Origin of the sequence: Flavobacterium sp. LC2016-23 (assembly GCF_009674775.1) — a bacterium.
In the GTDB taxonomy this organism is placed as follows: domain Bacteria; phylum Bacteroidota; class Bacteroidia; order Flavobacteriales; family Flavobacteriaceae; genus Flavobacterium.
Window position 1 is genome coordinate 57,672 of sequence record NZ_WKKE01000019.1, and the last position, 57,671, is coordinate 115,342.

The 57,671-nt window shown below is 36.0% G+C and carries 47 protein-coding genes and 3 tRNA genes (1 of these 50 only partly in view); 13 read left to right on the forward strand and 37 right to left on the reverse strand.

Annotated features, from left to right (window positions below; genetic code table 11):
- The 9 genes from tuf to GJU43_RS16640 form a co-directional block, all read right to left on the reverse strand.
- Nucleotides 1-714: the 5' portion of an elongation factor Tu gene (gene tuf / locus GJU43_RS16600; protein WP_007807448.1), read on the reverse strand. It extends 474 nt beyond the left edge of the window; 714 of the gene's 1,188 nt are visible here — the first part of the coding sequence; its start codon is at nucleotides 712-714; its stop codon lies beyond the left edge, outside the window.
- Nucleotides 715-769: 55 nt separating this feature from the next.
- Nucleotides 770-841, reverse strand: a tRNA-Thr gene (locus GJU43_RS16605).
- Between the two features lie 85 nt (nucleotides 842-926).
- Nucleotides 927-1,007, reverse strand: a tRNA-Tyr gene (locus tag GJU43_RS16610).
- 64 nt (nucleotides 1,008-1,071) lie between these two features.
- Nucleotides 1,072-1,145, reverse strand: a tRNA-Thr gene (locus GJU43_RS16615).
- 90 nt (nucleotides 1,146-1,235) lie between these two features.
- Entirely contained in the window at nucleotides 1,236-1,538 is a 303-nt protein-coding gene (gene hpf / locus GJU43_RS16620) for a ribosome hibernation-promoting factor, HPF/YfiA family (RefSeq protein ID WP_127340290.1), read from the reverse strand.
- Between the two features lie 34 nt (nucleotides 1,539-1,572).
- Nucleotides 1,573-2,466: a tyrosine-type recombinase/integrase gene (locus GJU43_RS16625; RefSeq protein ID WP_154342054.1), complete on the reverse strand. Its 894-nt coding sequence runs from the start codon at nucleotides 2,464-2,466 to the stop codon at nucleotides 1,573-1,575.
- A gap of 152 nt (nucleotides 2,467-2,618) precedes the next feature.
- Nucleotides 2,619-2,813, reverse strand: coding sequence for a 30S ribosomal protein S21 (gene rpsU, locus GJU43_RS16630; protein ID WP_026985791.1), 195 nt, complete (start codon nucleotides 2,811-2,813; stop codon nucleotides 2,619-2,621).
- Between the two features lie 214 nt (nucleotides 2,814-3,027).
- On the reverse strand, nucleotides 3,028-4,170 hold the full coding sequence (locus GJU43_RS16635; protein WP_154342056.1) for an acyl-CoA dehydrogenase family protein: 1,143 nt from the start codon (nucleotides 4,168-4,170) through the stop codon (nucleotides 3,028-3,030).
- A gap of 14 nt (nucleotides 4,171-4,184) precedes the next feature.
- Nucleotides 4,185-5,090, reverse strand: coding sequence for a helix-hairpin-helix domain-containing protein (locus tag GJU43_RS16640; RefSeq protein ID WP_154342058.1), 906 nt, complete (start codon nucleotides 5,088-5,090; stop codon nucleotides 4,185-4,187).
- Nucleotides 5,091-5,358: 268 nt separating this feature from the next.
- Here GJU43_RS16640 and GJU43_RS16645 point away from each other — a divergent pair, with 268 nt between their 5' ends.
- Complete coding sequence (locus tag GJU43_RS16645; RefSeq protein ID WP_154342060.1) at nucleotides 5,359-6,825, forward strand: APC family permease; 1,467 nt, start codon at nucleotides 5,359-5,361, stop codon at nucleotides 6,823-6,825.
- Nucleotides 6,826-6,876: 51 nt separating this feature from the next.
- Here the strand turns inward: GJU43_RS16645 and GJU43_RS16650 are convergent, their stop codons facing one another.
- The 7 genes from GJU43_RS16650 to GJU43_RS16680 all read right to left on the reverse strand — a co-directional run bounded on the left by GJU43_RS16650 (nucleotide 6,877) and on the right by GJU43_RS16680 (nucleotide 17,345).
- A complete protein-coding gene (locus GJU43_RS16650) occupies nucleotides 6,877-7,104 on the reverse strand; it encodes a PspC family transcriptional regulator (RefSeq protein WP_035659873.1) in 228 nt (75 codons plus the stop codon).
- A gap of 105 nt (nucleotides 7,105-7,209) precedes the next feature.
- Nucleotides 7,210-8,484, reverse strand: a complete 1,275-nt coding sequence (locus GJU43_RS16655) for a DUF2851 family protein (RefSeq protein WP_154342062.1) — start codon at nucleotides 8,482-8,484, stop codon at nucleotides 7,210-7,212.
- Between the two features lie 77 nt (nucleotides 8,485-8,561).
- Nucleotides 8,562-9,044 carry a 3'-5' exonuclease gene (locus GJU43_RS16660; protein ID WP_154342064.1) on the reverse strand — a complete coding sequence of 161 codons (483 nt, stop codon included), beginning with the start codon at nucleotides 9,042-9,044 and terminating at the stop codon, nucleotides 8,562-8,564.
- Between the two features lie 84 nt (nucleotides 9,045-9,128).
- Nucleotides 9,129-10,490 carry a pyridoxal-phosphate dependent enzyme gene (locus GJU43_RS16665; RefSeq protein WP_154342066.1) on the reverse strand — a complete coding sequence of 454 codons (1,362 nt, stop codon included), beginning with the start codon at nucleotides 10,488-10,490 and terminating at the stop codon, nucleotides 9,129-9,131.
- 48 nt (nucleotides 10,491-10,538) lie between these two features.
- Nucleotides 10,539-12,509, reverse strand: coding sequence for a putative porin (locus tag GJU43_RS16670; protein ID WP_154342068.1), 1,971 nt, complete (start codon nucleotides 12,507-12,509; stop codon nucleotides 10,539-10,541).
- Nucleotides 12,510-12,762: 253 nt separating this feature from the next.
- Complete coding sequence (locus tag GJU43_RS16675) at nucleotides 12,763-14,196, reverse strand: RagB/SusD family nutrient uptake outer membrane protein (protein WP_154342070.1); 1,434 nt, start codon at nucleotides 14,194-14,196, stop codon at nucleotides 12,763-12,765.
- A gap of 11 nt (nucleotides 14,197-14,207) precedes the next feature.
- A complete protein-coding gene (locus tag GJU43_RS16680) occupies nucleotides 14,208-17,345 on the reverse strand; it encodes a TonB-dependent receptor (protein WP_154342072.1) in 3,138 nt (1,045 codons plus the stop codon).
- Between the two features lie 359 nt (nucleotides 17,346-17,704).
- Here GJU43_RS16680 and GJU43_RS16685 point away from each other — a divergent pair, with 359 nt between their 5' ends.
- Entirely contained in the window at nucleotides 17,705-18,364 is a 660-nt protein-coding gene (locus GJU43_RS16685) for a ribonuclease HII (protein ID WP_154342074.1), read from the forward strand.
- 48 nt (nucleotides 18,365-18,412) lie between these two features.
- Here GJU43_RS16685 and GJU43_RS16690 read toward each other — a convergent pair whose 3' ends face one another.
- The 8 genes from GJU43_RS16690 to GJU43_RS16725 form a co-directional block, all read right to left on the reverse strand.
- Nucleotides 18,413-19,264: a nuclear transport factor 2 family protein gene (locus GJU43_RS16690; protein WP_154342076.1), complete on the reverse strand. Its 852-nt coding sequence runs from the start codon at nucleotides 19,262-19,264 to the stop codon at nucleotides 18,413-18,415.
- Between the two features lie 155 nt (nucleotides 19,265-19,419).
- Nucleotides 19,420-20,016 carry an NAD(P)H-dependent oxidoreductase gene (locus tag GJU43_RS16695; protein WP_154342078.1) on the reverse strand — a complete coding sequence of 199 codons (597 nt, stop codon included), beginning with the start codon at nucleotides 20,014-20,016 and terminating at the stop codon, nucleotides 19,420-19,422.
- 141 nt (nucleotides 20,017-20,157) lie between these two features.
- Entirely contained in the window at nucleotides 20,158-20,997 is an 840-nt protein-coding gene (locus tag GJU43_RS16700) for an SDR family NAD(P)-dependent oxidoreductase (RefSeq protein WP_154342080.1), read from the reverse strand.
- Nucleotides 20,998-21,082: 85 nt separating this feature from the next.
- On the reverse strand, nucleotides 21,083-21,982 hold the full coding sequence (locus tag GJU43_RS16705; RefSeq protein ID WP_154342082.1) for an AraC family transcriptional regulator: 900 nt from the start codon (nucleotides 21,980-21,982) through the stop codon (nucleotides 21,083-21,085).
- Between the two features lie 27 nt (nucleotides 21,983-22,009).
- Nucleotides 22,010-22,831 carry a helix-turn-helix domain-containing protein gene (locus tag GJU43_RS16710; RefSeq protein WP_154342084.1) on the reverse strand — a complete coding sequence of 274 codons (822 nt, stop codon included), beginning with the start codon at nucleotides 22,829-22,831 and terminating at the stop codon, nucleotides 22,010-22,012.
- 19 nt (nucleotides 22,832-22,850) lie between these two features.
- A complete protein-coding gene (gene lipB, locus GJU43_RS16715; RefSeq protein WP_154342086.1) occupies nucleotides 22,851-23,555 on the reverse strand; it encodes a lipoyl(octanoyl) transferase LipB in 705 nt (234 codons plus the stop codon).
- Nucleotides 23,556-23,560: 5 nt separating this feature from the next.
- Nucleotides 23,561-24,322 carry a hypothetical protein gene (locus GJU43_RS16720; protein ID WP_154342088.1) on the reverse strand — a complete coding sequence of 254 codons (762 nt, stop codon included), beginning with the start codon at nucleotides 24,320-24,322 and terminating at the stop codon, nucleotides 23,561-23,563.
- A gap of 54 nt (nucleotides 24,323-24,376) precedes the next feature.
- Nucleotides 24,377-25,102: a hypothetical protein gene (locus GJU43_RS16725; protein ID WP_154342090.1), complete on the reverse strand. Its 726-nt coding sequence runs from the start codon at nucleotides 25,100-25,102 to the stop codon at nucleotides 24,377-24,379.
- 311 nt (nucleotides 25,103-25,413) lie between these two features.
- On the opposite strand from GJU43_RS16725, the gene lysS reads away from it, so the two are divergent.
- From lysS to GJU43_RS16740, 3 genes are all read left to right on the forward strand, one after another.
- The gene (lysS, locus tag GJU43_RS16730) at nucleotides 25,414-27,117 is read left to right on the forward strand and encodes a lysine--tRNA ligase (RefSeq protein ID WP_154342092.1); all 1,704 of its coding nucleotides are present in this window, start codon (nucleotides 25,414-25,416) and stop codon (nucleotides 27,115-27,117) included.
- Nucleotides 27,118-27,249: 132 nt separating this feature from the next.
- On the forward strand, nucleotides 27,250-27,483 hold the full coding sequence (locus GJU43_RS16735) for a hypothetical protein (protein WP_154342094.1): 234 nt from the start codon (nucleotides 27,250-27,252) through the stop codon (nucleotides 27,481-27,483).
- Nucleotides 27,468-27,773 carry a type II toxin-antitoxin system RelE/ParE family toxin gene (locus GJU43_RS16740; protein ID WP_154342096.1) on the forward strand — a complete coding sequence of 102 codons (306 nt, stop codon included), beginning with the start codon at nucleotides 27,468-27,470 and terminating at the stop codon, nucleotides 27,771-27,773. Before GJU43_RS16735 ends, GJU43_RS16740 begins: the two co-directional genes overlap by 16 nt.
- 43 nt (nucleotides 27,774-27,816) lie before the next feature.
- On the opposite strand, the gene GJU43_RS16745 is transcribed toward GJU43_RS16740, so the two are convergent.
- Both GJU43_RS16745 and GJU43_RS16750 read right to left on the reverse strand, forming a co-directional pair.
- Nucleotides 27,817-28,419, reverse strand: coding sequence for a hypothetical protein (locus tag GJU43_RS16745; protein ID WP_154342098.1), 603 nt, complete (start codon nucleotides 28,417-28,419; stop codon nucleotides 27,817-27,819).
- A gap of 86 nt (nucleotides 28,420-28,505) precedes the next feature.
- A complete protein-coding gene (locus GJU43_RS16750; RefSeq protein ID WP_154342105.1) occupies nucleotides 28,506-29,528 on the reverse strand; it encodes a 2-hydroxyacid dehydrogenase in 1,023 nt (340 codons plus the stop codon).
- Between the two features lie 190 nt (nucleotides 29,529-29,718).
- Between GJU43_RS16750 and GJU43_RS16755 the strand changes: the two genes are divergently transcribed.
- Nucleotides 29,719-30,159 (forward strand): hypothetical protein, encoded by a 441-nt coding sequence (locus GJU43_RS16755; RefSeq protein WP_154342107.1) that lies wholly within the window; start codon nucleotides 29,719-29,721, stop codon nucleotides 30,157-30,159.
- Between the two features lie 162 nt (nucleotides 30,160-30,321).
- Nucleotides 30,322-31,062, forward strand: a complete 741-nt coding sequence (locus GJU43_RS23105) for a hypothetical protein (RefSeq protein ID WP_229655069.1) — start codon at nucleotides 30,322-30,324, stop codon at nucleotides 31,060-31,062.
- A gap of 55 nt (nucleotides 31,063-31,117) precedes the next feature.
- Here GJU43_RS23105 and GJU43_RS16765 read toward each other — a convergent pair whose 3' ends face one another.
- From GJU43_RS16765 to GJU43_RS16785, 5 genes are all read right to left on the reverse strand, one after another.
- Nucleotides 31,118-33,592, reverse strand: coding sequence for a zinc-dependent metalloprotease (locus tag GJU43_RS16765; protein WP_154342109.1), 2,475 nt, complete (start codon nucleotides 33,590-33,592; stop codon nucleotides 31,118-31,120).
- A gap of 171 nt (nucleotides 33,593-33,763) precedes the next feature.
- Nucleotides 33,764-35,050, reverse strand: coding sequence for a glutamate-1-semialdehyde 2,1-aminomutase (gene hemL, locus GJU43_RS16770; protein ID WP_154342111.1), 1,287 nt, complete (start codon nucleotides 35,048-35,050; stop codon nucleotides 33,764-33,766).
- A 73-nt stretch (nucleotides 35,051-35,123) separates the two neighbouring features.
- Nucleotides 35,124-36,011, reverse strand: coding sequence for a glucosaminidase domain-containing protein (locus GJU43_RS16775; RefSeq protein WP_154342113.1), 888 nt, complete (start codon nucleotides 36,009-36,011; stop codon nucleotides 35,124-35,126).
- Complete coding sequence (locus GJU43_RS16780) at nucleotides 36,004-36,900, reverse strand: 1-aminocyclopropane-1-carboxylate deaminase/D-cysteine desulfhydrase (RefSeq protein ID WP_154342115.1); 897 nt, start codon at nucleotides 36,898-36,900, stop codon at nucleotides 36,004-36,006. Before GJU43_RS16780 ends, GJU43_RS16775 begins: the two co-directional genes overlap by 8 nt.
- A 3-nt stretch (nucleotides 36,901-36,903) precedes the next feature.
- Nucleotides 36,904-37,245, reverse strand: a complete 342-nt coding sequence (locus GJU43_RS16785) for a hypothetical protein (RefSeq protein ID WP_154342117.1) — start codon at nucleotides 37,243-37,245, stop codon at nucleotides 36,904-36,906.
- Nucleotides 37,246-37,359: 114 nt separating this feature from the next.
- On the opposite strand from GJU43_RS16785, the gene GJU43_RS16790 reads away from it, so the two are divergent.
- The 4 genes from GJU43_RS16790 to ilvA all read left to right on the forward strand — a co-directional run bounded on the left by GJU43_RS16790 (nucleotide 37,360) and on the right by ilvA (nucleotide 42,076).
- Nucleotides 37,360-37,545 (forward strand): DUF5522 domain-containing protein, encoded by a 186-nt coding sequence (locus tag GJU43_RS16790; RefSeq protein ID WP_132038154.1) that lies wholly within the window; start codon nucleotides 37,360-37,362, stop codon nucleotides 37,543-37,545.
- Nucleotides 37,546-37,871: 326 nt separating this feature from the next.
- Nucleotides 37,872-39,848, forward strand: a complete 1,977-nt coding sequence (locus GJU43_RS16795) for a urocanate hydratase (RefSeq protein WP_154342119.1) — start codon at nucleotides 37,872-37,874, stop codon at nucleotides 39,846-39,848.
- 114 nt (nucleotides 39,849-39,962) lie between these two features.
- Nucleotides 39,963-40,499 (forward strand): DUF4136 domain-containing protein, encoded by a 537-nt coding sequence (locus GJU43_RS16800; RefSeq protein ID WP_154342121.1) that lies wholly within the window; start codon nucleotides 39,963-39,965, stop codon nucleotides 40,497-40,499.
- Between the two features lie 332 nt (nucleotides 40,500-40,831).
- On the forward strand, nucleotides 40,832-42,076 hold the full coding sequence (gene ilvA, locus GJU43_RS16805; RefSeq protein WP_154342123.1) for a threonine ammonia-lyase IlvA: 1,245 nt from the start codon (nucleotides 40,832-40,834) through the stop codon (nucleotides 42,074-42,076).
- Nucleotides 42,077-42,159: 83 nt separating this feature from the next.
- Here ilvA and GJU43_RS16810 read toward each other — a convergent pair whose 3' ends face one another.
- A complete protein-coding gene (locus GJU43_RS16810; RefSeq protein WP_154342125.1) occupies nucleotides 42,160-44,316 on the reverse strand; it encodes an RICIN domain-containing protein in 2,157 nt (718 codons plus the stop codon).
- A 372-nt stretch (nucleotides 44,317-44,688) separates the two neighbouring features.
- Between GJU43_RS16810 and GJU43_RS16815 the strand changes: the two genes are divergently transcribed.
- Complete coding sequence (locus tag GJU43_RS16815) at nucleotides 44,689-45,072, forward strand: group III truncated hemoglobin (RefSeq protein WP_154342127.1); 384 nt, start codon at nucleotides 44,689-44,691, stop codon at nucleotides 45,070-45,072.
- Between the two features lie 156 nt (nucleotides 45,073-45,228).
- Nucleotides 45,229-46,986 (forward strand): aromatic amino acid hydroxylase, encoded by a 1,758-nt coding sequence (locus GJU43_RS16820; RefSeq protein WP_154342129.1) that lies wholly within the window; start codon nucleotides 45,229-45,231, stop codon nucleotides 46,984-46,986.
- 330 nt (nucleotides 46,987-47,316) lie between these two features.
- On the opposite strand, the gene GJU43_RS16825 is transcribed toward GJU43_RS16820, so the two are convergent.
- From GJU43_RS16825 to GJU43_RS16845, 5 genes are all read right to left on the reverse strand, one after another.
- Nucleotides 47,317-47,946 (reverse strand): DUF4230 domain-containing protein, encoded by a 630-nt coding sequence (locus tag GJU43_RS16825; RefSeq protein WP_154342131.1) that lies wholly within the window; start codon nucleotides 47,944-47,946, stop codon nucleotides 47,317-47,319.
- 236 nt (nucleotides 47,947-48,182) lie between these two features.
- On the reverse strand, nucleotides 48,183-50,498 hold the full coding sequence (locus GJU43_RS16830) for a BamA/TamA family outer membrane protein (RefSeq protein WP_154342133.1): 2,316 nt from the start codon (nucleotides 50,496-50,498) through the stop codon (nucleotides 48,183-48,185).
- Entirely contained in the window at nucleotides 50,482-55,584 is a 5,103-nt protein-coding gene (locus GJU43_RS16835) for a translocation/assembly module TamB (protein ID WP_154342135.1), read from the reverse strand. The genes GJU43_RS16830 and GJU43_RS16835 overlap by 17 nt, the downstream gene beginning before the upstream one ends.
- Before the next feature lie 218 nt (nucleotides 55,585-55,802).
- On the reverse strand, nucleotides 55,803-56,759 hold the full coding sequence (locus tag GJU43_RS16840) for a GSCFA domain-containing protein (protein ID WP_154342137.1): 957 nt from the start codon (nucleotides 56,757-56,759) through the stop codon (nucleotides 55,803-55,805).
- Nucleotides 56,760-56,781: 22 nt separating this feature from the next.
- Complete coding sequence (locus GJU43_RS16845) at nucleotides 56,782-57,159, reverse strand: GxxExxY protein (RefSeq protein ID WP_370455653.1); 378 nt, start codon at nucleotides 57,157-57,159, stop codon at nucleotides 56,782-56,784.
- Between the last annotated feature and the right edge of the window lie 512 nt (nucleotides 57,160-57,671).

Sequence of the window (57,671 nt, forward strand, 5' to 3'; positions counted from 1 at the left end):
ATTAGCAATACCTGTTTCGATACGACCTGTAGCAACAGTTCCACGACCAGTAATTGTAAATACATCTTCAACCGGCATCAAGAATGGTTTAGCAACGTCACGCACTGGCTCTTCGATCCAAGCATCAACAGCTTCCATTAATTCAATGATTTTTGGTACCCAAGCAGGATCATTATTCAATCCTCCTAAAGCAGAACCTTGAACAACAGGACCATTATCTCCATCATATTCGTAGAAAGATAATAAATCTCTAATTTCCATTTCAACAAGCTCTAACAATTCAGCGTCATCAACCATATCCACTTTGTTCATGAATACAACGATTCTTGGAATACCAACCTGACGACCTAAAAGGATGTGCTCACGAGTTTGTGGCATTGGACCATCTGTAGCAGCAACTACTAAGATAGCTCCGTCCATTTGAGCAGCACCAGTAACCATGTTCTTTACGTAATCCGCGTGACCTGGACAGTCAACGTGAGCGTAGTGACGGTTAGCTGTTTCATACTCTACGTGTGATGTATTAATAGTAATACCTCTTTCTTTCTCCTCTGGAGCGTTATCGATTTGATCAAACGATTTTGCTTGACAGTAACCAGCATCAGACAATACTTTTGTAATTGCTGCAGTTAATGTAGTTTTTCCGTGATCCACGTGTCCAATTGTACCTATGTTTAAGTGCGGTTTGGAACGATTAAAATTCTCCTTTGCCATTTTACTTAATTTTTAATCTTAGTTATATATTAATTTTCAATTTCCTACTTACTTGAGCCAATGTCGGGAATTGAACCCGAGACCTCTTCCTTACCAAGGAAGCACTCTACCCCTGAGCTACACCGGCAGAATCCTTGATTTAAGAGTCTTAATCAGTATTTTGTTTTTATTCAAAACCAAATACCGAAAAACATAATCTAAAATTCATTTTGTGGGGAGAGCAGGATTCGAACCTGCGAAGTTCACACAGCAGATTTACAGTCTGCCCTCGTTGGCCGCTTGAGTATCTCCCCTAATTTTTAAAATTCCATCACCTTAAAAGAACCTGTTTCAAATCGCATTTGAAACCTTTTTTTGAGCCGGCGGAGGGACTCGAACCCACGACCTGCTGATTACAAATCAGCTGCTCTAGCCAACTGAGCTACGCTGGCAATAACATTAAAAAAGTCCGCTATTTCTAACGGACTGCAAATGTAGCTATTTTATCTTTGAATCAAAACATTTTTTGAAAAAAATTTTAATTATATGTGTGTTCTTATTTTTTCTTTCCTTTTTACCAGTAAACGCTCTAAGGATTCTGCTGAAAGCTCAACCGCTTCTTCAAAAGTTTTACACTGCTTTTTAACCAAAAAATCATCCCCAGGAACATTAATCTTTATCTCTACCGCCTTATTCTCCTTATCACTTGTTCTTTCCACTTTTAAAAAAACATCTGCCGAAACCACCCGATCGTAGTATTTTTCCAATTTATCCATTCTTTCCTGAATAAAATCTACCAACTTTCTGTCAACAGTAAAGTTAACTGCATGAACATCTACCTTCATAATATAAATTTTAGGGTTAAACATTTAAGAATTACTATTTATTCCTCGGATGCGCCTTACCATATACTTTTTTAAGCTCTGCAAGACTATTATGAGTATAAACCTGTGTTGACGCCAAACTGGAATGCCCTAATAATTCTTTAACTGAATTTAAATCTGCTCCGTTATTCAATAAATGAGTCGCAAAAGTATGCCTGAGGACATGAGGACTTTTTTTTACCTTTTCAGAGACTTTACTAAAGTAAGAATTAATTAATCGATACACAAAAGATTCACTTAATTTTAATCCTTTTTTAGAAATAAAAAAATAATCTTCATCTACGATTTTTTCAACAGAAACCCTTTCACTTAAATACAATTTAAACTGCTCTGTAATAACCGGAAGAATAGGAATTATGCGCTCCTTATTCCTTTTACCCAAAACCTTAATTACGTTCGATGACAAATCAACATTATAAATCATTAAACTTATCAGTTCTGCTCTTCGCATTCCTGTCGTATAAAACAAATCAACAATCAGCTTATCACGTATTTCCTCAAAACCAAAAGGATCACCAACTGTTTCCATCAAATCAGTAAGTTCTTTTTCAGAAAACGGAATCTGAATAATCTTAGGCGTTTTTAACGCCTTATGTTTTAACATTGGATTTATTTCTATCTGCTTGATTTTTAAAAGAAATTTATAATAGGCTTTTAAAGAAGCCATTTTCCTGTTGACAGAAACATTAGAAACATTCTGATCTACCAAGGAAACAATCCAGCTCCTGACCTGACTGTAATGAGCCTGATCTATAGCTTCCTGATCAAAATTAGTTTTATTGAACAGCTCAAAAAAAGAAATATCATTTAAATAAGCACTAACCGTATGAGGCGAATACTTCTTCTCTAACTGAAGATAATCACGAAATGCCTCTTTATTAGTCTTCATGGAATTCTACACTTATATAATTACAAACAAAGAAAAATACAACCCTACTAAACACCGTTTTCAAAACACTAAAAAATAAGCACAAAAAAACCGTTAGCATCAAAGTTATAACTTTTTGATCACTAACGGTAATTATTTTTAAAAGACTAATACTAACTTTCTAAACCATCTCTCATGTTTTGAATGTAAGCCGCTTTTTGAATTTGAGCTCTTTTGATAACAGAAGGCTTAATAAAAGCAGTACGTGCTCTTAATTGACGAACAGTTCCTGTTTTATCAAATTTTCTTTTATAGCGCTTTAATGCTCTATCGATATTTTCTCCGTCTTTAATTGGTATAATTAACATAATATAGACACCTCCTCTCGTTAAGGGTGCAAAAGTATATATTAATTTTGAATTATGAGTTATGAATTATGATTTTTTTTTAAAGAAAAAAGAATATAGAGTAAAGAGTATAGATCTTATCGCAAATTCTTTACTCTATAATGTTTACTCTATAATCTTTACTCTATATTCTTTACTCTATATTCTTTACTCTATATTCTTTACTCTATATTCTTTACTCTTTCAGTAAATTTCTGGATATAACTAATTTCTGAATTTCTGTCGTTCCTTCTCCGATCGTACATAATTTAGAATCACGATAGAATTTCTCAACAGGAAAGTCTTTTGTATATCCGTAACCACCATGAATCTGCACTGCTTCATTTGCCACTTTTACACAAACTTCCGACGCGTACATTTTAGCCATTGCGCCCATTGTGGTAACAGGTTTGTGTTCCTGCTTCAGGAAAGCAGCTTTATGCAATAATAATTCCGAAGCTTCGATTTCGGTTGCCATATCTGCCAACTTGAATGATATTCCCTGAAAACTACTAATCGGCTGTCCAAACTGATATCTTTCTTTCGAATATTTTAATGCCGCTTCATAAGCTCCTTTTGCTATTCCTAACGACAAGGCACCAATAGAAATGCGGCCTCCATCTAATACTTTCATTGCCTGTACAAAACCCTGCCCCACTTCTCCTAATCTGTTCGCATCCGGAACACGGCAATTATCAAAAACCAATTCGGCTGTTTCACTGGCTCGCATTCCTAATTTATTTTCTTTTTTACCAGATGTGAATCCAGGCATTCCTTTTTCAAAAACAAAAGCTGTCATTCCTTTTGAATCCCCTTTTTCTCCTGTACGCACAATTACTACTGCAACATCACCTGAAATAGCATGTGTGATAAAATTCTTAGCACCATTTACAACCCAAAAATCACCATCTTTTACAGCAGTAGTATTCATTCCGCCGGCATCAGAACCCGTATTGTGTTCGGTCAGACCCCAGGCGCCAATAAATTCTGCAGTTGCTAATTTCGGTAACCATTTTTTCTTTTGTTCTTCATTTCCAAAAGTCAGGATATGATTCGTGCATAATGAATTATGGGCTGCAACAGACAAACCAATAGAAGGATCTACTTTGGATATTTCTTCCACAACTGTAATATATTCGTGATACCCTAAACCACTTCCACCGTATTCTTCAGGCACCAGGACTCCCATAAATCCCATTTCCCCTAATTTTTTAAACAAAGGAACCGGAAAGATCTGAGCTTCGTCCCACTCCATTATATTAGGTCTGATATTTTTTTCTGCAAATTCTTTTATCGATTGTGCAATCATCGACTGTGTTTCGTTATAATCAAAATTCATTGTAGTCAGTTTTTTTAGAACTCCAAATATAAACTAATTATTTTTGCTTTATCAACAGGAAAACCTTTAATTTTTGCTAAATCCTCAATATTTTTAAAATCTCCGTTCATACTTCTATGCGTTATGATTTGTTTCGCCAGTCCATATTTAAAATAATAGAACTGCGACAATTCTTTTAAAGACGCCTCATTTATGGGTATCTTTTTAAAATTGGGAAGCGAATAAATCCTAAAATTGGCATTTAATTCATACAGTACTTCCGGAGAAAGTCCCCAAACTTCATTCAGCTGCTCCATTGAGACAAAACCTCCCAGAATTTCTTTTTGCTTTAGTATTCGCAGCGACAAGGCTTCCCCAATTCCAAATATGTTATCCAAATCTTCCTGCGTTGCCTGATTTATATCTTTTAAAACTTTTTTCTCTTTTTTGACAAAAGGACTACTCTTATACTTTTCATATTCTTTATAATCCTTTTTATTGTCTACTAATACTTTTTTACTGGTTGTCCATTCGGGGAATTTAAAAAGAGGTGAAATAACTTTTAATAAGGAATCTGAAATTCCGGTAACCTGCTGAAATTCTTTTGCCGAATTTACATATTTGTTTTCTTTTCGAAAAGCCATCAACCGGTCAATCTCATCAACAGACATTCCAAGTTTATATCCTTTATAATCCGACATAAAATTCGGATTGAATAAATATACTTGTGGTTTGTTTCTATATTTTTCTGTTTTTAAAGAATCGATCTCGCTCTGAACTGCCATCCATTTTTCCTTTTCAGGAAAATATTTTTCCGGCGGACTGAAATTGACAAAAAAATAAATTGCCTGCAAACCCATAATTATTGCAAAAAGTATAAAAATTCCAATTCGTTGTTGTTTTGTAAACTTAAAGTAGATTCCTAAAGATTTAAAACGCATGTCTAAATAATTTTCAACTGTTATGAGGTCTAAATTAAATCAAAAAAAATATTTTTTATTAAGAAAAGTAGTAAAAAAATATTTTTAACACTTTTTCCCATTTAATAATTGGAGTAAAAGTGATTAATGATTTCGAGGAATAGCTGTTAGTTTTTCCTTATTAAATATAAATCTGAAACATTTTATAACTTAAAATTATATAATTGTTTTTATTTTTTATAAAAAACAATACATTTGGAACTTAATAACAATAAACCACTATTATAGTATGTCAATTATGCGAGTTAAACCAATATCTGCTTTTGAAGCGGATATGAAGAAAAGTGATTTAAAGAGGGTTCTGGGAAAATGGAGCCTAACTGCCATTGGAGTTGGTGCCATTATTGGTGGAGGAATTTTTGTACTTACGGGTACGGGAGCCTATTATCATGCTGGTCCTGCGTTAGCACTTTCTTTCATTATTGCAGGTATTGCCTGTGTTTTTGCAGCTCTTTGTTATTCTGAGTTTGCCTCTATATTACCTGTTGAAGGCTCTGCATATGCATATGCTTATGGTACAATTGGAGAAATTTTTGCGTGGATTATTGGTTGGGGACTTATTCTTGAGTACGCAATGGGTTCCATGACGGTAGCAGTCTCCTGGTCAGGATACTTTAACAAACTGCTCAAAATGTTTCATATTCACCTCCCTGAATGGCTTACAACTGACCCTGCCAGTTACTCCGGAGAAGGTTTTTCTATGAATCTGCCTGCTTTCTGTATCGTGATCCTGGTTATTTCATTACTTATAAAAGGAACTAAAAGTGCTGCAAAAGCAAATAACATGATTGTTATTCTTAAAGTTTCTGCCGTAATATTTGTAATTATTGCCGGTCTGTTCTTTATTGATACTGCTAACTGGCATCCTTTTATTCCTGCTGCTACTCAGATTATTGAAAAAGAAACTACTCACAATGCTTACGGAATAGGCGGAATTGTATCTGGAGCTGCAGCAATTTTCTTTGCTTATGTAGGTTTTGATGCTGTTTCTACACAAGCCGGAGAAGCTATTAATCCGAAAAAGGACGTTCCTTTTGCTATTATTGCTTCTTTATTAATTTGTACTACATTATACATTCTTGTTTCTTTAGTATTAACAGGAATGATGAATTATAAAGATTTTAATCCACTAGGAAAATACCCTGAAGCCATCAAAGCTCCTGTAGCCTATGCATTTGATATTGCAGGACAAGGCTGGGCTGGTTTTATCATCACAATTGCTGCCACTATTGGTTTAGTTTCAGTATTAATGGTAATGATTATGGGACAGTCAAGAATTTTTCTTGGAATGTCTAAAGACGGATTAATTCCTGCTGTATTCTCTAAAGTAAATCCACTTTCAGGAACTCCAAAAACCAACTTGATGATTTTGGGTGGTATTATTGCTGTAGTAGCTGCTTTTACTCCTATTAATAAGCTAGCAGATATGACAAGTTTTGGTACTTTATTTGCCTTTACAATGGTTTGTATTGCAGTTTGGATCTTAAGAGTAAAACAACCTCAGTTAACCCGAACTTTTAAAGTTCCTGCTTTACCAATAATTGCTATTTGTGGTATTTCAATCAATACCTATCTAATGATTAACCTAAGCTTAGATGCTCAGTTACTTTCTCTTGGATGGCTGGCGATTGGTATCCTTGTTTATTTTGGATACAGCAAAAAAAGATCAAGACTTAACATTAAGGAAACGGAATAGTTTCTTTAATTCTCTCATAAAAAAACTCCAAATTTTCATTTGGAGTTTTTTTTATAAATCGAAAACAGAAGTTCGTTTTGCCCTGATTAAATCTTTCAACCGAATCCAAAAAGCTAAGGTTAAATAAACTCCAAAACCTAAGCCAACGGTTACAAATGAAATGTAGATAAAAAATAATCTTACACTTGTTACGCGCATACCCAGTTTATCTGCTAACCTTGAGGATACATGAAAACCATATTTTTCAAAAAAGAATTTGAGTTTTATTATTGCAGACATAGTTAATGTTAGATTTTTAGATTGTTGGATGTTAGATTAAACACCAGAAAATATATCCAAGCAAAAGTACAAATTATCTAATTAACTAATTTTCTAATTCAATAATTAGTTATTGTTCTTTAATAATTCCATTCCAATGGCGCATTTGAGACAAGCTTTTTGATTGCAGTATTCATTTTTGAGCTGCAATAAGACTTGTGTATCAAAAGCATTTTTTGAAATTAATCCGACAGCTGCAAACTTATCAATAATGGAGTTTTTCTCCGGAGCTACTTCTTTCATAAAATCAATCAAATCTTCAAAAATTAGTTCTCCCCTTTTTTCAGCATAAGCAAATTGAAGCGGAATTATAGTATTGAGAATTATTAAATCTATAAATGCTTTTGATAATATTTTTGGTTTTTTACGGCTTTCTTTGTCAAACTGATAATGATTCTGCCAGTAGGATCCCGCTGAAACGGTAAGCAATTCATAGACTTTTTCAACTGATTTTAATTCGACTATCTCAGAAAATAAATTTTGATGTTTATGGTATAAAGCTGCCAATTGAGAAAGTCTGATTGTTGGAAAATTATCCGGCCGGTGTTTAAAAAATTCAAGCGGATCTGTATAAGTCTTTGCCAACTGATATTTATTGAGGAGATAAAAGTACCTGATCTTTAAGTCTGTAAAATAAACGTCTTCTTTTTCCGCATCTAATAATCCTGAACTGCCAAAAAGTAAGGCTTCCAGATTTTCAGCTTCAAAACTTTCTTTTCTGATGATTGAAAAAGGAATAGATTGGGTTATTTGCAAAAAAGTATTCCCATTTGTATTTAAACCAAAATTCTTCGCCAGCAAACAAAATAAAACGGCTTCCCAATCCTGTTTTGTTTCTTCCAGTAAATTAAAAATGAATTTTGATTTGCGTTCTAACCGTTCAAAAAAGAGACGTTCCTGCAAGTTTTTAAAAACAAACGAATCGATTTGGGCAATATTTTTTTCACAAGCTATCCATGATTTTGGTGTCATTAACAAATTGTAATTGTGAATTATGTCGGACGAAATGTAATCCTTCAAAACCAAAACAGGGATCTCCGTATTGTTTTGCCTGAAAATCTCTGTGTCATGTTCCCAGACTACATGCAAAATTACATTTTCATAAGCTACATCCCTTTCATGACCGTGTATGTACCAATCGGATGACTTTAAATGAATTTCGACATTTCCTGCCCATTTCTGGTTCCCAATTATTACTTGAGCATTAAAAAAATCAGGTCCCGAAGACTCCAAATAGTCTCCGGATCTGATAATTGTGAGGGGTTCGTTTTGAGTCGTCTTTAAATTTAGCGTTTCAAACTTTTTAAACTTCCACAAATAATGGAGAAAGTCTTCTTTCATTTTTAAACTTTTATATTAATTCCTAAAGTTTAAAAATAAATAAAATAATATTAATCTTACAAAGATATTTATTTAAATTATTTCAACAGATATAATTTAGCACAAGCACGCGCATCAGAAAGGGCTTCGTGGTGGTTCAGCTTAATATTCATTTCGCGACAGCAATCACTGAGCTTGGTTGGTTTTAAACCCTTTGCTTTGTAAATTTTGACTGTACATTCCCATTTTTCGGCAATATTTAAATCTTCATACAGCAAGCCATGAAGTGCCATTGATTTCATTAAGACATTACGATCAAAGCTCTCGTTATGGGCGACTACAACTTTGTTTCTTAATCTTTTTTCGATCTCCGGATAGACCTGCAGAAATGACTTTGCATTTACAGTATCACTCGGATAAATTCCATGTACGCGAATCGTGAAGGGATTGTATTCATTATTGGGTGGCTTTATTAAGGTCACAAACTCATCTGTAATGATTCCGTTTTCTACGGTAACAATTCCAACAGAACAGGGATTGTAGGCGGTTGCCGTTTCAAAATCTATGGCTGCAAAATTCATATTGTTTTTGTTTTAAGCTAAAAAAAATCCATAAATCTAATTTTCAGGATTAGATTTATGGATTACTAATTTAGGAACTGGATCTTATTTTATAGATCCAATAATATCATATTTAGTTATAATATGGTGATTGCCGTTTTCGAGTTCAATCAGTACAGCATCATTTTCTTTGGTAAATAATTTGGAAACTTCTTCAATTGGCGTTCCCATTTTAACAATAGGGAAAGGCTTGCCCATTACTTCTTTGATTGGTTTTTCGGCTACATTTTTATCCGCAACATAACTTCTGAACAAATCTGTTTCATCAACAGAACCTACAAATCCGTTAATATCTACCACAGGAATTTGCGAGATTTTATACTTACGCATACGCTCTATGGCATGTGAAACCAATTCTTCGGTACGAACCACAATTAGTTCCTTATCGATATGATCTTTGATTACATCTTCTGCTTTTGTTACATTTTCTTCCAAAAAGCCACGCTCGCGCATCCAGTCGTCATTGAACATTTTACCCACATAACGGCTTCCTGAATCGTGAAAAAGAACTACCACTACATCTTCAGGCTTAAAGTGTTCTTTAAGCTGTAATAAGCCTTTAATACAGGCTCCGGCAGAATTCCCCACAAAAATAGCTTCTTCAAGTGCAATTTTTCTGGTATAAACCGCTGCATCTTTATCGGTTACTTTTGTAAACCCATCGATTAAAGAAAAGTCAACATTTTTAGGCAGAATATCTTCCCCGATTCCTTCGGTTATATACGAGTAGATTTCGTTTTCATCAAAAATTCCGGTTTCGTGGTATTTTTTAAAAACGGAACCATAGGTATCAATTCCCCAAATTTTAATGTTTGGATTTTTCTCTTTTAAGTATCTTCCAACTCCTGAAATCGTTCCTCCTGTTCCGACTCCTACAACAAAATGAGTAATTTTCCCATCGGTCTGTTTCCAGATTTCAGGTCCCGTTTGCTCATAATGTGCCAAAGAATTAGACATATTATCGTATTGGTTTACATACCATGAATTTGGTGTTTCTAAAGCCAGACGCTTTGAAACGGAGTAATAAGAGCGTGGATCTGTGGGCTCAACATCTGTAGGACATACTACGACTTTTGCCCCAACAGCACGAAGAATATCCATTTTTTCTTTCGACTGCTTATCTGAAATTACACAGATTAATTTATATCCTTTGATAATGGCTACAAGCGCCAGTCCCATCCCTGTATTTCCCGAAGTACCTTCAATAATAGTTCCTCCCGGTTGTAAACGTCCATCTGCCTCAGCATCTTCAATCATCTTTACGGCCATTCTGTCTTTTACAGAATTTCCAGGATTAAAAGTTTCGACTTTTGCCAATACCAACGCATCAATTTCAGCAACAATTTTGTTGAGTTTTACTAATGGCGTATTACCAATTGTTTCTAAAATATTTTTTGAAAAGTCCATTTTATCTAAATTTAATATTTGGTTTAAAATTCAAACAGATCCCGTTTTTTATTGGAAGAAATTCCAAACTAAACCAAATCGGATGGTAAAATCACGATATGGATTATCAGGAGCTGAGTAATAATTATTCGGAGCAAAAGCAGCATTAAAGTGTTCCGCTTTTAAATAGAATCTGGTCTGACGAATTCTGGCATTCACAAAGAAATCGAAGTTGGCATAATTTCCAATTTTCTTATCATTCTGAACAAAAAATTCCCCGACAACCGGATTATAAGAATTACCATAGTACTCGGTAAAATAATTCAATGTGATTCCGGTCTGAATGTATAATGCTTTCTTAAAAAAGTGACTTGAATAATAAAATGTATTTCTGGTGACAAAATCAGGAACATTCAAAATTAAATCCGACTGATCTACTTTTTGGTATAAAAGGGTATTGTCTAATGCAAATCGTCCAAATTTAAACTCACGGCTAGCTTTTAAAGACAAATAATTGATCGCATTACCATATTGGGCCGGATTTACAATTTGTGTCTGAGCAGCGATCTCTGCAGCATTTGAAACATCTTCAAAATACAAATGATCTTTTAAAACTGAATATTGAACTTCAGCATTTAACCAGGGAGTAAAAACATTGGCGCTAATTGAATTTATTTTTTCATTTTTAAAGTCATTCGACCAGTTGTATTTTATAAAACTACTTTGATATAAGTTGTAATTATTGTTAGGCAGTTTATTAATGTTCTGATATCTGAAATCAAATTTAATTTTATCATTTAAAGTATACCTTAATTTCGCGTCTAAATCAGACAGTGACTGATTGGTGATGGATCTTGAATATAAAAACCGACCTTTCCATTTATTTTTCTCATATTCATATTGCCCACCCACATTGTTAATCTGCCTGTACAGATTATTAGGAATGGCAACAAGTCCGTTTAGATCCAGTATGACCCTGTTGTATTCATAGTTCGATCTGTAATCGTCTATAAAGAAATTGAATTTTCCTAAAAGTGAGTTCTCATAGGCCAGACCTGCTTTGTTGTATAATTTCTCAAAATGCGTCTGATCGTTTATTCCACTTGTTACATACGAATTTCCAAACCGGTTTACAGACTGGTTATCTACGGTAGAAGTAACAGTGGCCTGATTGTATTCGTAAAATTTGTTTTCATAATTGAACTGATGTGTCACGTACAAATTATTGTTTCCTTCTTTTGGATTAATCCTGAAAGCATGATCAAAAAACAAACGTCTTCCTTTTAAAAAGGATTTGGCATCTGTTAAATACACCTGTAATCGCTGGCGATTGTTGAAATTCTTATCGCCACTTTCGAAATCTTCGGGTGTTGTTATCCCGCCATTTTCTTCGTTTAAGATATCCTGATAGGTGTAATGTGCTTTTAAGACATATCTTTTATCAGTGGTAAAATAACTTGTCGTAAACCTGAAATTCCCTGTACTTGCCAACTGATTGATGTAATCTCCTTCTGAGCGCAACCCTCTGTAAGCGATAGAAAAATTAAGGTTTTTTGAAGTATTTAATGTAATAAAAGAATCTACGTTTTGCCCTTTATTGATTGTCGTATTAAAAAACAGTTCTGTAAAAGGGGTTGCTGCAGAGTAATACGGAATCTGATTTGCTTCGAGAAAATTAAAATGCTTTCCTTTAAAACCCAGTTCAGGATAAGGTGAGAATTCAGTTAAGCTATATTGTAACGTATTATAGGTCTGTCCGATATTCGAAAAGGGCAAAAGTCCGAAATTATCCTTTCTGAGGTAATTTTGTTTGTAAGCACTTTTTAATGTTAATGAAGTATCTGCATAAGTGGTATCATGCTCCAGCGTAATAATCTGATATTGATCGATGGTCGCAATTTTAGCTTTTTTCTTTTTTACGGTGTCGGTGATACTTGAATATTTTGTATTCATATCCAAATTGCTTTTAGAAGTATTTTTTTCCTGGGAAAATAATACCGCAGGCACTACTAATAGATATAAAAAAAAGAATATTCTCATGTGATCACTTTATATATAATTATTTCGGCAAAAATTTACGAAGCAAAGGTAAAAGATAAAAACGTATAAAAAAACATATTATAAGTTTGCAACGTAAAGATAGCAGAGAAAAACCAACACTACTAAAGGAAACGACAGACAAGGGTGAAATATTTTGAAAATCCTCTGAAAGAAATCTAAATCAGGTATTGTCAAAAAAAAACTGAGCCTGAAATAAATCAGGCCCAGCTTTTAAAAAATTTTATACTATTACTTATCTGTTTGCATTTACAGCATCCTCGATAAATGGGTTAGAGTCAATTTCAGCCTGAGGAATTTTTAAGAAAAATTTCTTATCATCAGCTGTTAAATTAGCAGCAGCTCCAATTCTGTGGTTACCCGTTCTGGTAATCCCTCTTCTTAAACGTTTTGCATCAAACCACTCTACACCATTTTCAGCATAAAGTTCTTTTCTTCTTTCTACCAAAATCTCTTCTATCAGAGCAGCTCCGGTATTAGTCGATTTAACAGCATTTACATCTCTGTCTTGTTGTAACGTGTAAAGCAAATCATGTGCTCCGGTAAAGTCATTTAATCTTGCTTTTGCTTCCGCTTCAATCAAAATCATTTCTGGAGTTCTGAAAATAGCGTTATCGCCTTCAAAAGTAAAAGTAAATTTACGAGTGATCCAATATCTGTAATCGTTAAGATTTGTTATAGAAGCACTCTTTTTCTGAAAATAACCTCTAACATCCGTTGGAGAGAACAAAGCTACAAAATCTCTGTTGATATAAGTAGCAGAATAAGATGTAGTCAGGTGATCTGTCATAGAAGCCGGTGCATTATAATAGTAGTTCGACTGATCTGATCTTTGTGCACTACCCCAAATCCATTCTATATTTTCGATATCATCAAATCCGGAACGGTAGCTTGCTGCATCTAATACTGCTTCAGGATCACCTCCATAAGCCGCTTTAGCTGCTGCTTCTGCACCTGCCCAGTTCCCCATTACCTGATACACCTGAGCTAACATTGCGTTTGCAACTGCTTTATTAATGTACGATTTACCTAAACGGTCATCCGTTAAACCGGCCACAGCTTTTGTCAAATCATCTACAATAAGCTTATACACTTCTCCAACTGTAGACATTGGGTGTCCTTCTTTAGAAGTAACTGTATAAATAGGCGGTGCCGGAAAATTTACATCTGCCGAATAAGTAGGACAGAAATCCAGAACTAACTGGTGGTAGAAAAAAGCTCTCAAAGCGTAACCGTTAGCAGCTAATTCTATTTTATCGGCCGGAGCCAGCGCAGTACTTTCTTCAACACCAGCAATTAAAACATTTGCCTGATTGATCATGTAGAAACAATAGTTCCAAGTAAACGTTGTTCTTCTGTATGTTGGCTCACGATTGTCATTGGCATAGTCAAAGGTAAACCAGGTATTTTCCTGAATTAAATCATTTCCTTTCACACTACGTGCAAAAAAGATAGAGTTAAGCCCTGCAGCATCGGTACTTGTATACTGACCTCTAAATTGTCTAATAATTCCCGAGATAAAAGCCTCAACACCTTCTCTTGAGCCAAAAACCACATCCTCACTAACACCCGATGTTGGTTTGGGTTCCTCAAGAAATTCCTGACTACACCCCACCATTATAAACAATGCCATTACGGCAATGAAAATTTTTGAAATTAAAGTTTTCATATATATATCTTTTAAAATTCTAAATTAAGGCCAAAAGAAATTACTCTTAAATTGTAGGATCTGCTATTTGTAGCTCCATTAAAATCTTGTTCAGGATCAATTCCTTTATGAGATTGGAAGGTCACCAAATTATCGCCCTGAAAATACAATCTTAATTTAGTAAGTTTTACTTTTTCAATTAATGTTGTTGGAAAGTTATATCCAAAGTTTAATGCTTTAAGCCTAACATAATCATTTTTATACAAGAAACGAGTCGATTGACTGTTAAAATCATTATTAGAAGCCAGCAACAAAGGAACATCTGTAACATCCCCGGGCTTTTGCCAACGGTTTTCAATATCTGTAGATACTGCTCTACCGGAAGATTTATATCCTTCCATTAATCCCGCATAGGTACTATCGTATACATATGATCCAAAACTAAAGTTGAACAAAATGTTCATATCAATATTTTTGTATCTGAAATAGTTGGTAAAACCACCTGTCACATCCGGTAAAGATGTTTTATCTGAATAATATCTTGTAGCCTGAGCATATGTTTTGGTAGTCTCTCTTGCCCCTGTTGGTTTCCCATCTGCTCCTAATACATCTTTATACCACATTCCATAACCTGTTGCCGGATCTACACCTGCCCATTCCTGTATGTAAAAGTCAAATAAAGATCTACCAACTTCCCATCTTTTATTTCCATTAGTAAAACTTGACTGCGTCAATTCAGCAATTTCGTTTTTAGCAAAAGAGAAATTCAAACTGGTTGTCCAAACAAAGTTTGGTGTATTAAAGTTTTTGGAACTTAATGAAAATTCCCATCCGTAATTTCTAAGAGCTCCAACATTAGTTACAACACCATTAGGATAACCTGTTGAATTTGTCAAAGGTTTTCTATAAATTAAATCCACAGATTTTTTGTTGTAATAATCAACAGTACCAGTTATTCTGTTATTAAACAAACCGAAATCTACCCCTATGTCAGTAGAAGCCGTTTTCTCCCATGAAAGAAATGGATCTACAGCATCACCCAGAACAACTCCGGAATTGTCTCCTTCATTATATCCTGTCTCAAATAATTGTTTCGTAGGGAAATAGGTATCTCCATTAACGTCTTGAGTTTTATTATTACCTAATTCTCCATAAGAGGCTCTTAGTTTTAATTCGCTCAGTATTGAATTATCTTTTAAGAAGTTTTCTTCAGATACTAACCATGATCCTCCTACTGAATAAAAATTACCCCATCTTTCCCCTTGCTCAAATCTGGACGAACCGTCACTTCTGTAAGATCCTTCAACAAAATATTTTTCTTTGTAGTTATAAGCCAAACGTGCCAAATAACTTGAGATTCTCTCTTCGTTTATGGTTCCCGATACATCGGTAGGGTTTGTTCTTCCACTTAGCCAGGTAACACCCGGTAAAAATTTCTCTCCCTGAGCCCCGAACGCATCAATTTTAAATTTATACGCTTCCTGAAGTACATCTGCAGAGAAGTTGTGATCTCCAAAAGATTTCTTGTAATTCAAACTATTCGTTACAGTAGTAGCGGTTGTAATATCTCTGTCCTGAGTAATTCTACCTCCAACACTTGAAGCATAACCCACCTCGTTACTGGCATAATTATAAGAATCATATAAATATTTATCATAAGCAAAATTTGTTTTAAAAGTTAAATCTTTCGCCAATGTAAATTCCGCGTAAGCATTTGCTGTATAATTATCACGCTTATACGATATTTTGTATTTATATAACGAACCGTAAGCATTCTCATTGTTCAATTGTGGTCTTGTTCCATTTACAGCCTGACCCGGTACTCCTCCTCCGTAGTCAAAAATAGGTTGTCCCTTACCATCAGTAACTAAATCACCATTACCATCTCTTCTGTATACCGGATAAATGGATGGGATTGTGTAAATCCACTGAATAGCACTTTGAAAACTTGAACCACTTTGTGAAGGGAAATTCTGATTAGAAGTAGAGTAAAACATCGTACCACCAATTTTAAACCAGTCATTTACTTTTGAATCAAGACTTAAACGTGTTGTAATACGTTCGAATTTTGAAGTCTTAACATTTCCTTCCTGACCCAAATAATTAGATGTAAAGAAATACTTCGTATTATCACTACCTCCGGAAACAGATATTGTATGTTCTTTTCTAACGGCAGCATCATTTAAGATTTCCTTTTCCCAATTAGTGTCCCATTTTTTAGTAGTCGTAACCAAATTTCCATTGGCATCCACAGGCTGAGCTACTGTGTATGGATTATATCCTAATCTGGAAACTAATGCGTTTGATGCATTTGTACCTGCAAGTGCCGGAGCCTGATTATTAACATATTGGTTGGTATTTCTTAAAGCCTCCCAATTTAGTTTAACGTACTCATCTGAACCTACCATATTATGCAAGTTAACCGCATTGTCAGCAAAACCAACTTGTGTGGTAAAACTAACTCTTGGTGCAGAATTCAATTTTCCTCTTTTTGTAGTAATCAAAATTACTCCATTTGATGCTCTTGAACCGTATAACGCTGTTGAAGAGGCATCTTTTAAAACAGTGATTGTTTCAATTTGGTCAGAACTGATGGTATTTAAGTTACCTCCAAAAGGAGCTCCGTCTAATACGATCAAAGGTTCATTAGAACCATTAATAGAACCTACACCTCTAATACGGATAACCGGATTTTCTCCTGGCATACCACCCGCTGAAATAATGTTAACACCCGATACACTACCCTGTAAAGCAGTCAAAACACTTGAAGTTTGCTGCGTTTGTAGTACTTCTGAACCTATTGTAGAGATCGAACCAACAACTGCTTTTGCTTTTTGTTTACCGTAAGCAACAACTACTACTTCATCTAATGTTTTTTGAGATTCACGTAATGTAACATTTAATGTAGACGCTGTTCCCACTGTAGCGGTTAAATCCAACATACCTACGTAAGAGAACACAAGAACGTCCCCTGTTTTTGCTTTAATAGAATAACTTCCGTCGAAATCTGTTTGAGCACTGGTTTTTGCTCCTTTGACAACAACGTTTACTCCTGGAATAACTCCTGCATCACCAGAAACGACTCCGGTAATAACTCGTTCTTGTGCAAAAGAAAACTGCACAGACAACACTACTAAGAGTGTAAAGATCCATTGTAATTTTAATTTCATTTGAATTTATTTTGAATTAGTATCTAGCAAACTTCTTAATTATTTCTTAAAATAACAAACATTTTCTACTGTTAAAGTTATTTTTTTTTAATGTAAGCTTAACACTTGATTGATAATTACTGTTTTTTCTCCCCTAAACATGTGTTATTCATAAAAAAAGTCCAAAAAAAATATATTTTTTATACAAACAAATTTAACAGATTTTAACACCAAAGCCTCTTAATTATTTAAGTCCAAAAAAAAGAAACTACATTTTACAAAAAACTCAAAATACAGGCACCTTTTTAAAATATTGACAAAAACAACACTGTTTTAAAAAGTATTCTGATATTTGTCATCGTAATCACTCCATCAAAGTTATGCTTGAAAGAAATTTCTCAGGATTCATTTTTGAAACCGGCACCGATGAAGCCGGAAGAGGCTGTTTGGCAGGTCCGGTAACTGCCGCGGCCGTCATTTTACCACCCGATTTTAGCAATGAATTCTTAAATGACAGCAAACAATTGTCTGAAAAAGCCAGAGAAAAATTAAAACCCATTATCGAAGAACATGCCGTTTGTTTTGCTGTCACGCATTTGCATCCAAACGAAATTGATGAAATTAATATTCTGAACGCTTCTATGAAAGGAATGCAGGAATCTATCCTGAAGCTTAATCAGGTTCCTGAATTTATTATTGTGGATGGTAATCGGGCCTTAAATGCAAAATTAGGTTTGAAAAATACTTTCGGAAAACAATTTTCGGCCATCGAAATAGAATTATTAAAATCTATTCCAAGCCAGAGTATCATCAAAGGGGATTCTAAATTCCTGAGTATTGCTGCCGCCTCTGTTCTGGCAAAAACCTACCGTGACGAATACATGGATCGGATTCACGAAGAATTCCCGATGTATAACTGGAAAAAGAACAAAGGATATCCGACCAAAGAACATCGTGAAGCAATTAAAAAATACGGCCCGACCCAATACCATCGAATGAGCTTCAGGCTTCTTACGGAACAACTGAGTTTAGACCTGTAAAACAAAAGACTTATCCATTGGATAAGTCTTTTGTTTCTACAGTATTTATTATTTTTTACTTTTCAGAAATTCGGCAAATTGTTTTGTATCATAATAAAAGGGCCTGATTGTGGTAATTTTTCCGTTTTTCAAATCAAAATGCTCGGAAACAGGCATTGAAAGCGTTTTACCTGATTTTTTCGCTTTGGCCTTTATGGTAAAATAAATAATTACTTCGTTTTTTGAAGCGTCACTAAAATAAAGAGGCTCCTTATCTATCTGCAATTCAAAAAATTCAGCTGATTTTGCATACATTTTAGTCCATTCTTCAAAACCTGTAAAAGTTCCTCCGTATGGCAATCCTTCTGCCTGATAATAAATGGCACCTGGCTCAATTAAGCTGGCCATGGTTGTAAAATCCCTGGTTTTAAAGAGGCTTTCATAATATTGCGCAACCACTTTCAAATTTTCAGTTTCAATATTTTTTAAAATATCAGCTTCCGACAAAGTAGCTTCAGGGTTCCAGAAACCGATAATCTTACTCACCTGACCTTTGCCGTTTAACCTGGCAAAATCACGACCCGACATTATAAGTTTATTTTTTGAATCCAGAATTTTCCAGTCCCAGGTTACATAATTGTCTTTTACCACCTTTGCACCAGATGTCAATACTGCATCAGGATATTTTTTATAAAATTCATTTATCACATTATTCAATGCAACGGTTCCTTTTATAGAAGCCGAAGGATCCTCAAAAGTACTGTCGTCCAGCCAGATTGTTTTGATTACTTTTAACCTTGCATCACTATTGCGCTCTTGCCATACTTTTTCATAAACCACAATCGGATTTAATTTATCTTTCTTTTGAGCAAAAAGACCATTCAGCATAAAAAGGAAATAAAGGAAGTAGATTTTTCTCATAAGTCATTAATTTATATTCCGTTAAAATTGCTATTAAAAGCATACAACCAAATTTAATATAAAAACATTACAAAAAGAACAACACTTCTATAATTTGTCACCCATGTAAAACTCCGGTTCCTGAAAAAATACTTTTTATATTTTCTAAGCTCGCTTTATATCACAGAAACTTCATCGTTTAGTTTAAAAGACATCTCAAGCTGATTTTTCCAATCTTCGATAGCTTCAGCGGAAGCCCTGTCAGCTTTATCAAAATAAAAATGCTGCTGAATTTCAAAACCGCAATACTTAAAAATTCCGGTATCTGAAGTCAGGGCCAAAGCTTTATCCATGCCCATTGCTTCATATTCCGCATTAGATTTTCCGTGTGAATTTACAATAATTGCTTTTTTTCCTGTAAACAAACCTTTTTGAATTCCCTGATCGTACCGATAGGCAAATCCGTAACTAAAAACACGATCAATATACCCTTTCATAATAGCCGGCATTCCGGTCCACCAAATCGGGTAAACAAAAATAATGCGGTCTGCCCATGCAATAAAATCCTGCTCTTTTTTTACTTCATCAGCCACTTTTCCCATTCGTTGTCCACTCATATCATTTAAAGAAAGAACCGGATTAAAACTGATTTCATACAAATCACGAACCTCAATTTCCTGATTTGATTCCTGAAGAGTTTCTATAATAGTTTGTTTAAAAAAATGATTTAAACTGCCTGAATTGGGATGCGCATAAATGATTAAATTTTTCATGTTTTTATGTTTTAAAGATTAACAGGACAAATGTAAAACGCAGCTTTCAGGAACAATTGTAAGAAAACGAAATGCTGAAATCATCTCAAACAAAAAAATCCCTGTCGAAGTGATCAGGGATTTTTTTGAAATTTTAATGTATTAAAAGTTTGTTGCAATTGTCATCGCTTTCCAGGCTTCTAAGTCTGCTTCGACCTCTTCAATTTTGGCATTTGCCATATTGTAGGCATCCTCCCCTAAAAACAAATGTAATGGCGGATTTTGTTCCTTACTGATCTGAATTAAAGCTTCAACCGCTTTCTCAGGATCTCCGGGCTGATTTCCATTGATTTCATTTTGATGTGCCAATACAGACTGACGTGCTTCTTCATAATCCGCAATCGGATTTTTAGGCAGCCCCATAGAATCCGCAGACAAGAAACTGGTTCTGAAGTAACCCGGATAAACCAACGTTACCTTTACTCCGAAAGCTTTGGCCTCAGCTTGTAAACCTTCTGTCAGACCCGATACGGCAAATTTAGTTGAACAATAAATCCCCCAGCCCGGAAAACCTCCGTGATATCCTCCAATGGAAGAAATATTGAAGAAATGTCCCGATCTGTTTGCCCTGAAATGAGGCATTGTGTTGCGGATCACATTGAGCAAACCGAAAACATTTACATCAAAATTTCGTCTTGATTCCTCGTCTGAAAGTTCTTCCAGCGTACCAATCTGTCCATAACCGGCATTGTTTACCACAACATCTATGGTTTTAAAATGGCTAATGGTTTTGGCAACTGCATCCTGAACACTGGTTTCCGTTACAAGATCCATTTCTAAAGGTAAAAACTGATCTGATGGTGCACTAACTTCTTTAATTAATGAATTGATATCTCTTGAAGTTGCAGCAACATTATACCCTTGTGCTAATAGTTTCTGAACCAAGATTAAACCCAACCCTTTTGAGGCTCCTGTTACAAACCATACTTTTTTAGTTTCCATAATTTATATTGTTTTAATGACAAGACAAAATTAGGCCGGAAGTACAGTTCAGAGATAGCAAAATTCAAACCATTACTTACGAAATTCAAATAGTCCGAAATTGTCGTGGTGTAAGCTGAATATTCTTTTTGAAAAAATTATTAAAATGCGTCGGCTCTTCAAATCCTAAGCTATATGCAATTTCAGCAATATTCCAATCGGTGTGTTTCAGAAGAATCTTGGCTTCCTGTAAAAGACGTTCCGCTATAACTTCTGAGGTGGTTTTTTGAGTGGTTTCTTTTAAAGCCCTGTTTAAATGATTCACGTGAATCGTCAATTGGTTGGCGAAATCTGCTGCAGAACGCAATGTAAAACGCTGTCTCGAATTTTCGATCGGAAACTGCCTTTCCAGCAATTCCAGAAACAAGGATGAAATTCTGTTTGAAGCATTAGAGTGCTGGTTTACAGAAAGATTGGCAGGCTGCATTTTCATTGCACTGTGAATCAATTCAAAAACCAGGTTGCGCAGCACATCGTATTTATACGCGTAATCAGAATTGATTTCTTCCGTCATCTGCCTGTAAATCAATTTGATTTTCTCGGTCTGTTCCTTGTCAATTGAATAGATAAAATTTCCGTTTGGTTTAAAAACCGGATATTCTTTTAAATTCCCAAACTGATGAAAAAAAGCTTCCGTAAACACACAGAAAAAACCGGTCTGATGTTCTTCTAACTGTTCCCAGTTATAAGAAATCTGGGGATTGGCAAAGAACAAAGCCTGCTCTTCGATCTCTACAATCTTATCGGCATAATGAACCCTGTTTTTACCAATGATCAAACTGATTTTAAAATAATCCTTACGGCTGTACGGAATTGGTTTTGCACTGCACCCCATAAAATCATCCAACTCAAATACATTAAAATGTCCGATTTCCTTTTTAAGGTTATCAGGCATAAAATTGAGTTTGGTACGATAAAAATCTTCTATAGTTTCTGTCTTGTCCATTTCGCAAAGTTACGAAATTCAAACAAACTAAAAATCCTTAGCACTACAGATATCTTGTTGGAATTTTAAAAATTTTGTCGGAGACAAATTCATGTAGTGTTTAAAATCATGTATCAGCTGGCTCTGGTCGTAATACCCACAATCATCTACAATGGTGAGCCAGTCTATTTTTGGATTGGTCTGTGTATTCTTTTGGATTTGCTCAACCGCTCTTAAAAAGCGCTCATAACGACTGATTTCTTTTACGGTATACCCAAAAAATTTCTTCTGGTTCAGCTGAATATTCCGTTCTGTCTGGTTGGTTCTGGAAGCAATTGCTTTGATCGGATTTAGATTTTCATCCTTAAAATCCGCCAAAAGTGCCGTGATAGTATTTTGCTCTTTTAAATAAGGTCTACAAAAATCCAGGACGTAATTTACGCGATCCCGTGTGTCCGGAATTATTTTCAGTTCTTCCCATAAAGCACTAAAACAATTTTCAGCAAGAAGAGCGTCCGGATGAATCGGCAAAGAATGTGTTAAAAGTGCATTTCCAAAAAACCTGTAAAAGGCATCTTCCTTAAAATTGGCTACCAGAATTTCAGAATCGGGTTCTAAAGTATAGTCGAAAGCCTGCTTTATTGGCCCTAGAACAAGGCATTTTTCAATCTGAAGAATATTGTTTTGCTGTGATTTTAAAGATACATTTCCACCAAAAGTAAAAACCAGTATGGTCTGGAAACTGGGCAGGAACGTTTTTATTACGGGAAAAGCTGTTTTATTTTCAGCAAAATAGAAATGGGAAAACACAGTATCAAATTCTGAAGAAACAGCAATTCTGTAATTGTTATTTTCTTCAGAATCTTTCATTCTCTTTCGTTTAGATATATTATTCGTGAATAAATTCAGCTTCAAATAAATGAGTCAGGTGTTTCAGGATTTTAGCTTTTACTTCATCTTCATCCACCTTTTCCACGCCTAATTCTACCTGTAAAGAAGTCACTCCTTTTCCGCGAATACCACACGGAATGATATTGTCAAAATAACCCAGATCAACGTTGACATTTAAGGCAAATCCATGCATGGTGACCCAGCGTGAAGCACGGACACCAAGGGCACAAATTTTTCTCGCAAACGGAGTTCCGGCACCCAGCCAAACTCCCGTTTCACCCTCGCTTCGTCCACATTCCAGACCATATTCGTTCAATGTCAGAATAATAGCTTCTTCCAGAAAACGCAAATATTTATGAATATCAGTAAAGAAGTTTTCCAGGTCTAAAATGGGATAACCCACAATCTGTCCGGGTCCGTGATAGGTAATATCACCACCACGATTGATTTTATAAAAAGTTGCTCCTTTCGCTTCGAGCTGTTTTTCGTTTAAAAGCAGGTTTTCAAAATCACCGCTTTTGCCTAAAGTATACACATGCGGATGCTCTACAAACAGCAAATAATTGGGTGTTGGCAAATCGAGCTCTTCTCTTCTGTTTTTTATTTTTAAGTCGACAATATCCTTAAAAAGTTCTTCCTGATATTCCCATGTCGATTTATAATCTTTATTTCCTAAATCCTGAAGTTGAATCTTTTTATTCATTTTTATTATTTTTCAAACTCTACTTCAAAGTTAAGTTTGGCGGGATTCTCCATATAATCCGTAAAAGGGTATTGAATTGTAATTGTTTTTCGGTCTTCACTAAACAAAGCGTCCGGATTAGAGACCTTTTTGATTTTTTTCGGGAAATGATATTTTAAGATATAATTGGACGACGAAAAAATCATTTTAGACATATCAGCCGTCGTATCTTTTGCTTTTTCAGCCACTTTTTGCTGGTCAACAACTGCCGTACGGGTAAATTTCTTTCCGTTATAGGCATAACTTAACTTACTGTTATTATTCCCGAAATTACCCCCAAAAGGACTTGCCGCAGCAGCACTTCCGCCCTGCTCCAATTTCTGAAAAGTACTTAATGTCTGCAAAATATCCTGGAGTTCATTTACGTTTTTAAAATCGGTAGAAAGCGTCATCAGAAACTCCTTCTTTTCGCTGCTCATTTTGGTATGAACGACAAAATTTTCTATTTTTTTTAGCTCTTTTTGGGATTCCGGGGAAAGCTTGGCAATACTGTCTTTTTTTGCTGCAAATAATTGCTTGAAGGTAAATGTTGAATCAATATCTTTTTTCGCTTCAGCGCCCATCTGGGTTCCAATCTGGTCACCGGCCATCGCCATTAGAGATGAACCGTCCATGTCTACAGAAAATTTTCCGGCTCCGTTATCGTTTACATAAATATTTTCTGTGAAAGTACAGCTTGTAAGTGCTGCGAATAAAAAAGAAAAAGTAAGTAATTTATATAATTTCATCGTGGTTTATTTTTCCTCAAAGATACGAAGAGTATTTTTAATTGTTTCGCTACTTTATTCCAAAACTACTTCAAGACTTGTACTTTCGGGATTTTGCAGACAGTCCGAAAGTTGAAATTCTACCGCAACTGATTTTTTATCTGAACTTATTATTCCTTTTGGGTTTGAAACTGATTTTATTTTTCGGGGAAAATGGTATTTTAACGTATAAAGCTGTGTGAGTTTTAAGGAAGCATATTTGGGATCAATCTTTTTAAATTCCTCTTTTGCTTTTTGAAATTCAGTTTCATTTGTAACAGCAACCAGGCGTTTAAAAACTTTCCCGTCAAAAGCGTAAGCCACTTTATAATAATGGTTTTCGGCTGTTAAGGCATAGTTGTACCGGATATCATCTGCATAATTTTCGGTTTTATACAAGTCGGGAACTTCTGAAATTTTATTGAACTGAAGTGAAAACACATCGCGAAACTCTTTTTCGAAAGAACTTTTCCTGAGATGCACTTTTACATTGGCATATTGCTGAAATAACTGCTGTTCTTCGGGCGTATATTTTAAAAATGTTTCGTTGTATTTTTTGATATACTCACTAAAAACATAAGTGGTATCCTGAAATTCTTCTTCTCTGGAATAATTTTCACCCGCGAGTTGCATGTAACTGTTTTCGTCCCGAAAAGTAACGACTTCAATGCTTCCGCTCCCATCTGCGTTTAGATGAATCGTTTCGGTAATCTGGCAACTTGTTAACAGAATTACTATTATTGACAGTGAAATGTATTTCATTTTTTCCTGAAAAGTTCTGAGGTTTTGAATGGCTAAGATAATGAGGTTTTTGCTTAATTCCTTACAGCTAATTTTTAAACGAAATATTAATAACCGATCCAGCCAAAACGTCTTTTAAAAACTAAAATTTCCGCAATAGCCCCGATAGAAACGATATCCTTTTTTTGCTTTTTCTGCAAAAAAAGATTTAGTGGATAGCGGGACAAAAGGCGGTTGAAATACGATAAAATACTGCTGCAAAAAATCTAAAAACTGCATTCTGAAATCTACATTCTTTTGTTTATCTTTGCACACTTAAAAAACAGTATATAATGGCCTTATCTGAACAAGAAATCATCCGAAGAGAGAAACTTCAAAACTTACGCAACTTAGGAATCAATCCTTATCCTGCTAATCTTTTTCCTGTAAATCATACTTCTAAGCAAATTAAGGAGTCTTTTGAAGAAGGTAAGAAGGTGATCGTTGCCGGACGTTTGATGAGTGTGAGAGATCAGGGAAAAGCCTGTTTTGCTGAATTGCAGGATAGCGAAGGCCGTATACAGTTGTACGTAAACCGCGATGTTTTGTGTGAAGGTGATGATAAAACGTTGTACAACACCGTATTTAAAAAATTAACCGATTTAGGTGACTTTATTGGTATCGAAGGAGAATTGTTTACTACGAAAGTTGGTGCACAATGTATTCGCGTTGACGGATTTACTTTTTTAAGCAAAACGTTACGCCCGCTTCCTTTGCCAAAAGTAGACGAGGAAGGAAATGTACACGATGCGTTTAACGATCCTGAATTACGCTACAGAATGCGTTATGTAGATTTAACCGTGAATCCACAAGTTAAAGAAAACTTCATCAAACGTACCAAGTTGTTTACCGCTATGCGTGGTTATTTTAATGATGCCGGTTATCTTGAAGTGGAAACTCCGGTTTTACAGCCCATTGCCGGTGGTGCTGCGGCGCGTCCGTTTATAACGCATCATAATTCGCTTGACATTCCGCTTTACATGCGTATTGCGAACGAATTGTACTTAAAAAGATTAATTGTTGGTGGTTTTGAAGGTGTTTATGAGTTCTCTAAAAACTTTAGAAATGAAGGAATGGACAGAACGCATAATCCTGAATTTACCGCCATGGAAATATATGTAGCCTACAAAGACTACAACTGGATGATGGAATTTGCTGAAGGTTTACTGGAGCACTGTGCTATTGCCGTAAACGGAACCAGTGAGGTTACTTTTGGCGAACACCAAATTAACTTTAAAGCGCCTTACGCCCGTGTAACAATGACGGATTCTATCAAGCATTTTACCGGATTTGATATTTCGGGGAAAACGGAAGAGGAATTATTTGAAGCAGCAAGAGGAATGGGAATTGACGTTGATAAAACAATGGGGAAAGGAAAGCTGATTGATGAAATTTTTGGCGCGAAATGTGAAGGAAATTACATTCAGCCTACTTTCATTACCGATTATCCTAAAGAAATGTCTCCTTTGTGTAAAGAACACCGTGACAACCCGGAACTTACAGAACGTTTTGAATTGATGGTTTGCGGTAAAGAAATAGCAAATGCCTATTCTGAATTAAATGATCCGATTGATCAGCGTGAGCGTTTTGAAGATCAGATGCGTCTGTCTGAAAAGGGGGATGATGAAGCAAATGGTATCATCGACGAAGATTTCTTAAGAGCGCTTGAATATGGTATGCCGCCAACTTCCGGAATGGGAATTGGAATGGACCGTCTGATTATGTATTTAACCAATAACGCCTCTATCCAGGAAGTTTTATTGTTCCCGCAAATGCGTCCGGAGAAAAAACAAGCGTCGATAGAACTTTCTGATGAAGAAAAATTTATTGTAGATTTATTGAAAGGAAATGAAAATAAAATGGATCTTCAGCAATTAAAAATTACTGCTAATTTAAGCGGCAAAAAATGGGATGCGTCTATGAAAAATTTATCTAAACATGGTTTGACAAAAGTGGCTGTTGAAGGTGAGTTTAAATTTGTGGAACTTACAGAGTAATTTTAAAATTCCAAATTTAGAAATTCCAAATTCCAAAACTGGGATTTAATGATATTCAAACCCGACAGGTTTTAAAAATCTGTCGGGTTTTTTCGTATAATTTCCATAACTTTGATTTTAAAATTATGTTATATGGGAGCTTTAGAGATAAAATTAGAAATATTTAATAAACTTAAAAACATTGAAGATTTAAGTTTACTTGAAAAGATTAGAAATCTCCTAAAAAATGCAGACACTTCTGAAGTCTATGAATTTGAACAATACGAATTGGATATGCTTAAAGAAAGCGAGGAGGATATAAAATACGGCAGAGTTATATCTCAGGAAGATTTAGACAAAGAAGACCTGGAATGGCTGTCAAAATAATCTGGACTAATACTGCTGTTCTTCAAAGAAGAAAGATACTTGTTTATTGGAACAAAAGAAATAAATCAACAACTTACTCGAAAAAACTTGTTACAGAAATTAGTCAAAGAGTTAATTTTCTGGTAAATAATCCCGATGTCTATATTAAAACTGATTTCCCAAATATTCGTACCTCAACATTAGGACATTACAATATTTTTTATAAAATTAATCCTAACGAATTAATTGTCATCGCATTTTGGGATAATCGCCGAAATCCTAAAACACTTTCTAAAATACTGCAACAATAAAATTCAAACCCGACAGGTTTTAAAAACCTGTCGGGTTTATTTTTTAAAACGAATACTTCTCTAATTTCTTTTCCTGGATATCCAAAACCTTAGTGCTTTCTTTTGGAACATCACCTTTTAATTTTTCCTGAACAGATGGATTGGAAGGATATTTACCGTTTTTGAATTTTACTAAATGAAATTTTCCTCCGGTCTCAAATATAAGATCATAGAATTTTTCTGTTACCGAAGTAGTTACAAGAATAGGAAAATCGGTTACGGTAAAAGAATTGATAACACTTCCGTCATTGTTTAGAATATAACCGGAACAGCCTCCGCTTCCGCAAAAATAAGGATTCGAGAAACCAACGAAATATTCGGTTTTCTTATCATTATTCAGATCGAAAGCATCATAATAAAAAAACCGGTCGTCTTTTGTCATTGCCGGTAAGTCTTTCTTTAATAGAATATTTAGTTGTTTTCGAATCACTTCGACTGCTTTATCCTCTTTTGGAGCAGCGTCACTGACATCAGCAGTTCCCGCAGCTGTTTTAGACAAGGTGTCTTCGGCAATTGTTTTTATTATGCTTGGTTCGTCTTTTTTATCCTTGTTTTGGCATGAAATCATTCCCAGAATCACAAATGCCATTAAAATTGTATTTTTCATAATTTTCTATTTTAAGTTCTCAACATTACGTTTGTTAAACCCGACAGGTTTTAAAAACCTGTCGGGTTTCTAATCGTTACAAGCTTTTAGACTAGTAAAGCTGCTTTATTCTCGATATCATTTTCTGTCAGCAGTGCTTTTATATTATTGAAAGTAACCAAAGCAATCTGTGTCAAAGCTTCATTGGTAAAGAAAGCCTGATGGGCCGTGACCAAAACATTTGGAAAACTCATCAGACGCTGAATCGCATCATCCTGAATAATATCTGCTGAAAGATCCCTGAAGAAGAGTTTTTCTTCCTGCTCGTACACATCGATTCCAAGGTAGCCAATTTTTCCTTCTTTCAACCCTTCAATTACTGCAGCTGTTTCGATCAGTCCTCCCCTGCTTGTATTGATAATCATCACATGATTTTTCATCAAATCAATGGAGCTTTCATTTATTATGTGTTTAGTTTCGCCGTTCAAAGGGCAATGGAGCGAAATAATGTCACTTTCTTTAAAAATAGTATTTAAATCGGCAAAAAGAACCCCATCTTTTTCCATTTCCGGATTGGTTATTATATCATAAGCCAATACTTTGCATCCAAATCCTAAAGCGATTTTAGCGAAAGCCTTTCCGATATTTCCTGTTCCAATAATTCCGATTGTTTTTCCGTACAGATCAAAACCCAGTAATCCGTTTAACGAGAAGTTCTGTTCCCTGACTCTGTTATACGCTTTATGCGTTTTCCTGTTTAAGGTTAAAATCATCGCCATAGCATGTTCTGCCACTGCCTGAGGCGAATAGGCAGGAACGCGGCAGACTTTTAAGTTATATTTTTTAGCAGCTTCTAAATCTACATTATTAAATCCGGCACAACGCAAAGCTATAATTTTCACGTTTTTTTCTGCCAATTGTTTTATGACCGATTCATTGACAATATCATTTACAAAAACACAGACAATACTACAATCCTGAATTAAAGTGACAGTCTGCGGATTGAGCTGTGTGTCGAAAAAATCCAATTCGAAACCAAATTCATTGTATTGATTAAAAAAAGTTTTATCGTAAGGCTGTGTCGAAAAAAAAGCAATTTTACTTCCCTTTACCCATGCTAATGAATTCATATTGTCAGTTTTTATTTGCATTTATAATTTATTAAATTTAAGGATTAATTCTGAATTTTTCCGAAAGAAAAGTCATTTAATAGCTGAATTAATGATTTCCAGTTTGTTAAAAATTTTATAAATCATACCAACCCATTAAACCTAACCAATTTTACAAAGTCTAACAGACATAAACTTAAAAAACAAAATCATGAAAAAATTATTTATCGCAGCTATGCTATTCGTTGGACTAGCCAGTTTTGCACAAGACACCGAGCAAAAACCTGCACGTGATCACAAAGAGAGAATGACGCCGGAGCAGCGTAATGAAAAGCAACTAAAGAAAATGACTTCTGAATTGAATCTGGACGCGAATCAGCAAACCCAGATTAAACAATTGTTGGCAGAAAGAAGCGCTAAGGCGGAAACTTTTAAAGAAACCCGTAAAGCAAAAAAAGAGAGTAATGTAAAACTTACTGCGGAAGAAAGAGCGGCTTTCAAAAAACAAATGGACGAAGAAGTGGCTTCAAATGATGCCAAAATGAAAGCGATCCTGAATGCAGACCAATATAAAAAATGGACGTCTCTTCAGGAAGAAAGAAAAGATAAGATCAGAGAAAAAATCAGAGAACGCAAAGACGAAAATAACTAATTATAGTACACAAAAAGAGGCTTCAATAGCTTCTTTTTTATTTCAGATACTATTATGCTTTCCTTAATACTTTCTGTTAATTAAAAGATAAATCACACAATCTGATTAAACTTAGCAAACTTATTGAAGTCTAATGGATATAACTCTTTAAAAAAACGAATTATGAAAAAATTATTTATTGCAGCTTTATTATTCGTTGGAATAGTAACTTTTGCACAAGACATCAATCAGAAAACTGCACGTGATCAAAGAGAAAAATTAACTCCGGAACAGCGTAATGAAAAACATTTACAAAAACTGACTTCTGAATTGACTTTAGATAAAAAACAACAAGAGCAGGTAAAACAATTACTGGCCGAAAGAAGTGCTAAAGCAGAAAAGTTCAGAGATGCTAAAAAAGACAGCAAAGTAAAACCTACTGCCGAGGAAAGAGAAGCATTCAAAAAACAAATGAAAGCTGAAAAAGCAGCAAACGATGCTAAAATGAAAGCTATTTTAAATGCCGATCAGTACACCAAATGGACGGCTCTGAAAAAAGAACACGAAGGCGATCATAAACACAAAGGCAAAAGAGAGATGAAATCGCCACAGGAACGTGATCAGGCGCATTTGCAAAAATTAACGACTGAACTAAATCTCAATGCGGATCAGCAAAAACAAGTGGGTGAACTTTTAGCTGACAGAAGTACCAAAATGGCAATGCTGAAAAAAAGCCGAAAAGAGGCTGGTACACCACCAACTGATGCAGAAAAAGACGCCATGAAAAAACAAATGAAAGAAGATCGCAAAGCTACAGATGCCAAAATGAAAGCTATTCTGACTTCCGATCAATATAAAAAATGGGGAGTGATTCAAAAAGATCATCAGAATAAAATGAAAGATCATGAAAAAGATAAAATGTAATTGAGATCAAAAAAAAGAGGCTTTAAAAGCCTCTTTTTTGTTTTTATATATTTCTTTATTTCGGATTTAAAATCAAATCTATTCGCTTGATGCAATCTTCGTAATGGTATTTTGTTTCTGTGTTTACAGGTCTTGCTTTTGCTGCTAAAAGTGTACTTCTTAATGCGTTTAGTTCGCCACGAACCAGAGCCCTTACGTCGGATTGTCCTACATTATAATACGTTACAGACCGGTCTGTTGGTTTAATTTCTTCTGTCATCAAAGCGCCCATTCTGTCGATATAACCTCGTTGCAGATTTCTTCGGTATATCGTCACATTGGCCGGCGCAGCAGCTTCCTTCCAGATTCCTTTTCGGGTATCTTTTAATAAATCCAAAGCTTTGTAAGCATCAGCTCCCAGAATTTCGTTATCCATTAATCGGCCAATACGGCCAATACTTAGCAGACTATTCAAATGTCGTACCTGTAAACTTCTGAATTTTTCCGAATACCCTGCAAAATCTGTATTTTTTAAAGTATTGACATTTACAATCCAGGTTGGCGAAGCAAAGGCATTTGCCTGAAGCCAGTTCATTGCTTCAATTTGTCTGGCTTTGGGCACTACTTCGTAAACACTTCCGGCCTGGTTTGGCTTTTTAGTATTTTCATAAACACCGCCAACATTAGTTACAACGTGACCAACATATCTGCTCCAGACTTCCAGCATTTCCTTGTACAATTCATCCAGATCTTCATAATTATTGGTTACGCTACTCGTCCATTCATTCAAATGACTGGCTACATATTCCAGATTTTTCATTCCATACGTACTGGCTTTCATCGAATTATTCCCAATATCTTCTGTTTGGGAAGTAGGGTCAAAAGCACTGCTCTGTTTTCCGAATTTATAAAGCGGATTTCCGGCTTTCTCCAGAATCCATTTGTCTAAAGTTGCGGCTTCGTCCTGAGGAGATTTAGCATTCGGAATCACTCTGTAGCCCCAATTTACGGCATACTGATCATAAGCCCCCATTTTACGGACAAAACGAATGTTTTTATCTCCGGGCTGCGCGATGTAATTGAAACGGGCATAATCCATGATACTAGCCGAGATTCCGTTTTGTTGCGTAAAATCACCGTTTCTGTAACTTTCCACATCATAAGCACAACTGGCGCCCATATTGTGCGGAAATCCTAAAGCATGTCCAACTTCATGTGCAATCACCATTCGCATCATTTCACCCATTTCTTCATCGCTGGTTTGTAAGGTCCTCGCAGACGGATTTGCTGCTCCGGTTTCTAACAAATATCGGTTTCTGTACGAACGCAAGTGGTTGTGGTACCAGATCACATCACTTTCAATAATCTCTCCGGTTCTGGGATCAGAAACACTGGGTCCGACCGCATTTCGGGTGGTGCTTGCTACATATCGAATGACAGAATAGCGAATATCTTCGGGACTAAAATCCGGGTCTTCCTCTTTGGTTGGGGCATCTTTGGCGATAATAGCATTTTTAAATCCGGCTGCTTCAAAAGGTTTTTGCCAGTCTTCGATTCCCTGTTTGATGTATTTTCTCAGCTTTTCAGGCGTTGCAGGATCTAAATAATACACAATTGGTTTAATCGGTTCAACCAATTCTCCTCGGTTATAGGCTTCAGGATCTTTTGGTTCTAATCTCCAGCGACGGATATATGTTTTAAGGTCCGATTTCAGTTCATTACTACCGTAATCGTACTGACTTACGGTAAACCAGCCCACTCTCTGATCTGCCAATCTTGGTTTCATGGGTACTTCGGGCAATAAAACCATAGACTGATTCATCTGAATACTGATCGATTCTGTTTCTTCTAACATGGATGGTTTCGACGCATTGTACGTCATATCCTGAATCACTTCGATATTCATCGGAAAACTTTTAATCGTATGGATAAAACTTCTCGAATCATCAAGTCCTTTTACCTTATACGTTTCGCGCATTTCTGCCGATATACCGCTGATTGCTTTTACGTCAGTACTGTAAAACTTCGTTACATCAATCACAGTATTTGCCGAATCTTTGCTAAAAGCGACAATGTCAAAAGCAAATAAGGTAGGTTCGTAATTATTTGATTTTACAGAAATGCTGATAGGCAACGTATCGTTCGCTACGGCATTGTAAGATTTTGATTTGATGAGGATTTTATCCTGAAAACGCTGCCAGACTATTAACTGTTCGTTAGTTTCTGAACCTGCGTTTACATATCCGCCTCCCAGGTTAGAAGGCAATTTAGAAAGCCGGCTTACTAAAAGCATATCCTTGTTTAAATACTTATTCGGAATCTCGAAATAATACTTTTTTTCGACTTTATGCACTGTGAAAAGTCCCGGATCAGAAACAGCCTCTTTCGTAATTACTTTGCTGTATTCCTTAATAGCAGATTCTGATTTTTTCTCGGGTGGCGCAACGACAGCTTCGTCTTTTTTGGATTTCTTTTTGTTCGATTGGGCAAATTGGTTAGTAGAAAACAGCATAAAAACTGTCATTGTAATAAAAATGAAAAATTTCTTCATTTATTGTCGGTTTAGTGGTTATGTGATAAACAAAAATAATTTTTATTCTAATTTTAAAAGGAAAAAACACCTTATTAACTTTTCATTAACTAAACTCAGGTAATAAAAAAGGCTCAACTTTTTAATAAAGTTGAGCCTTAAACTGAATATATATATTTTAATTTTTATGATTTAAAATGTCTTCGAAACCTTATCAATCGCATTAATCGTAAAATCTAAATCTTCATAGGTTAATGCGTCTGTAATAAACCAGGTTTCATAGGCCGATGGCGCGATATAAATACCTTCCTGCAATAAGCCGTGGAAAAACTTTCTGAAGGTTTCATTATCTCCTTTTGCCGCAGTTTGAAAATCGGTAACCGGATTAGCATCAAAATGTACGGAAATCATTGACCCTACTCTGTTGATGGTAAAAACCACATTATTTGCTTTTAGAACCTTATCGATTCCTGCTTCTAAATACGCTGTTTTTTCTTCCAATCGGGTAAAAACAGCACGGTCATTATCAAGAGATTGTAACATCGCTAATCCTGCAGCCATTGCCAAAGGGTTTCCGGATAATGTTCCTGCCTGATACACCGGACCAAGCGGAGCCAGATAATTCATAATTTCTTCACGTGCTGCAAAAGCACCAACCGGCAAACCTCCGCCAATTACTTTTCCGAAAGTTACAATGTCAGCGTTGATATTATACAATTCCTGAACACCTCCGCGAGCCAGACGAAAACCTGTCATCACCTCATCGAAGATTAATAAAATTCCGTTTGCCGTACACAAATCTCTCAATCCCTGCAAGAATCCTTTTTGAGGCGGAATACATCCCATATTTCCGGCAACCGGCTCAATAATAATAGCTGCTATCTCATTTTTGTTGGCTTCGATTAAGGTTTTTACATTCTCTAAATCATTGTATCTGGCCAGCAAAGTATCTTTTGCAGTTCCTTCTGTTACTCCGGGACTATTAGGAGATCCGAAAGTTACGGCACCACTTCCCGCCTGAATCAAAAAGGAATCTGAATGTCCGTGGTAGCAGCCTGCAAACTTGATTATTTTATCTCTTTTTGTAAATCCGCGGGCCAGACGAATCGCACTCATACAAGCCTCAGTTCCTGAATTTACAAAACGAATTTTATCAATATTCGGAACCATAGCAACTGCCAAAGCTGCAATCTGAGTTTCTAACTCTGTTGGCATTCCAAATGAAGTACCCAGTTTTGCTTTTTCAATTACAGCATCAACTACCGGCTGATACGCATGACCCAGAACCATTGGCCCCCATGAATTGATATAGTCTATCAATTTATTGCCGTCTTCATCATACAGATAAGCACCTTTGGCACTTTTCACAAAAATAGGAGTTCCGCCAACGGCTTTAAACGCTCTTACCGGTGAGTTTACACCTCCCGGGATCACTTTTTCTGCTTCAGCAAAAAGCTGACTACTTCTTTTATATATCATTTTTGACTTTATATTTTAGAGTTCTGATTTTAGAGTATGAAACGATTCCAGACTGAGACTGAAAACTAAAAAACTACTTTACCTTCAACTTCTGTCCAACAGAAAGCGAATTGTCTGAAAGATTGTTTTTTTGTTTTAAATCATCAACTAATACGTTGAATTTTTTTGAAATGGAATATAAGGTATCTCCTTTTTGAACTTCATATAAATTGGGGTCGCCTGAAGCTGACTCCGAATTCGTTTTTGTGTTTGAAGTTCTTGCCGGAGCTGATTTATTAATTGCCGTATAGCTTTTTCCGGTAACCTGACAATCGTACTGGTGGAGATTATACCTTTCTATATAACTGATTAACTTATCCGGATAATTAGGATCTGTGGCATAACCCGCAGCGCGTAAACCTTTTGCCCATGCCTTGTAATCATCCTTTTCGTAAGTAAATAATGTGGCATATCTGTTCTTTCCCACCAAAAACAAAGCATGATCCCGATACGAATCTGAAGCTTCTGTGTATTTCCTGAAACATTCCTGAGATGAATCGTCATCATGGCGAACACTTTCACCCAGCCAGTCTTTGTGACATTTAATTCCGAAATGATTATTGGCTTCCAGAGCCAGATCCCCTTTTCCTGCACCGGATTCTAAGATTCCCTGTGCCAGAATAATACTTGCAGGAATACCATACTTTTGCATGTTTCCCATGGCAATATCTTTAAACTGCAAAACATAATTATTGATCAGATCACTGGTAACAACAGTTTTTGAAGTAGACTGAATGACCTCAGTTGTATTGTTTGTGGTAGGATATTTACCTATAGGTTTAGAATAAGTCCCTTTTTTAGTCGAAGCGACTCTGGGTTTTTGAAGTGCTGCCTGTTTTTTAGTTGTTGCAATAGCAGGCTTACTGGAAGAACAGCCAGCTAATGCTGCGATTAAGAAAAGTAATATTGTTTTTTTAAACATTCTTTTTTAGTATTGGTAATTTCTTCTGCATCAGCTTCAAATTCATTCCGTCAATTCCCTGCAATCCGCCGGTGTGAATGAGTAAAATTTTTGAATGCGCCGGAAAATAGTTTTTATGAATTAAATCTATAACGCCAAAAACCATCTTTCCTGTATAAATTGGGTCTAAGGGTACTTCATTTTCATCAAAAAAAGCATTAATAAATTCAATTAATTCCAAATTTATCTTTCCGTATCCTCCAAAATGATAGTCAGAAATTAAATCCCAGTTATCTTTCTTTGCAAAAATACGAATTTCATCCTTTAGAAAGTCACCTTTTAACGCCGGAAACCCTAAAATTTTCTGATCCGGATGAGCACTATTAATCAATCCCGAAATAGTTCCTCCTGTCCCGACAGCGCAGCAAACGTAATTGAAAACAGCATCTTCTGCAGTCAGAATCTCTTCGCAGCCTTTTATAGCGAGCTCATTTGTTCCGCCTTCGGGCACTAAATAAAAGTCGCCGAATTTCTGCTTTAAATTTTCTAAAAAAGAAATTTCATCTTTAAGCCGATAGTCTTCCCGGGAAACAAATTCAAATTGCATTCCGTTTTCCTGAGCAAATTTCAAGGTTGGATTTTCTTCAATTTTATCCAGAAGTTCTTCCCCGCGAATCAGTCCGATAGTTTTAAATCCGTATTCCTTTCCTGCAAAGGCAACAGCCGCAATATGGTTCGAAAAAGCACCGCCAAAAGTCAATACCGTTTTCTTATTTTCTGCTTTGGCCTGAATCAGATTGTATTTTAATTTCCGGAACTTATTCCCCGAAATAAAGGGATGGATTAAATCTTCGCGTTTTATGGTCAAAGAAATATCGTTCTGAAAATTGATATGAATTTCCTGGTTCAAAATCTATTTTTGTTGTAAAGTTAAGTAATTCCGGAATTTAAAAAACGGGCGTTTTTTCAAATAATCATAATCGGTTTCATTGGCATACGCTTCTCTTTCAAAACTAATATTCTGATACGCCAATGCTGTACTTTTATATTGAAGTATTCGTATCAGATATTCTAAAAAATACCAGATAAAAAAAGGAAGGATCAGCATTTCCAGTTGTTGTCGCAAATGAATTTTTTCGTGATTAACAAATGTCGGGTTTGTTTTATCGCTGCTGTATTTCATCAGAACAAACGGAAACACGGCCATTCCGCGATATCCATTGGGAATTAAATATTTAGCAACAATTAGAAACATTGAATGTAAAATTTATAAATTTGTAGAGGCAAAATTGTTTGTTTTCATTAAAATAATAATCAAAATTATAGATTTGATTTCGACACCAAACAAATAACGCACTTAAAAAGGATTATGAAAGAGCAAAGTAATGAAAATAAATTGACCGAGGGCGAAGATTTTTATTATACGCCTGAAGGTTACAAATGCTTTACCGAGAAACACCATTTAAAACGCGGATATTGCTGTAAAAGCGGCTGTCGTCACTGCCCGTATGGATTTGACAAACGAACCGGAGAAATTAAGAAGAAGGTAAATTAGAAAATGTGTCAATTTGAAAATGAGATAATTTTTTCTTAACTAACTTATAATTCAACAATCTAAAATCAGCAATCTAAAATCTAAAATTACATATGGATATTCTCTTGCGAAAATTTAGGATTAAAATCTACAAATCCTATCACAGGTCGGATATTCGTTATCCTTAGTTTTAATTAGAAAATATGTCAATTTGAAAATGAGATAATTTATTTTCAAACAAATATAATTTACTTAACTAACTTTTAATTACCACGGCTATTGGATTATTTACCCTTGGAGAAAATCTAAAAAGTCTAATAATCCAATCCTCTAACAATCTAAAAAAAATGACTTTTCAAGAAGAAATACAACAAGGAATACCAAGCATATTACCTCCGAAAAAACAATACGATTTAGCGATTAACCATGCGCCAAAACGAAAAGAAATTCTTTCTGCGGAAGAAAAAAAACTGGCTTTAAAAAATGCATTACGTTATTTTGAAGCCCGCCATCACGCTGAATTAATTACTGAATTTTCAGAAGAATTAGAAAAATACGGCCGTATTTACATGTACCGCTTTCGTCCGGATTACAGGATGTACGCCAGACCTATTGACGAATATCCGGGAAAATCAGTACAGGCAAAAGCCATTATGCACATGATTCAGAACAACCTGGATTATGCCGTAGCACAACATCCGCACGAGTTAATTACCTATGGCGGCAACGGAGCTGTTTTCCAGAACTGGGCGCAATATTTACTGACCATGCAGTATTTGTCTGAAATGACAGATGAGCAAACGCTGACGATGTATTCGGGACATCCGATGGGATTATTTCCTTCACATACAGAAGCACCAAGAGTGGTGGTTACGAATGGAATGGTAATTCCGAATTATTCAAAACCGGACGACTGGGAAAAAATGAATGCGCTTGGCGTTTCGCAATACGGACAAATGACTGCCGGAAGTTATATGTATATCGGCCCGCAGGGAATTGTACACGGGACAACCATCACCGTTTTAAATGGTTTCAGAAAAATAAAACAAAATCCGGAAGGCAGTTTATTTGTAACTTCAGGATTGGGCGGAATGAGCGGTGCACAGCCAAAAGCAGGAAATATTGCCGGCTGCGTTACGGTTTGTGCCGAGGTAAATCCTAAAATCACCAAAATTCGTCACGAACAAGGCTGGATTAACGAGATTGTTACTTCGACGGAAGAACTGGTGAAGAGAGTGACTTCGGCGAAAGCCAATAAAGAAGTAGTTTCGATTGCCTACTTAGGGAATGTTGTGGATGTATGGGAATGTTTAGATAAAGAAAATATCAAAATCGATTTAGGTTCCGACCAGACTTCGCTTCACAATCCGTGGGCTGGCGGTTACTATCCGGTTGGAATTTCTTTTGAAGAGGCCAACGAAATGATGGCCAATAATCCTGAATTATTCAAAGAAAAAGTGCAGGAAACTTTACGCCGACATGCTGCTGCCATCAACAAACATACCGCAAAAGGAACTTACTTTTTCGATTACGGAAATGCCTTTTTACTGGAAGCTTCCCGCGCCGGTGCAGCAGTAATGGCCGAAAATAATATCGATTTTAAATATCCGAGTTACGTTCAGGATATTATGGGACCAATGTGTTTTGATTACGGATTCGGGCCTTTCCGATGGGTGTGTACTTCCGGAAAACCGGAAGATTTGCAAAAGACAGATACTATCGCTTCTCAGGTTTTAGAAGAAATGGCGAAGACGGCTCCAGATGAAATTCAGCAGCAAATGCAGGACAACATCAAATGGATCAAAGGTGCTCAGGAAAACAAACTGGTGGTAGGCTCTCAGGCCCGAATATTATATGCAGATGCCGAAGGACGCATTAAAATTGCAGAAGCTTTTAACCAGGCAATTGCCAGAGGTGAAATCGGAACTGTTGTTCTGGGCCGCGATCATCACGACGTTTCCGGAACAGATTCGCCTTACAGGGAAACCTCAAACATTTATGATGGTTCCCGTTTTACGGCCGATATGGCGATTCAGAATGTAATTGGAGACAGCTTTAGAGGTGCTACATGGGTTTCTATTCACAATGGCGGCGGAGTTGGCTGGGGAGAGGTTATAAACGGTGGCTTTGGTATGGTTCTTGATGGTTCTAAAGAGGCTTCAAAACGTTTAGCATCAATGCTTTTTTGGGATGTTAACAACGGAATTTCAAGACGAAGCTGGGCCAGAAATGACGAAGCTATTTTTGCTATAAAAAGAGCAATGGAAGTTCAGCCTTTATTAAAAGTGACTTTACCGAATATTGTGGATGAAAGTTTGCTTTAATACACAGTTGTTATTGGGAATGTAATCGAAGGGTAACGACAAAAAAAGAGGGCTTCGACTACGCTCAGCCTGACAAATAGCTGATAAATTGAGAACAAATAAATTTTTATAAATATGAAAACATTCAAATTAATACCGGTTTTTCTGCTTTTACTACTGGCTTCATGCAGTACAGTCAGTGTTTATTCTGATTACGACAAAAGTGTCGACTTTACGCCTTATAAAACGTATGCTTTCTTTAAGCCCGGTATTGATAAGGTAGAGATTTCTGATTTGGATAAAAGACGTATCCTGCATGCTATTGATTCACAGATGCAGGCAAAAGGCTTTACAAAAAGTGATAACCCTGATATGCTGATCAACATTTTTACCAAATCAAGAGAGCAGGTTGATGTGAACCAATTTAGCGCCGGATGGGGTTATGGTTGGGGATGGGGATGGAATCCCTATATGATGTACGGAGGACAAACTACGGTTTCTACTTCTACACAAGGAACTTTATATATTGATTTTATTGACGCCAAAAAGAAAGAAATGATCTGGCAGGGCGAAGGAATCGGTACACTGACCAAAAACGCCGATAAGAAAGATGAAAAAGTAAACGAATTTGTAACTAAAATTTTAGCACAATATCCGCCGGTTAAGAAATAGTTTTCAGTCTCTCCCGATAGCTATCGGAATTAGTTTTTTATAAAACCGGAAAGACTTCCTGGATCACTTTACAAAATAATTAATACATTTGTTTTTCAAACAACAAAAAATGTCAAACTTAAATAACATTATTATCGTGATTAACATTATTGCAATTCAGCAGTAATGGCGAGGTGTTATATAAAGAAGTAAACAAATACAATTTATCAAACCTCCCATAATCGGGAGGTTTTTTTTATTTAAATAGCCCGAATTTACACGAATTAAGGATACCGATTCACGTAAAAAAATTCATCGCTGTTCGTGAAATTCGGGGCAAAAAAACAAGAATTATGAATTTATTTAACGAAGTCCTTACTGCTAAAAAGCAGCTCGAAAATGTAGTTGCCGCTACTCCACTGACGCAAAATTTGAATCTTTCAGACGAATTTAAATCGGTTATTTTATTAAAAAGAGAAGATTTGCAAATTGTCCGGTCGTATAAAATCAGAGGGGCTTACAATAAGATTTCTTCGTTAAACGAAAGTGAGAAAGCAACCGGAATTGTTTGTGCCAGTGCTGGAAATCACGCCCAGGGAGTTGCATATTCTTGTAATTTACTACATATACAAGGTAAAATCTACATGCCCAAGACCACTCCAAAGCAAAAAGTAAAACAAGTACAGCTCTTCGGAAAATCATTTGTAGAGATTGTTCTGACCGGAGATACTTTTGATGATGCTTATGCGTCAGCGACAGCAGATGCCCTCAAAAACCATAAAATTTTTATTCATCCTTTCGATGATGTAAAAGTGATGGCAGGTCAGGGAACGGTTGGCCTTGAAATTCTTGACACCTTTAAAGAACCTATAGATTACGTTTTTGTTCCAATAGGTGGCGGCGGACTGGCTTCCGGTTTGTCGGAAGTTTTTAAACAGCTGAGCCCGGACACCAAAATTATCGGTGTAGAACCAAAAGGCGCGCCTTCCATGAAAAATTCCATTCAGGAAAACAAAAATACAGCCCTTACCACCATCGATAAATTTGTTGATGGAGCCGCCGTAAAACAAGTGGGTGATATGACTTTCGAAATTTGCCGAAAAAACCTGGACGATATTATTCTGGTTCCCGAAGGAAAGGTTTGTACCACAATTTTGAGATTGTACAATGAAGAAGCTATGGTTGTCGAGCCCGCAGGAGCTTTGACTATTGCCGCCTTAGATTTTTACAAAGATAAAATCAAAGGCAAAAATGTAGTCTGCGTAGTAAGCGGGAGTAATAATGATATCGAAAGAACTGCTGAAATAAAAGAACGTTCTCTGCTGTACGAGGGATTGATGCATTATTTTATGATTCAGTTTCCACAGCGTCCCGGTGCGTTAAAGGAATTTGTAAACAATATTTTGGGGCCTGATGATGATATCACTTATTTTCAGTTTGCAAAGAAAAACAGCCGTGAGGTTGGATCTGTAGTTGTGGGCCTTGAACTGAAAAACAAAAAGGACATTCTCGCCATTAAAATGAACATGACCAAAAATGGTTTTGAATTCCAGTACCTGAATGATAATCAGGATTTGTTTACGCAGTTAATTGGTTAATTCAATGAAAATAAAAAAGGCTGTCTGATACCAGACAGCCTTTCAAATCAAATAAAAATTACTAACTAATTATAGATTTGAATTTATTGTTTCAGCACTTTTTTGGAATAAGTGCCTTTATCATCATTAATTTTAACGATGTAAAGTCCTCTTGGTAATTTTGAAATTTCGATTTCAGATGGATTTCCTTTCACAAAACTTAGCTGCTTTTTCAAGACACTCTGCCCTGAAATAGTGAAGACTTCTACGGATCCGTCACCTTGATGATTGGTGCCGATTTTTAAGTAATCATTCGTTTCATTAATAAAAATGGTCCTGTCAGTGCTCTCCGTTTCTGCAGCAGCATCTTTTGTAATACCGTTTTTGGCCGTTGATTCGATCTGTACCAATTGCCATTGCTGATTTAAGCCTCCTGTGTAAGACCAAACCTGAATGTTGGCCCCATTGGCAGTAGAAACATTTTCAACGTCAAGTGATTTTCCACTGTTTACATTGATTATTTTGTAATAGCCTCCTCCAAGACTAGTTACCGTCCATTTGAATTCATTTGTAGCAGCGAAAGTTTTTTGTACCACTTTTACGCCATCGCCTGTACCGTTATTTTCGGTGGTCAGATACATTTGAGTCGATTTCACAATAATATAAAAATTGCCACTTCCGGCCGGCACAAATTTCCAACGCTGATTATTTCCTCCGCCATTTGTAATATCGTATTGCTGAATTCTGCTTCCGCTTGTTGTAGCATTATCGGCTACATCTAATCCCTTATTGCTATTTCTGGAGATAATATTGTAATAGCCCGGATAATCAGTTGCCGGCGGTGTTCCGGCTCCCCAGGCAAATGTCACTGCCGAAGCCGAAGGAACCGCATAATCAAAAGCAGATGATCCCGAAACGATTCTGATGGTATTGGATGAGCCGCCTGAATTATAAACCACAAGTGCAATCGATCCGTCAGGATTTTTAAATCCGGCAGAAAAAATGCTGCCGTTTGTACTGGAAGAGTTAATTCTTAAAGCACCCGGCTTTACAAATTTTGAGATCTGTCCAATAATATAATACGCTACATTTTTGGTATAACTGGTACTATTATTCACAGTAATAGCTCCCAGACAAGTGTTGCATCCGCCGGGAGTACGCGGTCCCAAACCTGAATTGTTTGCCGCGTTCCATTCCAGAACAGTTTTTGCCCAGTTATTAGTACTTCCAATCACTACGTTTTGCATGTGCCATCCAAAATCTCCGCTAAAACTTCCGCCCGATCCGGTGTATTGTTCTGTAAAATAAACGTTTTTATTGGTTGCGTTTCGAACTGTTGACATAGCCGAAATGTTTCCTAAATACAAATGAAACGCTGCGCCATCAACATAACTGCTATTGTTTAAAACATCAATCGGATAAGCTGTATTGTCGCAATTATGGTCAAAAGCTATGATTTTTATATTTCCGTAACCTGCTGATGCCATCTGTGGCCCCAATTGCGTGTTAATAAAATTCTTTTGTTCAGTTGAATTCATTAACATACTTGGTTCGTTATATGGGTTTTCCGGTTCGTTTTGAGGCGTAATTCCCCAAATCGAAATGCCCTGTGCCTGCATGGCTGCAAAATATTTTACGAAATATCTCGCGTAAGCAGCATAATATTGCGTCTGTAAACTTCCGCCCACCCACGAATTATTAGTTTTCATCCAGCGTGGTGCTGACCATGGCGTGGCTAATATTTTTATATTGGGATTAATAAGCAGGATCTTTTTAATGATCGGAATTAAATACGTCAAATCAGGTCCGTTAAGGCTAAAATTATTCATATTGACATCGCCCGAAGTTTCATTGTAGCTGTAAGAAGAGCTGCTTAAATCGGATGCTCCGATACTAATTCTGACCACACTGGCATTTAAACCCGTGGTCGGATTGTATAAATCATTTAACAATTGATTTTGCTGGGTGGCTGCCATTCCGCTAATCACTTCGCAACTTCCCTCGGTAAGGGTATAACCAAATCCGTCCATGGTCTGATAAGTCGTTGAAGGATTAACAGTTACCGTTGAAGGATTACTTCCGGAATTGGCACCAAAACTTACCGTTGCCTGCTGTTGTAATAATTTGGACTGATCACCTGTCGTCATCCAGGGGGTCACCGTCTGGGCATTCGTTTTCGCAGTAAACAGTAATAACATAATGACTGGTATCATTATACTAAACTTTATTCGTTTTTTGGTTTTTGGGGTAGTTTTACTCATTTCTTTACGGTTTTAATAATTTAATTTTTCTTTATTTTTAAGATTAATTTTATTAATTACCTTCAAAATTATGTTAATTTTTATTAAAACAATAATTTACAAACTTAACAAAAACACATCAAAACGGATATAAAACCTTACAAAAGCATATCTACCTAAAAAACAAAGCTTTGATTATTAGAAATTTAAACAAAAATAACACCCCTTTGAGAAAGTGGCTTTTTTCGCCAAATTCTATTTCAATAAAAAAGTTCAAAAGAATATCATTTTAGAGTAAATTTAAAATCAAAAAATGCTGTTAAATGATAAATATCAGAAAGTAAAGGCTTAGTTATATTGTATTTTTGCAATTGAATTTTACCTTTTTAAAACATGGCGACTCAGGATATTTCAAGCTTAGGCGATATTAAACTTTTAGTGAATACCTTTTATGCGAAAGTGCAGGATGATGAATTAATCGGCCCCATTTTTAATGAAAAAATGTTAGGAAGATGGCCCGAACATCTGGAAAAGATGTATCGTTTTTGGCAGACTATTTTGTTAGAAGAGCATACATATTCAGGAAGTCCTTTCCCTCCGCACAAACACTTACCGGTAAATCAGACTCATTTTGATCGCTGGATGGAAATCTTCACAACAACTGTCGACTTTTTGTTTGTCGGTAAATTAGCCGAAGAAGCTAAAATTCGCGCTGCAAATATGGCGTATATGTTCAATTATAAAATTGACTATTTCAGGAATGCTGAAAATCTGTAGCCATTAAAAATTGTGAAATATGATCTTGTGGAGCTGAACGGCCGAACTCACGAAAAATGCAATAAAGAATCATTTCGAGCAAAAAAAATATAACGAACAGCAAAAAATAGCCGTCTTAATTCGTAATTTTACATTCTAATCTACAACGTTTTCGAAATGAATGCCAATATTGAAACAAACCCGTTATTAGAGCGATTGCCTAAACATTTAAAGCAATTTATCAAACCTCAGGATTATGGCGATTACACGCCTATCAATCAGGCCGTTTGGCGCTATGTGATGCGTAAAAACGTAGATTATTTATCGAAAGTAGCGCATCATTCTTATCTGGATGGTTTACGAAAAACGGGAATTGAAATAGATTCTATTCCGAGTATGTATGGCATGAACCGGATTCTGACCGAAATTGGCTGGGCTGCGGTTGCGGTTGACGGATTTATTCCGCCTAATGCTTTTATGGAATTTCAAGCCTATAACGTTTTGGTTATTGCCTCTGATATCAGACAATTAGAACATATTGAATACACACCTGCACCGGACATTATACATGAAGGTGCCGGCCACGCTCCTATTATTGCCAATCCTGAATATGCTGAATACCTGCGACGTTTTGGAGAAATTGGCTGTAAAGCTATTTCATCGCATAAGGATTATCAAATGTACGAAGCGATTCGCCTGCTTTCTATTTTGAAAGAAGCTGAAGATACGCCACAGGAAAAAATCGAGGAAGCCGAAAAAGCAGTTGCTGATTTACAAAACAATATGGGCGAGTTATCGGAAATGGCCCAAATTAGGAACCTGCATTGGTGGACTGTTGAATACGGCCTGATCGGAACTGTTGAAGATCCGAAAATTTACGGTGCAGGACTGCTTTCGTCGATTGGGGAAAGTGCCTGGTGCATGACTGATAATGTGAAGAAAATCCCTTATGATATCTCGGCAGCGAATCAGAATTTTGATATTACACAATTGCAGCCCCAATTGTATGTAACGCCAAATTTCTCTTATCTGAGTTTGATTTTGGAAGAATTTGCAAATAAAATGGCTTTGCGCACCGGAGGAATTTCCGGTATTAATAAACTGATTCATTCGAATGCTTTGGGTACGATTGAACTGAGTACCGGCTTACAGGTTTCGGGTGTTTTTACCAATGTGATTGAAGACGAAGGAAAACCTGTCTATATTCAGACCACCGGAAAAACAGCTTTGGCCTACCGCGAAAAAGAATTAGTAGGTCACGGAACTTTGACACATCCGGAAGGATTCGGAAGTCCGATCGGGAAACTGAAAGGCTTTAATTTAGCGATTGAAGACATGAGTCCGAAGGATTTACAGGCGTATAATATTGTTGAGAATGAAGCTGTAAAACTGGAATTTGAAGGTAATATTATTGTGGAAGGTGAAATCATTACCGGTTCCAGAAACCTGCACGGAGAAATTATCCTGATCAGTTTTAGAAATTGTACGGTAACGCATGGGGAGACTGTATTGTTTCAGCCAGAGTGGGGAAATTACGATATGGCGATTGGGAAAAAAGTCGTTTCGGCATTTTCAGGACCAGCAGATGTCAATAGTTTTGACCTGATTAATACGGTTCCGACCACAACCACCATAAAAGCAAAACATACTGATGAACGTGATGAATTGGAAACTTTGTATCAGACTGTTCGTTTGATCAGAGAGAGTAAAAATTCCACATCAGACGTGAAATCTGTATTCGAAAAACTTAAAAATAATCACTCTAATGATTGGCTGCTTTCGGTAGAAATCGCGGAGCTTCTGAAGGATTCAGATCAGACTCAGTTATTGCAGGAAGTTTTAATTTACCTGGACCAGTTGAAAGAAAAACGTCCTGAAATAGCTCATTTAATTTCCGGTGGACTGGATTTGATTTTTGATAAGAAAGCCGTTTAGTTTTTTTCCGAAAACACTCAGTTTTATTGCGGATTTTGTCCGCGGATTTTACTGGTTTAAACGGGTTTTTGCTTTTTTTCTCGCAGATTTTGGAGATTGAGCCAATTATATTACGTGAATGAGCAAAGTTTTTTGTTATTCCGAAGAAGAAGTTTTGTTCGCTGGTTTAACGGATTTAAACTGGTTCTCACAGTTTTTTCTCGCAGATAGATCAGATTGTAATCTTATGAAAACTCAACTTTTTTTATCGAAATGACAAGATGGTGCGCTTAATCTGTAGCAAAAAAAACTTTGAACCTTTGTAACTCTGAACCTTTGAACCTTCAAAAATCACAATTTCAAATCCTGATTAAAATCCCTATCTGATTCAATGGTTTTTCCGTTGTATTGTAATTTCCAGCCCATTGAATTTGTCAAGATCAGAATCTTAGACAGCTCACTGATCAGTCGGTTTTGGGCATTTGATTTAAGGGAAGATTTTTCGATTTTCTTAGCTAGATTGGCTTTGACCGATTTATTGATTTTATTGTAATCGTCTCCTGTAAACGGATTCAGTTTACTTTGTTCGACGTCATAAAACTGAATATCCGGATTGATTGTTATTTCTTCTTTTGGGATATTAAGGATCGTAATCGTTTTATTTTTTTCGTCGATATCGTATTTCATTTTATGAAGATCATACGCTACCGTAACATTTGCGTTCACGACAACAAGGGCTTTCTTCTCAAAAGAAACCATGTCCATCAAGTATTTCTGTTGGTTTTTATAGGTGATCACTTCTGAAAAATGTCCTTCCGTAACTACCAATTTTCCAACATTTAAAATTTGCTGCTGAATCAGATTGGTGTTATAGTCGATTGTAGAATCATCTTCCTTTTTGAATTGGCAATATTTGAAAGCCAAAATCACAAGGACCACGATTACCGCTACGGATAAAATTCTTTTGAGTAAGTTTTGCATTCTATTTATTTATTAGACCAATTTAGTTCTTTTTTTCAAAAGGGTTCCTGTTAGTTTTATTTTTTTAGCCACTAATTACGCGAATTTTCACTAATCTATACTTTGTGTTTATTTATTAGTTTCAACAGCTAAAATTTTACGAAATTCATTTTAAAAATTTTAAAAATTCGTGTCAATTGGTGTAATTCGTGGCTAAGAAACTCCAGCCTTATTATAAAATTCGTAGCAAAAAAAAATTAAAAAGGATATCCTATCGCAATATTCAGAATCAAATTGTCTTTTCTCCAGGGACCGCTTCCGAAGTTGATATCATCAATTACCCATCTTTTTCCTTCAGGCAGGTAAGGGATTCTTAAAGGAAAAGCTAAATCGGTTCTCAACACCAGGAAAGACAGATCAAAACGCAATCCGGCTCCTGCTCCCACCGCAAGCTGCTTCATAAAATCTTTAGTGATTTCTGCACCCGGACGGTTTGGATCATTATGCAAAAGCCAGATATTACCGGCATCTACAAATAGGGCTCCCCGTACGATACTAAAAAGTTTTGCGCGGTATTCGGTATTAAATTCCAGTTTTAAGTCGGCAGACTGATCTGGTACATAATCATTTGCAGTGACTTCTGCTTTATAACTTCCCGGGCCCAGCGATCTTGCCCTGAAAGCACGAATACTGTTGGTTCCTCCCACCACAAACTGTTTGGATGTTGGAAGTGCATTGGAATTTCCGTAAGCGTATCCGACGCCCAGAATCACCCTGCTGGCCAATTCGCTTTCTTTTCCTAATTTTAAATAATGCCTTAAATCTGTTTTTACTTTCACATATTGGCTAAACGGAACATCAAATATATTTTTGACATTGTCTTTTTTGATGTTGGCACCTGTTACCAGTCCGGTAATATTTCCGGCTAAATCTAATTCACCATTAAAATAGAATGTATTTTTTTTACGCTTTTGCATGGTGTTGGTGTAGGTAAACGAATAGGTCGGCCCAAAAATCAATTGCTTTTCGATTACTTTTCCTAATGCCTGATCTTGTTGTATATCTGCCAGATATTCATCAGTTACATGATTGGGACTTACATAGGTCACATCAATAACATTTAACTGATGTTCTTTACGAATGTTTTCTTTCCACAGATATCCGAATGACGTATTAAACGAATTCAGCGCATACAATTGCGTTCGGTTTTGATATTCATAGCGAAGGGTAGCTTTAGTCCTTGGCACGAATTCGCTGTTTCCCTGAATATGAAAGGGCGTAATAAATCTGGGCCAGGTCAGACTGGTTTCTGCTCCAAGTTTAAAAATATTCTTTCCGCTGTTCTTTCCGGAAAGCTGAAAATCGGCACCTCCAAAAACAGATACGTTAAATAATTCGGCTCCGCGAAAGAAGTTTCTGTTGTTCCAGTTGACATTAATTTCGGTTCCGGTATAACTTGCCGAGTTGGTTTTACCCAAAACCTCCACACGAATGAATTTTTTAGGCAAAAGCGTTAGGTAATAATACGAATCCAAAGTATTTGGTATACTGTCTGATTCCCTGAACTCGTTTTTTACAAAATTAAAAGTTCCAAGATTTACAAAACGGTTTAGGGTCAGATTGTGGTCTTTTCTGTTGTACAAATCTCCTTTTTTAAAATAGATCGTCCTGTCAAAAACCCTTGGTTTAAAAGTATCTGCGGTATCTATAATTGTAAAATCGTGATACTGTTTGATATCTCTTTTGCGGTATACTACACTGTCGTTTGACAAGGTATAATTCGGATAAACAAATATATTACCAATCTTATAGGCCGTCAATGCTTTTGCAGGCGCCTCATCTTTTATGACCAGCCTGATTTTAACTTCATGATCGCCTTTGCTGCTGTCTACTTTGGCCAGAATATAATCGGGATTAAAATAGTAATATCCTTTTTCCTTCAGTCGTGCATCGATTCGTTCTCTTTCGGCTTTAATAAGATCCAGATCATAGGGCTTGCCTACTTTCAAAAGACTTCTTCTGGCTGATCGGGCAATAATTTTGGACATTTTCAGCGAATCGTCCGGAAAAGTGACACTTTTTATAATGTATTGTTTTTTCGGTATAACCGTATATTCTGCTGTTACCCTTTTGTTTCTCACGGTAGAATCTGCACTGACTCTGGTTTTGAAATATCCACGATTTTCAGAGAAATTTCGTAAAACGGACGCATTATAATCCAGATCAACCTTACTGAAAAGCACAGGCGGCTCCCCCACTTTATTTCTTAGCCAATATCGGATTCCTTTTTGTTTTTTAGGTTCTCCGGCGATATTGTAGATCCATAGTTTGGGTTTTAATCCAAGGATTTGTTTATTCGGTTTAGGGCGAAGCAGGCCTTCCAGTTCCTTCTCCAGTGCTTTTCTTTCTTTCTTTTTGATAATGGAATCTTTTACGGCTACAGAACCTCCTGTATACAGCAAATCGCCTTCCGGCAGGTATTTTGTATTACTGCATCCAAAAACAAAAAATAAGGACAGCCCTATAAAATACCGGATACAACGTGTTTCTATATTGCTATGTTTTTTGCTCATTTCCTTCAATTTGATTTTCCGGTTGATTTTCCTTTTTTGCCTTTTCTTCTTTCTCTTTCTGTTTTCTTTTCTCCTTGCGGACTTTTTCTTCTCTAATCAATTGTCTTTCGGCTTCTGTACGGTGAAAAAGTTCACGGAATTTATTGTAACTCATTGTGATTATAAAAGCGACTCCGGTTTCTACCACCTGCCCTTCAACGGCCACCTGATATTGATTTTTTCGATACGCCCGAACCATGTAACGGCCGTCTTTTGTAAGCTGATAATCCAGAGCAACGTCACCGGCGATATTAGTACTTTGCTCGTTGGCGCGTTCCTGGCCTTCTACCCCAAAACTGCTTCCTACGGTCACCTTCAATCGGTCGTCGAGTAATTTTTTAGAAACCGCAACATTCAGATCGGTTCTGTTTTCCATCGTTCCGGTCGTATAATCTTCTGTAGATTCGAGATCAAATTCTAACTGAACCCCTGTAATCAGTTCTCCCGCAAGATCATTTAACTGCTGGGACAAAATTTTACTTACACTTTGTCTGGCCAGTGTTGCTGCACTTGTACCGCCACTTTCGCTTTCAAACGGATTTTCACCCACAAATCGATTCAGTAATAAAAGTGCAAAAACCTGTTTGTTTAATTCGTTCGGATCTTGTTCCAGCTGTTTTAGTTTGGTCTGAGTAAGTTCTACTACATTAGATGCCACATCATAATTCCCGTCCGGCAAAGTAATCCCAAACGAAATCTCAGGTTTCAGCAATTCGCCATTCATCTTTAATAAAGTCTGAAAAGGCAGTTTTTGCTTAAAGGTATTTTTAACTGCCGGATCCATTCCTGAAAGCTGATTCCCAAGCAAATCAATGGGAGCTGTATTCACTTTATAAATGGCTGTAATGTTTAGGGTTGCCATTGTTGGTTCGCCGTTCCAGACGATAGAACTTCCTTTCTGGATGTCGAATTTTCTACGGATGGCATTGAAATTCATTTCGTAAGCTCCATCTGTAAATTCGTATTTACCTGTTAGTGTAGTTTTTCCTGATTTGTCAATACCGCCAACGAGCTGCGCTTCTCCTTTCAGGTTTAAATAATCCCCATTTCCTTTATCAATGACCAAAGTAAGTTCTGCTTCTTTATCGATCGTAATGGCCACGTTGACATCCATGCCTTTTAACTCGGCCTGATCGAGTTTGTTTTTCATGTCAATCGTTTGTTTCAGATACATATTATCTTCGTCTACAAACTCAACAATTCCTTCTCTGTCCGCAATAGAAGGATCAGATTGTGGCAAAACAACACTGAATTTTGTTTCTTTATTTATTTTGATGGTTCCGTCAATAACAGGACTTTCAAGGTTTCCTTTGATGTTTAATTTTGTATCTAAAAATAAATCGCCGTAAAACAAATCATTATCCGGAGCTTTCGAATGAATCGCCCTGAAATCTTCTGCCTGAACTACTAATGCAAAATTAAAATTTCTGAAATCTGCCGACTGGATTGTTCCATCGACGAATAGCTCATTGTCATTTTCATCCAAAAGAGAGAATTTATCAAATGAAATGATTTCGTTATCGAACGTGATTTTCTCGTTATTGGTTTTGAAATAAGAATTCAGTTGTGTGATTCTGAAACCGGTATCATTAAAGTTTAATTCACCGGCAATTTTTGGTGCTGCTGTATTTCCTGTGATTTTGAAATTTCCGGACAGAAATCCGGTTCCTTCGGTAACATTACCCATTGTGAAGCCCTGAATGCTTTTGATATTCAATTTATCGATCGCAACATTAAAATCTAAATTGCCATCGTTGATTTTGTAATTCCCGGTAAGGTTTACATCGTTTCCTTCACCGCTCAACACTACATTGGCCGCTAACGTATTGGCTGTTTTATTATCTACTTTTATGGCAATATCTCCAACGGGTTCCGCTTTAAAAGCAAAACCATCTATTTTAATGTCCGAAGTAAAAATGGGCGATGTCATTACGTTTTCGACCAATGCATTTCCATTAATTAAACCCTGCATAAGCAGTTTGTCTTTTTTGACAATATTCAGAATGGTTTCAATTTTGAAATTTACGAAGTCAACTTCAATCGGTGCATTATCCTGATTATTTTTAGACTGTATTTTCAGTTCGTTTCCGGAATTTGCCAGAAAAAATTTATTGATAAAAAGCCTTTTATTGCCCAACTCAATTGCATTTTCAGGGTCGATACTCCATTTATCGTAATTCAGCACAAAATTTTCAGGATTGATTTTCAGGATATTTTTACCATCCTGACGCAGAAATTCTCCGGCAATTACATACTGTTCTTTCTCTTTGGTATCTTTTACCTGCAACGCATAGGTAAGAATATTATTTTCGACTTTACCGGACAAACTGGTAAACGGAACTTTCAATTCACCGCTTTCAATGGTAGCCACAGAAATCTGATATTCCAGCGCGTTTTCTTTGCCTTCTATATTTATTTTTCCGTCGGAAATGGTATTATTGGCGTACACAATTCGCGGAATCGTTCCTTTTATTTCCAAAGAATCGGTTACGTTATTGTATTTCCCTGTAATTTTAATCGGTTCCAGTCCTGTTAGTTTCGGAACCAGTTTAAACAATATCGGATCATTATCCAAGGTCAGTGTAAAAGCCAGTCGCTGTTCGTCTGATTCCCCGTTTACTTTCGGATTTTTCAAATCCATGTATTTGGAGAGCGATTTCTTTATGGCCGCTGTTAAGGTCGTCAGCTTGTACTTTCCGTCTACTTCAGCTTTTAAAAACTGCGAGCTTAGCTTGATATTGTTTCTGGTATTATCTGAAAAAGCAATGATACGAACCGAATCTAAAACGATTGGTTCGGCAGCCTGTAAGATCTGAATATTCGAAAGAAATACTTTTCCGTTTAAAAAATCCGGATTACTGTTGGCGATATCCGCATCAACATTTCCGCGTAATTTCATTGGGCCGGCATGCAGGTTCAGTTTTTCGAGATCGGCTATATCCAGGTTTAATTTTAATTTTACGGATGGATATTTGTCTTTGGTATCGCCACTGGCTACAAGATCAAAATTCAGATTCGGGTCTTTCATCCCGGATTTTACCGCAAAAGATCCGTTTTCGATATGACCTTTCAAAGCCAGATTTCTGTAGGTATACCTGTTGAATACCGCCTTCTGAACAATGCCGTCAAGTTCTGCCTGAGCGGTTTTAGGATCCAAGCCCTTTCCTTTTACTTTTGCTTTCAGCGTGATTTTCCCAATGGAATCGTTTTTGATTAATCGACCCAAATCGAAATCAAGCAAATAAACCGTTGCATCGTACTTCTCTCTTTTCTTAACGCGCTGGTCAAATAAAGCGTCGACTTTTGCATTTCCGAAACTACTGTTTAAAGCTAAATTGGTTTTGAAATTCTGAACGGAACCTTTAAATTTCCCAACTACATTAAATTGTGAAGGCAGCTGAATATTTTTCGGAATGGTTCCTGCCGGCACAAAAGAATATACGTCTTTAGCAGTGCTGGACAATTTTTTAATATCCAGATCGTAATAGGCTTTTTGGGCATCCGGCAAACCTTTAATTTTTCCTGAAAGAGAAACTCTTGTGGTCCCGATTCCGCTCATTTCGAACAACGGAATATTCAGATCTTTTATTTTTCCGCTTAAACGGGTATTCAGGTATAAAACTGCGTTTGGATTACTTTTAAACGGATTCGACTTGCTTAAATCCGGAGCGAAAAGCAAAATATCTTTGAAACCAACTTTCGATTGATTTAAATTGGCGTCTAAAGTCAGATTTCCTAAATCTTTTTTTAATGCGGCAAGTGAGGCATATTTTACCTCAATTTTATTCTGTAGAAGTGTTTGTGGCGTTCTTACATATAAATTCTCCAAAGAAGCATTTTTTGGTCCGTAAAAGAAATTGGTTTTTAGGGACTGAATTTGCAATCCGCTTTTTTCATTGGCGGCAAGTGCTTTTATATTTCCGGAAATGGTATCGTTTCCATAATATAATTTTTCTGCACTAAGATTGAATTTGCTCAGATCAAGATGACTGTAATCGATTCCTTTTGGAGTTGGTTTGGACTGCATATCATCAAACCTGAAGGCGATATTCTGAATGTTTACCCTGTTTAGTTTTACTTTCCAGCCGGTTTGTTTTATCGAAGTCGAATCTAAACTCGGCGCTTTAATTTGTTTGTCTTTTGTACCTAAGCGTAAGTTTCCTTTCAGATCTTTCAATTCGAAAAAATCAAAATCCAAAAGCTGTTTGTTCAGGTCAATTTCATTGACTGTTAAATCTAAATTACCCAGTTTTATTCCCGAATCCAGTTTTGAATCTTTATTATCGTAAGCAATATCAATTTTTGATAAACTTATTTTATCTAATTTTAATTTGAAGTCTTTTCTTTTAGAAATGGTGTCAGCGGTTTCAACAGAAACTTCGGCAATTTTTTCTACCGCAGCCTGATCTAAAACCAATTTCAATCCGTTTAAGTTAATATTCGGAATATCGAAATCCATTTTATCCAAATCGAATTTGTTGAATTTGGTATCAAAATGCGTCAGTTTTACTTTTACATCATTTTTGGCAAAATCATCTTTAAAATTAAAATTAACATGATCGAGATTTACTTTTACTACTGCTATTTTAAAAGGTTTACTGTCCGGATCTTTGGGTTTATCATCTTTTGATTCGAATGCTTTAATAATATAATCGAAGTTGAATACACCTTCTTTATTTCTCGAGATATTAGCTTTTACATTTTCAAGTGAAACGGAATTAATTTCGAGTTCGCTGCTAAGCAGTTTAAATAAATCGACATCAACTTCTAATCGTTTACCTGCTAATAAGGTATCTTTATTTTGATCTTCAAAGTAAAAACCTTCCAGCACTACATCCTTAGGGAATTTTATAGAAATATGATCCAATGAAACCTTGGTTTTTATTTTGTTATGAAGGTAGGTTACGGCTTTGTCTTTGACATAATTCTGAACCGATGGTACCTGGATTAAAATAATAAGAAGTACTAAAAGTGCAATAATAGAACCTACGCACCAAAGCAGTATGCGTAGTGTTTTTTTAAGAAAATGAATTGATTTCTTATTCATATGTCAGTAAAACACTTTTAGATTAGAATTGCGTTAGTATAAAGACTGTTTTTGTACAGGTTACAAAATTGTAAAATATAAACTTTAACAATTTACATAATTACAGGCAATTATTCTAAAATTTCGCTGCCAAATAGTTAATTTCTTACTTTTTATTTTACTGTAAAAACCCTAAGACACACTAATTTTTGCTGTAAACGCTAGTTTTTATTTGATTTTTAAAATCTGATGTGCGGTAATTTTTCTCCCAGAAGATGCATTCTTTGCTGCAGTTTGGCTAAGAATTTCTGATGTTGCTCCGATTCGGGATTGAAACTTCTGTGGCGCAGGCTTTTTTGTATTTCTTCTACTTCCTGCATTGTAGGCAAACTGTTCTCTGAAATATAATTTTCGCCAAATCTTTTCCAGATATAATCAATTGCTACGGGATTGGGATGCAGCATATCTTCGGCATAAAAACGATAATCGCGAAGTTCGTCCATCATGATTTCGTAAGAAGGAAAATATTCTGAGTTTAGATTGTAGAGTTCAGATTTTAGATTGAATTGTAATGCCGTAAATAGATGGGACTTACTGAGTTGATTTTCTGTGAAACCATCTTTTATATGGCGAACCGGGGAAATGGTAAAAATGAAATTGATATTAGGATTTACAGCCTGAATTAAAGCGATGGTATTCTGAATGCTTTTCTGAATGATGTCAACGGATAATAATTCTTTTAAAAACTGTTTTTGCGGCACTTTGTGGCAATTGGCAACGATAGCATTACTTTCTATATTTTTATAAATCCACGATGTTCCGTAAGTGATAATGATATGTGTAGCTTGTTTTAGCTGGCAGTTGGTTATTTCTATCGCCTTATTCAGTGTTTCGAGTAATTCCTGTCGGTCTGAATTGCTTAAATCGGAATGTGTTTCGAAAGAATGCCAGCGTTCGTTATGAAAGAAAACATCTTTCTCTGTAAAGAATTCTTTACGAACTGTTCTTTCTGTTACTTTCTCGATAGAAACCGGATTGAATATTATTCCGAATGGATTTGTTTCATTCTGAAACTTAAAATAGTCAAACTTATCGGCCATATTTTCGGCAAAACAGGAACCCATAGAAATTATTTTCGAATTATAATCGATTGGATTATTGGTTTTTGAAATTGGAATCTCTGTTCTGAATTGCATGATTTTTTACTTTTAGACAAATTTAAAGATTACTGACGACTCTTTTGATGCCTAATTTAATAATCGGCACATTAAAATTAATTAAAAGGCCTAATTTCATTTTTGTGATTTTAAGGTAGGTTAGAACTTGTTTGCCATGAATCTCACTAATTTGTTCCATTGATTTGATTTCCAAAAGTACTTTATTTTCTACTATCAGGTCTGCTCTAAATCCAATATCCAGTTTTATTCCGCTCCAGTTCACGGGCAATGGCTTTTGTCTTTCAATATGTAATCCTCTTTGAGTTAACTCGTAATTTAAAATAGCTTCATAGACAGATTCTAATAATCCTGGTCCAAGTTTTACATGTATTCCATAGCAAACATCAACAACTATAGCTGCAATTTCGTTTTCTGTTATTTTATTTTTTTTTACAAAAAAAACAGAAAAAACTTACTAAATATATAGGGTGGCGTAAAAAATAGGCTCAAAAAATCACGCAAAGGCGCAGAGGCGCAAAGTTTTTACAAAGCTACCCTTAAAATAACTTCTTTACTTTGCGACTTCGCGCCTTTGCGTGATTAAACTATAACCAATAAAAATAAAAACTTCGCTCTTACAAGCGTGTGGCATTTCACGCAGAGGCGCAAAGACGCAAAGGTTTTTGCAAAGCCCGGATCAAAATATATTTTTTTACTTTGCGACTTCGCGATTTGCGTGATCAAACTATGTCCAACAATAATAAAAACTTAGCTCTTAGAAGCGTGTGGAATTTCACGCAAAGGCGCAGAGGCGCAAAGTTTTTTACAAGCTTTACTAAAGTTAACTTTATTACTTTGCGGTTTAGCGTGAAATAAAAAAACTCCTAAAACAGGCCACTTAAGAGTTTCAAATTTCAAAATATAAAATTTAGTTTTTTAATAACTAAAAAG

Bases quoted from the DNA above. Each gene is read 5' to 3' on its own strand.
- hpf (WP_127340290.1), bottom strand. From the start codon at position 1,538: ATGAAGGTAGATGTTCATGCAGTTAACTTTACTGTTGACAGAAAGTTG.
- GJU43_RS16625 (WP_154342054.1), bottom strand. From the start codon at position 2,466: ATGAAGACTAATAAAGAGGCATTTCGTGATTATCTTCAGTTAGAGAAG.
- rpsU (WP_026985791.1), bottom strand. From the start codon at position 2,813: ATGTTAATTATACCAATTAAAGACGGAGAAAATATCGATAGAGCATTA.
- GJU43_RS16635 (WP_154342056.1), bottom strand. From the start codon at position 4,170: ATGAATTTTGATTATAACGAAACACAGTCGATGATTGCACAATCGATA.
- GJU43_RS16640 (WP_154342058.1), bottom strand. From the start codon at position 5,090: ATGCGTTTTAAATCTTTAGGAATCTACTTTAAGTTTACAAAACAACAA.
- GJU43_RS16645 (WP_154342060.1), top strand. From the start codon at position 5,359: ATGTCAATTATGCGAGTTAAACCAATATCTGCTTTTGAAGCGGATATG.
- GJU43_RS16650 (WP_035659873.1), bottom strand. From the start codon at position 7,104: ATGTCTGCAATAATAAAACTCAAATTCTTTTTTGAAAAATATGGTTTT.
- GJU43_RS16655 (WP_154342062.1), bottom strand. From the start codon at position 8,484: ATGAAAGAAGACTTTCTCCATTATTTGTGGAAGTTTAAAAAGTTTGAA.
- GJU43_RS16660 (WP_154342064.1), bottom strand. From the start codon at position 9,044: ATGAATTTTGCAGCCATAGATTTTGAAACGGCAACCGCCTACAATCCC.
- GJU43_RS16665 (WP_154342066.1), bottom strand. From the start codon at position 10,490: ATGGACTTTTCAAAAAATATTTTAGAAACAATTGGTAATACGCCATTA.
- GJU43_RS16670 (WP_154342068.1), bottom strand. From the start codon at position 12,509: ATGAGAATATTCTTTTTTTTATATCTATTAGTAGTGCCTGCGGTATTA.
- GJU43_RS16675 (WP_154342070.1), bottom strand. From the start codon at position 14,196: ATGAAAACTTTAATTTCAAAAATTTTCATTGCCGTAATGGCATTGTTT.
- GJU43_RS16680 (WP_154342072.1), bottom strand. From the start codon at position 17,345: ATGAAATTAAAATTACAATGGATCTTTACACTCTTAGTAGTGTTGTCT.
- GJU43_RS16685 (WP_154342074.1), top strand. From the start codon at position 17,705: ATGCTTGAAAGAAATTTCTCAGGATTCATTTTTGAAACCGGCACCGAT.
- GJU43_RS16690 (WP_154342076.1), bottom strand. From the start codon at position 19,264: ATGAGAAAAATCTACTTCCTTTATTTCCTTTTTATGCTGAATGGTCTT.
- GJU43_RS16695 (WP_154342078.1), bottom strand. From the start codon at position 20,016: ATGAAAAATTTAATCATTTATGCGCATCCCAATTCAGGCAGTTTAAAT.
- GJU43_RS16700 (WP_154342080.1), bottom strand. From the start codon at position 20,997: ATGGAAACTAAAAAAGTATGGTTTGTAACAGGAGCCTCAAAAGGGTTG.
- GJU43_RS16705 (WP_154342082.1), bottom strand. From the start codon at position 21,982: ATGGACAAGACAGAAACTATAGAAGATTTTTATCGTACCAAACTCAAT.
- GJU43_RS16710 (WP_154342084.1), bottom strand. From the start codon at position 22,831: ATGAAAGATTCTGAAGAAAATAACAATTACAGAATTGCTGTTTCTTCA.
- lipB (WP_154342086.1), bottom strand. From the start codon at position 23,555: ATGAATAAAAAGATTCAACTTCAGGATTTAGGAAATAAAGATTATAAA.
- GJU43_RS16720 (WP_154342088.1), bottom strand. From the start codon at position 24,322: ATGAAATTATATAAATTACTTACTTTTTCTTTTTTATTCGCAGCACTT.
- GJU43_RS16725 (WP_154342090.1), bottom strand. From the start codon at position 25,102: ATGAAATACATTTCACTGTCAATAATAGTAATTCTGTTAACAAGTTGC.
- lysS (WP_154342092.1), top strand. From the start codon at position 25,414: ATGGCCTTATCTGAACAAGAAATCATCCGAAGAGAGAAACTTCAAAAC.
- GJU43_RS16735 (WP_154342094.1), top strand. From the start codon at position 27,250: ATGGGAGCTTTAGAGATAAAATTAGAAATATTTAATAAACTTAAAAAC.
- GJU43_RS16740 (WP_154342096.1), top strand. From the start codon at position 27,468: ATGGCTGTCAAAATAATCTGGACTAATACTGCTGTTCTTCAAAGAAGA.
- GJU43_RS16745 (WP_154342098.1), bottom strand. From the start codon at position 28,419: ATGAAAAATACAATTTTAATGGCATTTGTGATTCTGGGAATGATTTCA.
- GJU43_RS16750 (WP_154342105.1), bottom strand. From the start codon at position 29,528: ATGAATTCATTAGCATGGGTAAAGGGAAGTAAAATTGCTTTTTTTTCG.
- GJU43_RS16755 (WP_154342107.1), top strand. From the start codon at position 29,719: ATGAAAAAATTATTTATCGCAGCTATGCTATTCGTTGGACTAGCCAGT.
- GJU43_RS23105 (WP_229655069.1), top strand. From the start codon at position 30,322: ATGAAAAAATTATTTATTGCAGCTTTATTATTCGTTGGAATAGTAACT.
- GJU43_RS16765 (WP_154342109.1), bottom strand. From the start codon at position 33,592: ATGAAGAAATTTTTCATTTTTATTACAATGACAGTTTTTATGCTGTTT.
- hemL (WP_154342111.1), bottom strand. From the start codon at position 35,050: ATGATATATAAAAGAAGTAGTCAGCTTTTTGCTGAAGCAGAAAAAGTG.
- GJU43_RS16775 (WP_154342113.1), bottom strand. From the start codon at position 36,011: ATGTTTAAAAAAACAATATTACTTTTCTTAATCGCAGCATTAGCTGGC.
- GJU43_RS16785 (WP_154342117.1), bottom strand. From the start codon at position 37,245: ATGTTTCTAATTGTTGCTAAATATTTAATTCCCAATGGATATCGCGGA.
- GJU43_RS16790 (WP_132038154.1), top strand. From the start codon at position 37,360: ATGAAAGAGCAAAGTAATGAAAATAAATTGACCGAGGGCGAAGATTTT.
- GJU43_RS16795 (WP_154342119.1), top strand. From the start codon at position 37,872: ATGACTTTTCAAGAAGAAATACAACAAGGAATACCAAGCATATTACCT.
- GJU43_RS16800 (WP_154342121.1), top strand. From the start codon at position 39,963: ATGAAAACATTCAAATTAATACCGGTTTTTCTGCTTTTACTACTGGCT.
- ilvA (WP_154342123.1), top strand. From the start codon at position 40,832: ATGAATTTATTTAACGAAGTCCTTACTGCTAAAAAGCAGCTCGAAAAT.
- GJU43_RS16810 (WP_154342125.1), bottom strand. From the start codon at position 44,316: ATGAGTAAAACTACCCCAAAAACCAAAAAACGAATAAAGTTTAGTATA.
- GJU43_RS16815 (WP_154342127.1), top strand. From the start codon at position 44,689: ATGGCGACTCAGGATATTTCAAGCTTAGGCGATATTAAACTTTTAGTG.
- GJU43_RS16820 (WP_154342129.1), top strand. From the start codon at position 45,229: ATGAATGCCAATATTGAAACAAACCCGTTATTAGAGCGATTGCCTAAA.
- GJU43_RS16825 (WP_154342131.1), bottom strand. From the start codon at position 47,946: ATGCAAAACTTACTCAAAAGAATTTTATCCGTAGCGGTAATCGTGGTC.
- GJU43_RS16830 (WP_154342133.1), bottom strand. From the start codon at position 50,498: ATGAGCAAAAAACATAGCAATATAGAAACACGTTGTATCCGGTATTTT.
- GJU43_RS16835 (WP_154342135.1), bottom strand. From the start codon at position 55,584: ATGAATAAGAAATCAATTCATTTTCTTAAAAAAACACTACGCATACTG.
- GJU43_RS16840 (WP_154342137.1), bottom strand. From the start codon at position 56,759: ATGCAATTCAGAACAGAGATTCCAATTTCAAAAACCAATAATCCAATC.